Source organism: Nocardioides ganghwensis (assembly GCF_014779655.1).
Lineage (GTDB): Bacteria > Actinomycetota > Actinomycetes > Propionibacteriales > Nocardioidaceae > Nocardioides > Nocardioides ganghwensis.
Genome location: NZ_JACXYX010000017.1, coordinates 55635 through 109751, shown reverse-complemented (window position 1 = coordinate 109751; position 54117 = coordinate 55635). Strand labels below are relative to the sequence as shown.

Annotated in this window: 62 protein-coding genes and 3 tRNA genes (2 of these 65 running past the window's edge); 31 read left to right on the top strand and 34 right to left on the bottom strand. The window is 72.4% G+C overall.

The window, feature by feature from the left end:
* Positions 1-485, top strand: partial view of an oligoribonuclease gene (gene orn / locus IEZ24_RS18080; protein WP_129456021.1) — the 3' portion only. Its footprint begins 160 nt before the window's first position; 485 of the gene's 645 nt are visible here — the last part of the coding sequence; its start codon lies off the left edge, out of view; it ends in the stop codon at positions 483-485.
* Positions 486-532: 47 nt separating this feature from the next.
* Positions 533-608, top strand: a tRNA-His gene (locus IEZ24_RS18075).
* Between the two features lie 86 nt (positions 609-694).
* On the opposite strand, the gene IEZ24_RS18070 is transcribed toward IEZ24_RS18075, so the two are convergent.
* The 4 genes from IEZ24_RS18070 to IEZ24_RS18055 all read right to left on the bottom strand — a co-directional run bounded on the left by IEZ24_RS18070 (position 695) and on the right by IEZ24_RS18055 (position 3550).
* Entirely contained in the window at positions 695-1651 is a 957-nt protein-coding gene (locus IEZ24_RS18070; protein WP_129456022.1) for an alpha/beta hydrolase, read from the bottom strand.
* 48 nt (positions 1652-1699) lie between these two features.
* Entirely contained in the window at positions 1700-2809 is a 1110-nt protein-coding gene (locus tag IEZ24_RS18065) for an FUSC family protein (RefSeq protein WP_165356136.1), read from the bottom strand.
* A gap of 64 nt (positions 2810-2873) precedes the next feature.
* Positions 2874-3140, bottom strand: coding sequence for a metal-sensitive transcriptional regulator (locus IEZ24_RS18060; RefSeq protein ID WP_129456024.1), 267 nt, complete (start codon positions 3138-3140; stop codon positions 2874-2876).
* Entirely contained in the window at positions 3140-3550 is a 411-nt protein-coding gene (locus IEZ24_RS18055; RefSeq protein WP_129456025.1) for a DUF302 domain-containing protein, read from the bottom strand. Before IEZ24_RS18055 ends, IEZ24_RS18060 begins: the two co-directional genes overlap by 1 nt.
* Before the next feature lie 98 nt (positions 3551-3648).
* Between IEZ24_RS18055 and IEZ24_RS18050 the strand changes: the two genes are divergently transcribed.
* From IEZ24_RS18050 to IEZ24_RS18025, 6 genes are read left to right on the top strand one after another with little or no spacing between them, the layout of a single operon-like run.
* On the top strand, positions 3649-3966 hold the full coding sequence (locus IEZ24_RS18050; RefSeq protein ID WP_129456026.1) for a rhodanese-like domain-containing protein: 318 nt from the start codon (positions 3649-3651) through the stop codon (positions 3964-3966).
* The gene (locus tag IEZ24_RS18045; RefSeq protein WP_129456027.1) at positions 3966-5345 is read left to right on the top strand and encodes an MBL fold metallo-hydrolase; all 1380 of its coding nucleotides are present in this window, start codon (positions 3966-3968) and stop codon (positions 5343-5345) included. Before IEZ24_RS18050 ends, IEZ24_RS18045 begins: the two co-directional genes overlap by 1 nt.
* A complete protein-coding gene (locus tag IEZ24_RS18040; protein WP_242498550.1) occupies positions 5342-6169 on the top strand; it encodes a TSUP family transporter in 828 nt (275 codons plus the stop codon). Before IEZ24_RS18045 ends, IEZ24_RS18040 begins: the two co-directional genes overlap by 4 nt.
* Before the next feature lie 39 nt (positions 6170-6208).
* Positions 6209-8407 carry an MMPL family transporter gene (locus tag IEZ24_RS18035; protein WP_129456028.1) on the top strand — a complete coding sequence of 733 codons (2199 nt, stop codon included), beginning with the start codon at positions 6209-6211 and terminating at the stop codon, positions 8405-8407.
* 36 nt (positions 8408-8443) lie between these two features.
* A complete protein-coding gene (locus tag IEZ24_RS18030; protein WP_129456029.1) occupies positions 8444-8629 on the top strand; it encodes a hypothetical protein in 186 nt (61 codons plus the stop codon).
* A 10-nt stretch (positions 8630-8639) separates the two neighbouring features.
* Positions 8640-9104: a hypothetical protein gene (locus IEZ24_RS18025; protein ID WP_129456030.1), complete on the top strand. Its 465-nt coding sequence runs from the start codon at positions 8640-8642 to the stop codon at positions 9102-9104.
* A 4-nt stretch (positions 9105-9108) separates the two neighbouring features.
* Here the strand turns inward: IEZ24_RS18025 and IEZ24_RS18020 are convergent, their stop codons facing one another.
* Complete coding sequence (locus IEZ24_RS18020) at positions 9109-10014, bottom strand: universal stress protein (RefSeq protein ID WP_129456031.1); 906 nt, start codon at positions 10012-10014, stop codon at positions 9109-9111.
* 147 nt (positions 10015-10161) lie between these two features.
* Between IEZ24_RS18020 and IEZ24_RS18015 the strand changes: the two genes are divergently transcribed.
* From IEZ24_RS18015 to IEZ24_RS17975, 9 genes are all read left to right on the top strand, one after another.
* The gene (locus IEZ24_RS18015) at positions 10162-11226 is read left to right on the top strand and encodes an NAD(P)-dependent alcohol dehydrogenase (protein WP_129456032.1); all 1065 of its coding nucleotides are present in this window, start codon (positions 10162-10164) and stop codon (positions 11224-11226) included.
* A 49-nt stretch (positions 11227-11275) separates the two neighbouring features.
* Positions 11276-12844 (top strand): phytoene desaturase family protein, encoded by a 1569-nt coding sequence (locus tag IEZ24_RS18010; RefSeq protein WP_129456033.1) that lies wholly within the window; start codon positions 11276-11278, stop codon positions 12842-12844.
* A gap of 63 nt (positions 12845-12907) precedes the next feature.
* Positions 12908-12983 (top strand) — tRNA-Lys (locus tag IEZ24_RS18005).
* A 78-nt stretch (positions 12984-13061) separates the two neighbouring features.
* Positions 13062-13997 (top strand): sugar-binding transcriptional regulator, encoded by a 936-nt coding sequence (locus IEZ24_RS18000; protein WP_129456034.1) that lies wholly within the window; start codon positions 13062-13064, stop codon positions 13995-13997.
* Positions 13998-14143: 146 nt separating this feature from the next.
* Positions 14144-14902 (top strand): nucleoside/nucleotide kinase family protein, encoded by a 759-nt coding sequence (locus IEZ24_RS17995; protein ID WP_129456035.1) that lies wholly within the window; start codon positions 14144-14146, stop codon positions 14900-14902.
* Positions 14902-16386, top strand: coding sequence for a PTS mannitol transporter subunit IICB (locus IEZ24_RS17990; RefSeq protein WP_129456036.1), 1485 nt, complete (start codon positions 14902-14904; stop codon positions 16384-16386). Before IEZ24_RS17995 ends, IEZ24_RS17990 begins: the two co-directional genes overlap by 1 nt.
* Positions 16373-17671 carry an alcohol dehydrogenase catalytic domain-containing protein gene (locus tag IEZ24_RS17985; protein ID WP_129456037.1) on the top strand — a complete coding sequence of 433 codons (1299 nt, stop codon included), beginning with the start codon at positions 16373-16375 and terminating at the stop codon, positions 17669-17671. The genes IEZ24_RS17990 and IEZ24_RS17985 overlap by 14 nt, the downstream gene beginning before the upstream one ends.
* On the top strand, positions 17668-18486 hold the full coding sequence (locus IEZ24_RS17980) for a PTS sugar transporter subunit IIA (RefSeq protein WP_129456038.1): 819 nt from the start codon (positions 17668-17670) through the stop codon (positions 18484-18486). Before IEZ24_RS17985 ends, IEZ24_RS17980 begins: the two co-directional genes overlap by 4 nt.
* Before the next feature lie 21 nt (positions 18487-18507).
* Entirely contained in the window at positions 18508-20046 is a 1539-nt protein-coding gene (locus tag IEZ24_RS17975; RefSeq protein WP_129456039.1) for a PTS ascorbate transporter subunit IIC, read from the top strand.
* An 84-nt stretch (positions 20047-20130) separates the two neighbouring features.
* Here the strand turns inward: IEZ24_RS17975 and IEZ24_RS17970 are convergent, their stop codons facing one another.
* The 9 genes from IEZ24_RS17970 to IEZ24_RS17930 form a co-directional block, all read right to left on the bottom strand.
* The gene (locus tag IEZ24_RS17970; RefSeq protein WP_165356137.1) at positions 20131-20274 is read right to left on the bottom strand and encodes a GPGG-motif small membrane protein; all 144 of its coding nucleotides are present in this window, start codon (positions 20272-20274) and stop codon (positions 20131-20133) included.
* A gap of 95 nt (positions 20275-20369) precedes the next feature.
* Positions 20370-20930, bottom strand: a complete 561-nt coding sequence (locus IEZ24_RS17965; RefSeq protein WP_207206878.1) for a 1-acyl-sn-glycerol-3-phosphate acyltransferase — start codon at positions 20928-20930, stop codon at positions 20370-20372.
* Positions 20917-22290 (bottom strand): flavin-containing monooxygenase, encoded by a 1374-nt coding sequence (locus IEZ24_RS17960; protein ID WP_129456040.1) that lies wholly within the window; start codon positions 22288-22290, stop codon positions 20917-20919. Before IEZ24_RS17960 ends, IEZ24_RS17965 begins: the two co-directional genes overlap by 14 nt.
* Positions 22291-22315: 25 nt before the next feature.
* Positions 22316-22636 (bottom strand): GroES family chaperonin, encoded by a 321-nt coding sequence (locus tag IEZ24_RS17955; protein ID WP_129456041.1) that lies wholly within the window; start codon positions 22634-22636, stop codon positions 22316-22318.
* A gap of 23 nt (positions 22637-22659) precedes the next feature.
* The gene (locus IEZ24_RS17950; RefSeq protein ID WP_129456042.1) at positions 22660-22908 is read right to left on the bottom strand and encodes a DUF3618 domain-containing protein; all 249 of its coding nucleotides are present in this window, start codon (positions 22906-22908) and stop codon (positions 22660-22662) included.
* Complete coding sequence (locus IEZ24_RS17945; protein WP_129456043.1) at positions 22905-23660, bottom strand: energy-coupling factor ABC transporter ATP-binding protein; 756 nt, start codon at positions 23658-23660, stop codon at positions 22905-22907. The genes IEZ24_RS17950 and IEZ24_RS17945 overlap by 4 nt, the downstream gene beginning before the upstream one ends.
* Positions 23657-24340 (bottom strand): cobalt ECF transporter T component CbiQ, encoded by a 684-nt coding sequence (gene cbiQ, locus IEZ24_RS17940; RefSeq protein WP_129456044.1) that lies wholly within the window; start codon positions 24338-24340, stop codon positions 23657-23659. Before cbiQ ends, IEZ24_RS17945 begins: the two co-directional genes overlap by 4 nt.
* Positions 24340-24648: a PDGLE domain-containing protein gene (locus IEZ24_RS17935; RefSeq protein ID WP_129456045.1), complete on the bottom strand. Its 309-nt coding sequence runs from the start codon at positions 24646-24648 to the stop codon at positions 24340-24342. Before IEZ24_RS17935 ends, cbiQ begins: the two co-directional genes overlap by 1 nt.
* Positions 24649-24712: 64 nt before the next feature.
* Positions 24713-25402 carry an energy-coupling factor ABC transporter permease gene (locus IEZ24_RS17930; RefSeq protein WP_129456046.1) on the bottom strand — a complete coding sequence of 230 codons (690 nt, stop codon included), beginning with the start codon at positions 25400-25402 and terminating at the stop codon, positions 24713-24715.
* Between the two features lie 141 nt (positions 25403-25543).
* On the opposite strand from IEZ24_RS17930, the gene bcp reads away from it, so the two are divergent.
* Entirely contained in the window at positions 25544-26014 is a 471-nt protein-coding gene (bcp, locus tag IEZ24_RS17925) for a thioredoxin-dependent thiol peroxidase (protein WP_129456047.1), read from the top strand.
* 24 nt (positions 26015-26038) lie between these two features.
* Here bcp and IEZ24_RS17920 read toward each other — a convergent pair whose 3' ends face one another.
* Positions 26039-26407 carry a hypothetical protein gene (locus IEZ24_RS17920; RefSeq protein ID WP_129456048.1) on the bottom strand — a complete coding sequence of 123 codons (369 nt, stop codon included), beginning with the start codon at positions 26405-26407 and terminating at the stop codon, positions 26039-26041.
* Between the two features lie 241 nt (positions 26408-26648).
* Complete coding sequence (locus tag IEZ24_RS17915; protein WP_129456049.1) at positions 26649-28976, bottom strand: ATP-binding protein; 2328 nt, start codon at positions 28974-28976, stop codon at positions 26649-26651.
* A gap of 133 nt (positions 28977-29109) precedes the next feature.
* Here IEZ24_RS17915 and IEZ24_RS17910 point away from each other — a divergent pair.
* Positions 29110-29191 (top strand) — tRNA-Leu (locus IEZ24_RS17910).
* 55 nt (positions 29192-29246) lie between these two features.
* Complete coding sequence (locus IEZ24_RS17905) at positions 29247-30122, top strand: bile acid:sodium symporter family protein (RefSeq protein ID WP_129456050.1); 876 nt, start codon at positions 29247-29249, stop codon at positions 30120-30122.
* Here IEZ24_RS17905 and IEZ24_RS17900 read toward each other — a convergent pair.
* Genes IEZ24_RS17900 through IEZ24_RS17890 form a run of 3 tightly spaced genes read right to left on the bottom strand, consistent with a single transcriptional unit; the run spans position 30111 to position 32218 of the window.
* On the bottom strand, positions 30111-30752 hold the full coding sequence (locus IEZ24_RS17900) for a non-canonical purine NTP pyrophosphatase (RefSeq protein ID WP_129456051.1): 642 nt from the start codon (positions 30750-30752) through the stop codon (positions 30111-30113). The genes IEZ24_RS17905 and IEZ24_RS17900 overlap by 12 nt on opposite strands.
* Positions 30749-31489, bottom strand: a complete 741-nt coding sequence (gene rph, locus IEZ24_RS17895) for a ribonuclease PH (RefSeq protein WP_129456052.1) — start codon at positions 31487-31489, stop codon at positions 30749-30751. Before rph ends, IEZ24_RS17900 begins: the two co-directional genes overlap by 4 nt.
* A gap of 21 nt (positions 31490-31510) precedes the next feature.
* On the bottom strand, positions 31511-32218 hold the full coding sequence (locus tag IEZ24_RS17890) for a helix-turn-helix domain-containing protein (protein WP_129456053.1): 708 nt from the start codon (positions 32216-32218) through the stop codon (positions 31511-31513).
* Positions 32219-32307: 89 nt separating this feature from the next.
* Between IEZ24_RS17890 and IEZ24_RS17885 the strand changes: the two genes are divergently transcribed.
* From IEZ24_RS17885 to IEZ24_RS21810, 3 genes are all read left to right on the top strand, one after another.
* Positions 32308-34008: a hypothetical protein gene (locus IEZ24_RS17885; protein ID WP_129456054.1), complete on the top strand. Its 1701-nt coding sequence runs from the start codon at positions 32308-32310 to the stop codon at positions 34006-34008.
* Between the two features lie 237 nt (positions 34009-34245).
* Complete coding sequence (locus IEZ24_RS21815) at positions 34246-35409, top strand: sensor histidine kinase (RefSeq protein ID WP_242498551.1); 1164 nt, start codon at positions 34246-34248, stop codon at positions 35407-35409.
* Positions 35406-36056 carry a response regulator gene (locus IEZ24_RS21810; protein ID WP_242498552.1) on the top strand — a complete coding sequence of 217 codons (651 nt, stop codon included), beginning with the start codon at positions 35406-35408 and terminating at the stop codon, positions 36054-36056. The genes IEZ24_RS21815 and IEZ24_RS21810 overlap by 4 nt, the downstream gene beginning before the upstream one ends.
* On the opposite strand, the gene IEZ24_RS17875 is transcribed toward IEZ24_RS21810, so the two are convergent.
* Positions 36057-36860, bottom strand: a complete 804-nt coding sequence (locus tag IEZ24_RS17875) for an MBL fold metallo-hydrolase (RefSeq protein ID WP_129456055.1) — start codon at positions 36858-36860, stop codon at positions 36057-36059.
* Complete coding sequence (gene murI / locus IEZ24_RS17870; protein WP_129456128.1) at positions 36857-37660, bottom strand: glutamate racemase; 804 nt, start codon at positions 37658-37660, stop codon at positions 36857-36859. The genes IEZ24_RS17875 and murI overlap by 4 nt, the downstream gene beginning before the upstream one ends.
* Positions 37661-37772: 112 nt before the next feature.
* Here murI and IEZ24_RS17865 point away from each other — a divergent pair, with 112 nt between their 5' ends.
* On the top strand, positions 37773-38816 hold the full coding sequence (locus IEZ24_RS17865; protein WP_129456056.1) for an alkaline phosphatase family protein: 1044 nt from the start codon (positions 37773-37775) through the stop codon (positions 38814-38816).
* A 54-nt stretch (positions 38817-38870) separates the two neighbouring features.
* Positions 38871-40421, top strand: a complete 1551-nt coding sequence (locus IEZ24_RS17860) for a CotH kinase family protein (RefSeq protein ID WP_129456057.1) — start codon at positions 38871-38873, stop codon at positions 40419-40421.
* A 15-nt stretch (positions 40422-40436) separates the two neighbouring features.
* Here IEZ24_RS17860 and IEZ24_RS17855 read toward each other — a convergent pair whose 3' ends face one another.
* Positions 40437-41069, bottom strand: coding sequence for a DUF3152 domain-containing protein (locus IEZ24_RS17855; RefSeq protein WP_129456058.1), 633 nt, complete (start codon positions 41067-41069; stop codon positions 40437-40439).
* A 79-nt stretch (positions 41070-41148) separates the two neighbouring features.
* Here IEZ24_RS17855 and IEZ24_RS17850 point away from each other — a divergent pair, with 79 nt between their 5' ends.
* On the top strand, positions 41149-41865 hold the full coding sequence (locus IEZ24_RS17850) for a hypothetical protein (protein WP_129456059.1): 717 nt from the start codon (positions 41149-41151) through the stop codon (positions 41863-41865).
* A gap of 34 nt (positions 41866-41899) precedes the next feature.
* Here IEZ24_RS17850 and IEZ24_RS17845 read toward each other — a convergent pair whose 3' ends face one another.
* The 6 genes from IEZ24_RS17845 to IEZ24_RS17820 form a co-directional block, all read right to left on the bottom strand.
* A complete protein-coding gene (locus IEZ24_RS17845; protein WP_397191368.1) occupies positions 41900-42118 on the bottom strand; it encodes a DUF6966 domain-containing protein in 219 nt (72 codons plus the stop codon).
* A 79-nt stretch (positions 42119-42197) separates the two neighbouring features.
* Positions 42198-43433, bottom strand: coding sequence for an HNH endonuclease signature motif containing protein (locus IEZ24_RS17840; RefSeq protein ID WP_165356139.1), 1236 nt, complete (start codon positions 43431-43433; stop codon positions 42198-42200).
* A gap of 37 nt (positions 43434-43470) precedes the next feature.
* A complete protein-coding gene (locus IEZ24_RS17835; protein ID WP_129456061.1) occupies positions 43471-43668 on the bottom strand; it encodes a hypothetical protein in 198 nt (65 codons plus the stop codon).
* A 114-nt stretch (positions 43669-43782) separates the two neighbouring features.
* Complete coding sequence (locus tag IEZ24_RS17830; RefSeq protein ID WP_129456062.1) at positions 43783-44733, bottom strand: PLP-dependent cysteine synthase family protein; 951 nt, start codon at positions 44731-44733, stop codon at positions 43783-43785.
* A 9-nt stretch (positions 44734-44742) separates the two neighbouring features.
* Positions 44743-45027 carry a MoaD/ThiS family protein gene (locus IEZ24_RS17825; protein WP_129456063.1) on the bottom strand — a complete coding sequence of 95 codons (285 nt, stop codon included), beginning with the start codon at positions 45025-45027 and terminating at the stop codon, positions 44743-44745.
* The gene (locus IEZ24_RS17820) at positions 45027-45476 is read right to left on the bottom strand and encodes a Mov34/MPN/PAD-1 family protein (protein WP_129456064.1); all 450 of its coding nucleotides are present in this window, start codon (positions 45474-45476) and stop codon (positions 45027-45029) included. Before IEZ24_RS17820 ends, IEZ24_RS17825 begins: the two co-directional genes overlap by 1 nt.
* An 88-nt stretch (positions 45477-45564) precedes the next feature.
* On the opposite strand from IEZ24_RS17820, the gene IEZ24_RS17815 reads away from it, so the two are divergent.
* Positions 45565-46818: an MFS transporter gene (locus IEZ24_RS17815; RefSeq protein ID WP_129456065.1), complete on the top strand. Its 1254-nt coding sequence runs from the start codon at positions 45565-45567 to the stop codon at positions 46816-46818.
* 7 nt (positions 46819-46825) lie between these two features.
* Here the strand turns inward: IEZ24_RS17815 and IEZ24_RS17810 are convergent, their stop codons facing one another.
* Genes IEZ24_RS17810 through clpS form a run of 3 tightly spaced genes read right to left on the bottom strand, consistent with a single transcriptional unit; the run spans position 46826 to position 48939 of the window.
* On the bottom strand, positions 46826-48034 hold the full coding sequence (locus IEZ24_RS17810) for a DUF429 domain-containing protein (RefSeq protein WP_129456066.1): 1209 nt from the start codon (positions 48032-48034) through the stop codon (positions 46826-46828).
* A 7-nt stretch (positions 48035-48041) separates the two neighbouring features.
* On the bottom strand, positions 48042-48632 hold the full coding sequence (locus tag IEZ24_RS17805) for a DUF2017 domain-containing protein (protein ID WP_129456067.1): 591 nt from the start codon (positions 48630-48632) through the stop codon (positions 48042-48044).
* A gap of 1 nt (position 48633) precedes the next feature.
* Positions 48634-48939, bottom strand: coding sequence for an ATP-dependent Clp protease adapter ClpS (gene clpS / locus IEZ24_RS17800; RefSeq protein WP_129456068.1), 306 nt, complete (start codon positions 48937-48939; stop codon positions 48634-48636).
* An 18-nt stretch (positions 48940-48957) separates the two neighbouring features.
* Here clpS and IEZ24_RS17795 point away from each other — a divergent pair, with 18 nt between their 5' ends.
* The 3 genes from IEZ24_RS17795 (at position 48958) to IEZ24_RS17785 (ending at position 51311) form a co-directional block, all read left to right on the top strand.
* Positions 48958-50256, top strand: coding sequence for a nicotinate phosphoribosyltransferase (locus IEZ24_RS17795; protein WP_129456069.1), 1299 nt, complete (start codon positions 48958-48960; stop codon positions 50254-50256).
* Positions 50257-50489: 233 nt separating this feature from the next.
* Entirely contained in the window at positions 50490-50693 is a 204-nt protein-coding gene (locus IEZ24_RS17790; protein WP_129456070.1) for a hypothetical protein, read from the top strand.
* A 42-nt stretch (positions 50694-50735) separates the two neighbouring features.
* Positions 50736-51311, top strand: coding sequence for an isochorismatase family protein (locus IEZ24_RS17785; protein WP_129456071.1), 576 nt, complete (start codon positions 50736-50738; stop codon positions 51309-51311).
* 12 nt (positions 51312-51323) lie between these two features.
* Here the strand turns inward: IEZ24_RS17785 and IEZ24_RS17780 are convergent, their stop codons facing one another.
* The 3 genes from IEZ24_RS17780 to IEZ24_RS17770 form a co-directional block, all read right to left on the bottom strand.
* On the bottom strand, positions 51324-51860 hold the full coding sequence (locus IEZ24_RS17780) for a DUF1697 domain-containing protein (protein WP_129456072.1): 537 nt from the start codon (positions 51858-51860) through the stop codon (positions 51324-51326).
* A 36-nt stretch (positions 51861-51896) separates the two neighbouring features.
* Complete coding sequence (locus IEZ24_RS17775) at positions 51897-52712, bottom strand: hypothetical protein (RefSeq protein ID WP_129456073.1); 816 nt, start codon at positions 52710-52712, stop codon at positions 51897-51899.
* 110 nt (positions 52713-52822) lie between these two features.
* On the bottom strand, positions 52823-53734 hold the full coding sequence (locus IEZ24_RS17770; RefSeq protein WP_129456074.1) for a LysR family transcriptional regulator ArgP: 912 nt from the start codon (positions 53732-53734) through the stop codon (positions 52823-52825).
* A 72-nt stretch (positions 53735-53806) separates the two neighbouring features.
* On the opposite strand from IEZ24_RS17770, the gene IEZ24_RS17765 reads away from it, so the two are divergent.
* Positions 53807-54117, top strand: the 5' portion of a protein-coding gene (locus IEZ24_RS17765) for a LysE/ArgO family amino acid transporter (protein ID WP_129456075.1). 289 nt of this gene lie beyond the right edge of the window; 311 of the gene's 600 nt are visible here — the first part of the coding sequence; it begins with the start codon at positions 53807-53809; its stop codon lies beyond the right edge, outside the window.

The following is a 54117-nucleotide window of genomic DNA, read 5'->3' as shown; positions in this document are numbered from 1 at the left end:
AGATGGTCGAGTTCGTCCGGTCGATGCACGAGAAGTCGGGGCTGCTCGACGAGCTCGCCACCGGTACGACGATGGCCGAGGCCGAGGAGCAGGTGCTCGCCTACATCAAGGAGCACTGCCCCGACGGCAGCCGTCCGCCGCTGGCCGGCAACACCGTCGCCACCGACCGGTCCTTCCTGGCCCGCGACATGCCCGGCCTGGAGTCGTTCCTGCACTACCGCATCGTCGACGTCTCCTCGATCAAGGAGCTCTCGCGCCGGTGGTACCCCCGGGCCTACTTCGCCGCGCCGACCAAGCGCGGCAACCACCGCGCGCTCGCGGACATCCAGGAGAGCATCGAGGAGCTGCGCTACTACCGCGAGGCCGTCTTCGTGCCCCCGCCCGGCCCCGACAGCGCCCGCGCGAAGGAGATCGCGGCCCGCCACGGCGGCCAGCTGACCGGACTCGGCGAGGACGCCGGGCCCGATTCCGACTCCGCGGGCTGAGTGCCCTACACTTCTCGTCGTCCGCAGCGCGAGCGCCGCGGGACATGGTGGGTATAGCTCAGCTGGTAGAGCGCCGCCTTGTGGTGGCGGATGTCGCGGGTTCAAGTCCCGTTACTCACCCCAAGCAGATCGAGCCCCCGACCCGACCAGGTCGGGGGCTCGACTCGTTCGCTCGACCCTGCGCTCCGCCCGCAGCACGAGCGAGAGCGTCACCATCGTCTTCCGTCCAGGGAGTCGTCGAGGAAGTCGAGCACCCGTTCCTCCCACTCGTCGGGCGCCGTCTCCAGGGCTTCGGTGTGGCCGGCCTCTGGCACGGTCCAGATCTGCACGAGGCCGTTGCCGCGTTGCTGCACGTAGTCGGCCGCCAGGGACTCGTCGCGCCGGTCGCCGGCGGCGATGAGGAGGAAGGCAGTCGGGTCGGAACGGCTGGTGGCGATCGACACGGAGTCGCGCAGCGGAAGGGGCCGAGGCGCGTCGCTCAGCAGGTCGGTGAACCAGTAGGTGACGGCGTCGATGCGCTGCTGGACCGCTCCGCGTGCGCCGTACGCCGCCTCGAGGTAGCCCTTGTCGGCCGCCACCCGGTTCGTGGCCCCTTCGGCCACCACCGCGGCGACCCGGCGGTCCGCTCCGGCGGCGCCGATGGCCTGCTCACCTCCCATGGACGTGCCGACCAGCGCGATGCGCCCGGCAGCGACGCCGGGCTCGCCGGCAAGGAAGTCGACGGCCCCCGAGGCGTCGGCTTCGCCGTACCACCCGAAGTCCATGCTCCGCCCCTGGCTCTCGCCATGGCCCCGGGCGTCGAAGAGGAGCACCCCGTATCCGTGCTCGGCGAGCACCGCTGCGTGCTCGAGCTCCCCGGACCGGGTGGACCCGGCTCCGTGCATGAGGGCGACGGCGGCGCCGTTCCGGGTGGGGACGTACCAGCCGGCCAGCTCCACCCCGTCGCCGCTGGGGAAGGTGACGTCGCGGAAGGCCACCCCCAGGTCCGCCGGCGTGCGCTCACCCAGCTCCGGGCGGGGCGCGTACGCCGCGGCCACCGCCTGGCCGAGTGTCCACACGGACAGGAAGGTGGCGACGAGCACCAGGAGGACGGCCGGGGTCCACCACCTGCGCCGGATGGAGGCCAGGACCCGCCGTCCGCATGACGACGTCGCCTCCCTCCTCACGACGATCCTCACGCTGGTGGTCGCGCAGGGCCAGAGGCGAAGGTCCCGCTACCCCCCGGTCGCCTGTTTGCGGACCGGCACCCGCAGCGGTAGCCGTGCCGAGCCCCTCGGGTTCGCCTCGGCGACGCGGTCCATCACATCGATGATGTTGCGCAGGTTGATGATCAGCGCGCCGTAGACGGGCCACTCGGGCGAACGCTCCGTGGAGCGCAGCTTCTCGGTCAGGTCCTCCAGCCTCGCGCGTACGTCGAGCAGCGCTGCCGGATCGTCGCCACTGGTGGCGCGACCGGCGTCGCCCAGCATCGAGATCCACGGGGCGGCGAAGGTCTCGCCCCATCGCTCGCGGTGCGCACCCTGCCCGCCCAGCGTGCGCGCCAGGCTGCGGATCTCGGCGACAGCCTGCTCCATGCGCCGCAGCAGCCCGTGCCACTGCTCGGGGTTGCGCATCGCCCGCGCCTGCCGCCGCGGGTTCAGCCGGGCGCTCTCCTGCGACTGCCGGACGAGCGCCCAGGCCTGGTCCAGGTCGGCGTCGAGGTCGCGCGTGCGCTCGATCCACCCCGTGACGTCCTCCTCCTCCCAACCGTCACCCAGACGACCGGCCATGTCGACGAGCAGCTCGCCGATGCCGTCGTCGACCCGGTCCAGCGCCTTGGCGGCCGTGTGCCTGCGCAGGGGTGGCCACACGATCACGTTGACGAGCAGGCCGACGGCGACGCCGATGGCTGTGTCGTAGAGGCGCGAGATGAGCATGACGTCGCTCTCGAACCCGGTGGTGAGGACCACCAGACCCGTCGTGGCGATGGTCGTCGCTTCGGCGCCCAGCCACGGGACCGCTCCGAGGACGAGCGCCACCACGAGCAGCAGTGCGATGGCCCAGGTGCTCAGCCCCAGCGCCTGGCCAACGAAGCTGGCGAGCAGCACCGCGACGACGGTGGCGGCGACCTGCTGCATGCCTTTGGAGAACGTCCTGTAGACGGTGGCGTGCACCACCAGCAGCGCCGCCCACGGCGCCAGGAACGGTTGCGGCAGCTCGAGCAGGCTTGCCGCGATCACCCACGCGGCGACCGCCGCGAGCACCGTCTTGACCAGCTGCAGGACGTCGTTCCACCAGATCGGGTCACCGAGCCGGTCGTCGACGCGCTCCCTCCACGTGCTCATGCGTTCTCCTCTCCCTCGCCGATCGACACTACGGTCGGGGCGAGGGGGGCGCATCACCCCGAGGTCACGCGAGGGAGAGGAAGAGCTTCTCCATCTTCTTCACGTCGAGGCTGTCCACCTCGCCGTCGCCGGCCACCAGGCACTGCTGCAGCCCGCTGGCGACGATCGCGAAGCCCGCCCGGTCGAGCGCCTTGGAGACCGCAGCGAGCTGCATGACGACGTCCTCGCACTCGCGCCCCTCCTCGAGCAGCCGGAGCACGCCGGCGAGCTGCCCCTGGGCGCGCTTGATGCGGTTGATGACGGGCGTCATCTCGTCGGGGTCGAGCTGCATCAGTCCTCCTCGGTGGGTGCGGCCAGTGCGGCGAGGGCCGCGGTCAGTCGCTGCTTGGCGTCCGCGGCGACGGAGTCGAGCGCGCCGGAGTCGGACAGGCCCATCATCGCGTCCGGGTCGAAGGCCTCCACCAGGGTGGTCGAGTCGTCGAGGGAGCGTACGACGACGTTGCACGGCAGCACCGCGGCGATGGACGGGTCGACCTGGATCGCCTCGTAGGCGAGTGGCGGTCGGCACGCGCCGAGGATGACCTGCGGGGGCAGGTCGACGTCGAGCTTGGCCTTCATGGTGGCGGCGAGGTCGATCTCGGTGAGGATCCCGAACCCCTGCTCGGCCAGCGCTGCGCGCGTGGCGTCCACGGCCTCCGCGTAGGGACGGGCGATCTCGACCGACAGCGTGTAGGTGGTCATGTGCCAAGCATACCCCCCGGGGTGTTTTTGCTTTATGTCCGGATACCCCCTAGGGTATTTCTCGACCGGTTGGAACACCCGATCAAAAGAGGATTCGCATGTCACACCCGACGCCCGAGATCACCCTCGAGGAGTTCGCCGCGGAGCGGGAGGACGGCATCACCGTCGACGTCCGCGAGCGGGGCGAGTACGCCCAGGGCCACGTCCCCGGCGCCGTCCTGGTGCCGATGGGCCAGCTGGCCTCGCGCCTCGGCGAGCTCGACCGCTCGACCCGGGTCCACGTCATCTGCGCCTCGGGCAACCGCTCGAAGGCGATGACCGACCTCCTCGTCGCCCAGGGCTTCGACGCCGTGTCCGTCTCCGGCGGCACCCGGGCCTGGATCGCCTCCGGCCGTGCGATCGGGGTGGGTCTGTGATGACCGACCTGACCGTCCTCGTGATCGACACCCCCACGCTCGGCGACCGCAGCTACCTCGTGCACGACGGTGAGGTGGCCCTCGTGGTCGACCCGCAGCGCGACATCGACCGGGTCCTGGCCCTGCTCGACGAGCACGGCGTACGCCTGACCCACGTCTTCGAGACCCACATCCACAACGACTACGTCACCGGCGGCCTCGCGCTCGCGCAGCGGACCGGTGCCCAGTACCTCGTCAATGGCGAGGACGACGTGTCCTTCTCCCGTACCCCCGTAACGGACGGACAGGTCGTCGAGGTGGGTGGACGTATGCGCATCACTGCGCTGGCAACCCCCGGCCACACGTTCACCCACCTCTCCTACCTCCTCACCGACGTCGGGCCCGACGGGGACGAGCACGTCGGCGTGTTCTCCGGCGGGTCGCTGCTCTACGGCGCGACCGGGCGTCCCGACCTGCTCGGACCCGAGCACACCCACGAGCTCGTGCACCACCAGCACGCCTCCGCCCACCGGCTCGCCGACCTGCTGCCCGACGAGGCGGAGGTCTACCCGACCCACGGGTTCGGCTCGTTCTGCTCGGCCACCCAGTCGGACGCGACGTCGTCGACCATCGGCCGGGAGAAGCAGGCGAACCCCGTGCTCACCCAGGACGAGGAGACCTACGTCGAGGAGCTGCTGGCGGGCCTCGGCCCCTGGCCGGCCTACTACGCCCACATGGCACCGGCCAACGCCGCCGGTCCCTCCGAGCCCGACCTGTCTCCCCCGGCCGTCGCCGACGCCACCGAGCTGCGCCGACGCATCGACGCGGGCGAGTGGGTCGTCGACCTGCGCAACCGCACCGCGTTCGCCGCCGGGCACGCCCCGGGCACGCTCAACTTCGGCCTCGACGGCGGCTTCGCGACCTACCTCGGGTGGCTGGTCACCTGGGGCACGCCGATCACGCTGCTCGGGGAGACCGCCGAGGACGTCGCCGAGGCGCAGCGCGAGCTGGTGCGCATCGGCATCGACCGGCCGGCGGCCCACGCCACCGGCGGCCCGGAGGACTGGAGCGACCGCGAGCTCAGCTCGTTCGCGACCGCGACCTTCGCCGACCTCGCCCAGGTGCGCCACCACCGCGAGGTGGTCGTCCTCGACGTGCGCCGGGCCGACGAGCACGACGCCGCCCGCATCGACGGCGCCGTCAACATCCCGCTGCACGAGCTGACGGCCCGGCTCGGCGACGTGCCTCCCGGTGAGGTCTGGGTGCACTGCGCAGGTGGCTACCGCGCGTCCGTCGCCGCCTCGATGCTCGACGCCGCCGGCCGCACGCTCGTGGCGATCGACGACACCTTCGACAACGCCGAACAGGTGGGCCTCCACCTCGTGGGGCCCGAGGCGTGATCGAGCTCCTCCTCGCCGTCGTCGCCGGCGCGCTCATCGGGCTCAGCCTGGGAGCGCTCGGCGGCGGCGGCTCCATCCTCGCCGTCCCCGTGCTCGTGGCCCTCGGCCAGGGGCCGGCGCAGGCCACGACCGGGTCGCTGGTCGTGGTGGCGGTGACCTCGCTCGCCGGTGCGGTGACGGCGCACCGGGCCGGCAACGTGCTGCTGGCGCGCGGCCTGGCCTTCGGCCTCGTCGCCACCGGCGGCGCCGTCGCGGGCGCCCGCGCCTCCAGCGCGGTCCCCGAGCCGGTCCTGCTGGCGGCCTTCGCCGCGCTGATGCTGGTCGTGGGCGGCCTGCTCGCCGTACGCCAGTGGCGCGGGCGGCACGCCGCCCCGGCGGACCGGAGCACCCGCCACCCCGTCATCGACGACCCGATCATCACCTTCAGCCCCACCTTCGCCTGCCAGTGCCCGCGGGCCCTGAAGGTGCTGGTCACCGCGACCGTCGTCGGCCTGCTCACCGGCTTCCTCGGCGTCGGGGGCGGCTTCCTCGTGGTGCCGGCACTGCTGCTCGCGCTCAGCCTGCCCGTCGAGTTCGCGGCCGGCACGTCGCTCGTGGTCATCACGATCACCAGCACCGTCGCCCTCGCCGCGCGGGCCGGCAGCGGCACCGCGCCCGACTGGTCGCTGGTGGCCGCACTCACCGTCGCGGCCGCGCTGGCCGCGGTCGCCGGCGCCCGCCTCGCCGACCGCGTCGACACCCGACGCCTCTCGGCCGCCTTCACCGGCCTCGTGCTGGTCGTCGCGGCGTACACCGCCGCCGTCGCACTCCCCGCGCTCGTCTGACCCGATCCACCCTCCCCCCACACGACAGGACCTCCTGACATGACGTCGACGGCGACCCGCCGCCACGCTGCCCCGTCCCCCCGACCCTCCCTCCGCCCCGGTCGGGACCTCGACCGGGACCTCGACCACCGCCCCGGCCCGCTGGGCCGCCTCGGGGTCTGGGTGACCCACCACCGTCGCCTCACCGCCGCGATCTGGGTGCTGCTGGTCGTCGGCCTCGGCGTGTTCGCCCCCAAGGTCGAGGCCAACCTCTCCGGCGCCGGCTGGCAGGCCGACGGCTCGGAGTCCGTCGCGGTGCGCGAGCTCGCGACCGAGAGCTTCGGCGGCAACGCCAGCTCGGCGATCCAGGTGGTGGTGCACAGCACCGACGGTGCCGTGACGCAGGGTCGTGGCGCCGACGTCATCGCCGAGGTGACGGCCGTGCTCGAGGACGAGTCGCGCATCGCCGACGTCCTGGCCCCCCAGCCCGGAGCCACCCTCAGCGAGGACGGCACCACCGCCGTCGTCCTCGCCGGCGCCGGTGCCGACCCCAACGAGATGGTCCGCGTGGCCGACGACCTCAAGGGCGAGCTCGAGGCCCTGTCCGGTGACGGCATCGAGGTCAACCCGACCGGCGCCTCCCTGCTCTGGTCGGACTTCAACGAGGCCAACCTCGAGGCGATGCTGAAGTCCGAGATGCTCTCGTGGCCGGTGACCCTGGCGATCCTCGTGATCGCCTTCGGCGCCCTCGTCGCCGCCGGGCTCCCCCTGATCCTCACCCTGGCCGGGCTCGTGGCCTCGGCCGGCTCGCTGGTGCTCATCAACGAGCTCGTACCGGTCTCCATCTGGGCGATGAACTTCGCCATGATGTTCGCCCTCGCGCTCGGCATCGACTACGCGCTGTTCCTCGTCGTCCGCTTCCGGGCGGCCCGGATGGGGCACCACGAGACCGCCCGCCAGGCCGTCGCCGAGACGATGGACACCGCGGGCAAGGCCGTCCTGCTCTCCGGCATCACCGTGCTCGTCTCGCTCTCGGCGGTCATGCTCGTGCCCTCGCCGTCCTTCCGGTCGATGGCCGGCGGGATCATGCTTGCGGTCACCTTCGTGCTGGCCGCGACGCTCACGCTGCTGCCACTGGTGCTCTTCTCCCTCGACCACCGCATCAACAAGCTCGCGCTGAAGTGGGTGCACACCGGCGAGCACCGCTCCCCGAAGTTCGCCGCCTGGGGCGAGCGGCTGTGGAAGCGCCCGGTCGCGTTCGGCCTGGCCTCGCTCGTCGTGCTGCTGGCGCTCGCCGCGCCCGTCATGGGGCTGCGCACCGCGATGCCCTCGATCCAGGTGCTGCCCGAGGAGGCCAGCGCCCGCGTCGGCTACGACCGGGTCCAGGAGGCCTTCGGCGAGGGTGCGCCCGGCACGCTCCAGGTCGTCGCCGACGAGGCGGACGCCGACGAGACGTACGACGCGCTCGTGGCCGACCGCGGCATCGCCGGCGCCATGCCCGCGCAGCCCGCGACCGACGACAGCGGGACCGTCCTCATCTCCGCGGTGCCGACCGTCGACCCGTCCGACCCTGCACTCGGCAACACCGTCGACCGGCTGCGGGCCGAGCTCCCCGGCTCGGCGCTCGTGGGCGGCGCCGCGGTCGAGAACCTCGACCTCAAGGCCCAGCTCGACGACTCCACCCCGCTCGTGATCGGAGTGGTGCTCGCGCTCGGGTTCCTCCTGCTGCTCGTCGCGCTGCAGGCGCCGCTGATCTCGCTGCTCGGCACGCTCGCCAGCCTGCTGTCCACGGCCGCGGCCTTCGGGGTCGCCCGGCTCGTGTTCCAGGACGGCATCGGGTCCGACCTGCTCGGCTTCGAGTCGCAGGGCTTCCTCGACGCGTGGGCACCGGTGTTCTTCTTCGCGATGATCTTCGCCATCGCGATGGACTACACCGTCTTCCTGCTCGCCTCCGCCAAGGAGCACTACGAGCGCTCGGGCGACCCCCGCGAGGCGATGGTGGGCTCGCTCGCCCACTCCGGCCGCGTGATCTTCGCCGCGGGCGCGGTCATGGTGGCGGTGTTCTTCACCTTCGCCCTGTCCGGACCGCTCCCGCCCAAGGAGATGGGCATCGTGCTCGGCGTCGCCGTCCTGCTCGACGCGTTCCTCGTGCGCCTCGTGCTGCTCCCGGTGATGCTGCGCCTCACCGGACGGGCGGCATGGTGGACCCCGCGCTGGCTCACCCGCGTGCTGCCCACCATCACGTTCTCCCACGGCTGATCCCGGCCACCCATCACCCACAGAAGGAGATCCACCATGTGCCGAGCTGTTCGATGCAAGACCTGCGGCAAGACCACCTGGGCCGGCTGCGGCCAGCACGTCGGGCAGGTCAAGGCCGGCGTCCCCGCGAAGGACTGGTGCAACGGCCAGCACACCGCGGCGGAGAAGGCCGCCAGCGGCACCGGCGGCGGCTTCCTGTCCCGGCTCCTCGGCCGCGGCTGACCCGGCCCGGATGCTCGCCGTCCTCGCTGCGTGGCCGGCCCGGCGGTGGCTGGTCGCGGTCGGCGCGACGCTCGCGTACACGCTGCTGGTCGCGATCCCGACCGACCTCGTCGACACGCCGGTCTTCGGGCGCGAGGTGCCACCGACCTGGTGGGCGTGGCCGGCGCTCGTGGCCTCGTCGCTGCTGGCCGGGCTGCTCACCGCGTCCTACGTCGCCGCGCCGCCCCCGAGCGACGCCGGCGACACCGGCGGCGCCGACCGGGCCGCGCGCGGCGGCTGGGCGGGCGGCGTGCTCACGTTCTTCGCCGTGGGCTGCCCGGTCTGCAACAAGCTGGTGCTCCTCGCGCTCGGCAGCGCCGGGGCGATGACGTGGTTCGAGCCCGTCCAGCCGCTGCTCCAGCTCGCCGCCGTGGGCGTGCTGGTCTGGGCGCTGGACGTACGGCTGCGCGGCGAGCGCGCGTGCCCGGTCCGCTGACCCGTCACGGGTGGTAGACCGCGCGGTGCGGTCGCGGGCTCGCGAGCAGCACCGGGCAGATGGCCTCCCTGAGCACGGCTCGCGCGACGGGGCCGACGTGCGACCCGATCGGCACGAGCGGGTCGTGGCGCCCGATCACCAGCAGCTCCGCGTCCGCGGACGCCTCGACCAGGGCCTCGGCGGCACGGCCGTGGACGACCTGCACGTCGGCGTCCATCGCCGCCGTGAGGTCCCCGAGGGCGTCGAGGGCGGCGCGCACCTCGGCACGCGAGCGGTCGGACCACCGGCGGATCTCCTCGGCCGCGAGCGCCTCCTCGTACGGGCCGGGCAGCGACCACGAGTGCACGAGCCGCAGCTGGGCCCCACGAGCGTGCGCCTCGGCCATCGCCGCGCGCAGCACCTCCGCGGACCGGTCCGGGACGTCGATGCCCGCGACCACCACGCCTCGGCGCCGGTCCTCGTGCCAGCCGCTCGGGACGGCCACGACCGGGACCCGCAGGTGCGCGGCCACGCCGCCGGCGACCGTACGGTTCACGATCCGCGACAGGCGGGACAGGTGCCGGTGCTCCAGCACGACCATCCGCGCGGTGCGACCGACGTCGACGAGCACACCGACGGGCGTGCCGCGGCGGAGCTCGTGGGTGACGGGGACGGCGCCCTGCACCAGGTCGTCGGCCAGCTTGACGACCTCGGCGAGGCGCTCGGCGCCCCACGCCTCCAGGTCGATCGCGGGGAGGAGCACCTGGTCGGGGCCGGGCGGGACGAGGCTGACGGCGTGCACGAGGTGCAGGCCGCAGCCGACGCGTACGGCCTCGTCGGCCGCGAAGGCCAGAGCGGACTCGACCTCCTCCGGTCCGACGCCGACGACGATCCGCGGAGCGGTGGTGGCGGGGGCGGGCTGCTGGGTCATGACGTCCTCCTCGGTGGTCCTGTACCCCCACTCTTCGCCGACCGCGGCCTGGGACGAAGGGTCCTTGGGCCCGCTGAGCTGCGGCAAAGGGCCCTGCTCCGCGCCGCCCGCCCGGGGGAGGCTGGAGACGAGCCTGAGGAGGTCGACATGCGCGCGTTGCGTCTGAAGGACTGGAAGAGCGAGCCGGTGCTCGAGGAGGTGCCGCGCCCGGAGCCCGGACCCGGCGAGGTGCTGGTGCAGGTGGGCGCCGCGGGCGCGTGCCACTCCGACCTGCACCTGATGCACGAGTTCGAGCCGGGAAGCCTCCCGTGGAGCCCGCCGTTCACCCTCGGGCACGAGAACGCCGGCTGGGTGCACACCCTCGGTGAGGGCGTGACCGGACTCGAGGTCGGACAGGCCGTCGCGGTCGTCGGCGCCTGGGGCTGCGGCACGTGCGCGCACTGCCTGGCAGGGCTGGAGACCTACTGCGAGCGGCCCGACCTGGCGCCCGTGCCCGGCGGCGGAGGCGGACTGGGCATGGACGGCGGCATGGCCGACTACCTGCTCGTCCCCGCGGCCCGCCACCTCGTCCCGCTGCCCGACGGGCTCGAGGTCGTCGACGCCGCGCCGCTGACCGATGCCGCGCTCACCCCCTACCACGCCGTACGCCGCTCGCTGGGCAAGCTCGGCCCGGGCACCACGGCGGTGGTGATCGGCGTGGGCGGCCTCGGCCACCTCGGCCTCCAGGTGCTCAAGGCCGTCACCGCGACGCGCGTCATCGCCGTCGACGGTCGTGACAGCGCCCGCGCCCAGGCGTCCGCCCTCGGCGCCGACCTGGTCCTCGAGCCCGGCCCGGACACCGCCGAGCGCATCCGCGAGGCGACCGGCGGACGGGGCGCGGACGTGGTGCTCGACTTCGTGGGCTCCGACGAGACGCTGGCCACGGCCGCGGCCGCCATGCGCCAGCTGGGCGACCTCACGATCGTCGGGATCGCCGGCGGCACGCTGCCGGTGTCGTTCTTCGGCCTCCCCTACGAGACCAGCGTCCAGACGACCTACTGGGGCAACCGCAGCGAGCTGGTGGAGGTGCTCGACCTCGCCGCGCGCGGGCTGCTGCACGCCGCCACGACGATCTACCCGCTCGAGGAGGCGGTGTCCGCCTACGACGCCCTGGCCCACGGTCGGATCGACGGCCGGGCGGTCATCGTGCCCAACGACACGTTCACGCCCTGACGTCGGTGGCGTCGTCGGGAGCGCCCGTCGGAGGGTCTACGTTGGATCGGTGAATCCCGGCAACAGCAGCTATGACGTCGTCGTGGTCGGCGGCGGACACAACGCCCTCGTCTCCGCCGCCTACCTGGCCCGCGCAGGACTCTCCGTCGTCGTGCTCGAGCGGCTCGGCCACACCGGCGGGGCCGCCGTGTCGATCGAGCCCTTCGCCGGCCAGCCCGCCCGGCTCTCGCGCTACTCCTACCTCGTGAGCCTGATGCCCGAGCAGCTGATGGCCGACCTCGACCTCGACGTCCGGCTCGCCTCCCGCACCACCGCCTCCTACACGCCGTGGACGCGGGGCGACCGGACCGGCGGCCTGCTGGTCGAGCGCCCCGAGGGCGAGGCGACCCGGGCGTCGTTCCGCGAGCTCACCGGCGGCGACGAGGAGTACGCCGCGTGGCAGGAGTTCTACGCCGAGGTCGGTCGCCTGGCCGAGGTCGTGGCCCCCACGCTGATGCAGCCGCTGCCGCTCGAGCGCGACGTACGCGCACTGGTCGAGCAGCGGATCTGGGCCGACGTCGTGGAGCAGCCCCTGGGCCGCGCGATCGTCGACCGGTTCGCCGACGACACGGTGCGCGGCGTCGTCGCCACCGACGCGCTGATCGGGACCTTCGCCTCGATGGACGACCCGTCGCTCGTCCAGAACCGCTGCTTCCTCTACCACCTGATCGGCAACGCGACCGGCGAGTGGCGGGTGCCGCTCGGCGGGATGGGCGCGGTGACCGACGCGCTGGCGAAGGCCGCGGTCGAGGCGGGCGCCGAGATCGTGACCGGTGCCGGCGTCAGCGCGATCACCCCCGGCCCCGACGGCGCCGAGGTCACCTGGCACGACGGCAGCCAGGAGCGCTCGGTCACCGGGCGGCGGGTGCTGTCCGGGGTCGCTCCGTGGGTGCTGCGGATCCTGCTGGGCGAGGGCGAGGACCCCGACACCAAGCCGGCGGGATCGCAGCTCAAGATCAACTTCCTGCTGGACCGGCTGCCGGCCCTGAGGTCCGGCGAGGACCCGGCCGTCGCCTTCGCCGGGACCCTCCACCTCGCGGAGGACTACGCGCGGCTCGAGCAGGCGTACGCAGCTGCCGCCGCCGGCCGCGTGCCCGACCCGCTGCCGGGCGAGGTCTACTGCCACAGCCTCACCGACCCCTCGATCCTCGGCGACCGCGCCGGGTCGGCGCACACCCTGACCTACTTCGGCCTGCACACCCCGGCCGGGATCTTCGACGCCGACCCCGGCGCCCGCGACCTCGCCGTGCAGCGGGCGCTCGCCTCGATCGACGCCGTCCTGGCCGAGCCGCTCGCCGACTGCCTCGCCACCGACGCCGACGGCCGGCCCTGCATCGAGGCGAAGATCCCGCAGGACGTCGAGCAGGACCTCGCGATGCCCGGCGGCCACATCTTCCACGGCGACCTCGAGTGGCCGTGGGCACCCAACCGCGCGCGCCTCGACACGCCCGCCCAGCAGTGGGGCGTCCAGACCTGGCACGACGCGGTGCTGCTCTGCGGGTCCGGCGCGCGTCGCGGCGGCGCCGTGTCGGGCCTCGGCGGGCACAACGCCGCGCAGGCCGTGCTCGCGGAGCTCTGACCGGCCACCCTCGATTTCGCCTCCCGATCACGAGGCGGTAGAGTTCTACTCGCTTCACCGCCTGCGCCATTAGCTCAATTGGCAGAGCAGCTGACTCTTAATCAGCGGGTTCGGGGTTCGAGTCCCTGATGGCGTACCACTCGACGAAGGCCAGGCCCCGACCGGGACCTGGCCTTCGTCGTCGGACGACGTACGAGCCGAGCGAGCGGGGGCCGGGATGGACGAGGAGCAGTGGCGGCTGTTGTCGTCGATCGCTCGTCGCTTCTACCTCGAGGACGCCTCCAAGACCGAGCTCGCCGACGAGTTCTCGATCAGCCGCTTCCGTGTCGCCCGGCTCCTCCAGCAGGCTCGCGAGCAGGGCGTCGTGACGATCGAGATCCACGACCGCGACGAGCCCCGCGACGCACTGTCGGCCGAGCTGGCGAACCACCTCGGCCTCGACGAGTGCGTGGTCGTCAAGGCCGGCGACACCGGTGACGACAACCGGCGTCGCCTGGCCAGGGCCGCGGCGCCCCGCATCGCGCGGAGCATCCGCGACGGCGACGTCCTCGGCCTCACCTGGGGCCGGACGCTCGTGGCGATCGGCGAGGAGCTCCCGGCCCTCCCCCCGAGCACGGTCATCCAGCTCACCGGGACCGTGGGCAACGACCTGCGCCAGTCCCCCGTCGAGGTCATCCGCCGCATCAGCGGGCGGTCCAGCGTCGAGGCCGTGGCGGTCTTCGCACCGCTGTTCGCGGCCTCCGAGAGCGCGGCCGACACGTTCCGGAGCGACCCGTCGATCCAGTCCGCCCTCAGCCGCTACAGCGAGCTGGCGCTCGCCGTCGTGGCCGTCGGGTCGTGGGACCCGCCCATCACCCAGCTCGGCCCCCTGCTGCGGGACGACGAGCGCGCCGAGCTCGAGCGCGAGGGCGTCGTGGCCGAGATCGCCGGGATCTTCTTCCGCGCGGACGGCTCGGTCATCGAGACCGACCTGAGCCGCCGCCGCATCTCGGTGACCGCCGACGAGCTGAGGCGTACGCCTCGCGTGATGGCGGTCGCGGGCTCCGTCGAGAAGACGGCCGCCATCGCCGCCGTCTGCCGGTCCGGGATCCTGAGCAGCCTCGTCACCGACGACCGCGCAGCCGCCGCTCTGCTGCGACTCCCGCCCCGCTGACGAAGCGCCGACCCGAGCGCTGATCGAGCGCTGACCCGACCTCCTGGCCGCCTCCCGGCCGGCGAGGCGGACGTCGCACGCCCCTTGACTCCGTCGGAGCGCGGTGCTGTAATCCATGTCACTCTCAAACGTGCAGTGATGCTCATATGAGCGCATGGAGGTTCGCCGAGATGCTCGTGAACGGCCTGGAGGTCGAGGTCGACGTCGACCAGGAGCTGGTCGAGGAGACGTTGGTCCCCGCACTCGCCGAGGTGGCCGCGCGTCCGCGGGCCCACCGGCGGGCGTTCGCGTTCCTCGTCGGTCCCCCCGGGGTGGGGAAGTCGACGCTGGCCGCGGTCCTGGCCGAGGCCGGGGCCCGCCGCCGTCCGGCGCCGATCGAGATGGACGTCGTCGGCATCGACGGCTTCCACCTCCCGCACAGCCACCTCACCTCGCACCACCTGCGCACGGCCCACGGAACGGTCCCGCTCAGCTCGATCAAGGGCGCGCCGGAGACCTTCGACGTCGAGGCGCTCGCCCGGCACCTCGCGGCCTCCGCCGACGACGACGTGGTGTGGCCGACGTACGACCGCCGCGTGCACGACGTCGTGCCGGGCACGCGTCCGCTCAGCGCCGACCTGGTGGTGGTCGAGGGCAACTGGCTGCTGCTCGACGAGCCGGGCTGGCGCGACCTCGCGGTCCACGCCCACTACGTCGTGCTCCTCACGGGCGACCCGGGCCTGCTGCGCGAGCGCCTCGTCGAGCGGAAGGTCCGTGGCGGCCTGACCCCGGCCGAGGCCGAGGCCTTCTACGAGCGCAGTGACCGGCTCAACGTCGAGCGCGTCATGGCCTCCTCCGACTTCAGCAAGGTCGACCTGACGCTGGTGGTCCAGGCCGACGGAACCATCCAGCAAGGAGAGATGTGATGAGTCAACCGATCGATGGCGCCCTACCGGCCGAGGCCGGGACGAGCCTGCGCGCGCGCATCCAGGCGTTCGGCGGGTTCCTGACCGCGATGGTGATCCCCAACGTGGGGGCGTTCATCGCCTGGGGACTGCTCACCGCCCTGTTCATCCCGACGGGCTGGCTGCCCAACGAGGACCTGGCCGCGCCCGTCGGGCCGATGATCACCTACCTGCTGCCGCTGCTCCTCGCCTTCACGGGCGGCAAGCTGGTGCACGGGCATCGCGGCGGTGTCGCCGGAGCGGTGGGCACGATCGGCCTGATCGTCGGCGCCGACATCCCGATGTTCCTGGGCGCCATGATCATGGGACCGCTGAGCGCCTGGCTCATCAAGCAGGTCGACCGGGTGCTCGAGCCCAGGATCCGCTCCGGCTTCGAGATGGTCGTCAACAACTTCACACTCGGCTTCCTGGGGCTGGGGCTCATCATCGCGTCCTACCGGGTCATCGGCCCCGTGATCAGCGCGCTCAACGACCAGCTCCTCCGCGCGATCAACGCGCTCGTCGACACCGGCGCCCTGCCCCTGCTCTCGCTCCTCAACGAGCCGGCCAAGGTGCTGTTCCTCAACAACGTCATCGACCAGGGCATCTACTACCCGCTCGGTCTGCAGGTCGCCGCCGACGAGGGCAAGTCGATCTTCTTCATGGTGGCCTCCAACCCCGGCCCGGGCCTGGGCCTGCTGCTGGCCTTCTGGCTCTTCGGCCACAACCGGGTCATCCGGGACAGTGCACCGGGAGCCGTGATCATCCACTTCCTCGGCGGCATCCACGAGATCTACTTCCCCTACGTCCTGATGAAGCCCGTGACGATCCTCGCGATGATCGCGGGCGGCGCCTCCGGCATCGCGACCTTCATGCTCTTCGGCGTGGGCCTCACCGCCGGCCCGAGCCCGGGCTCGATCTTCGCCTACCTGGCCCTGACGCCGCCCGGCAACCACGTCGGCGTCATCGCGGGTGTCGTCGTCGCGGCCGCCGTGAGCTTCGTCATCACCGCCGCCATCCTCAAGTTCGGCCGTGGCGCCGGCGAGGAGGACGAGGCGGACCTCGAGGAGCACACCGCGCGCTCGCGTGCCATGAAGGCCGAGGGCAGCGCCGTGCTGACCGGCGTGATGGGCGGCGTGGGCAGCACCCAGCGCGGCGGGGCCGACGTACGCCGGGTCGTCTTCGCCTGCGACGCCGGGATGGGCAGCAGCGCCATGGGCGCGAGCGCCTTCGGCAAGCAGCTGCGCAGTGCCGGTCGCGAGGACATCACCGTGACCCACGCGGCGATCGAGTCGGTCCCGTCCGACGCCGACCTGGTCGTCGTCCACCAGGACCTCGCTCGTCGACTGAGGTCCGCCCGGCCGGACGTCGAGGTCGTCACCATCCAGAGCTACCTGGGCGACCCAGCGCTCGACGCCCTCAGCCAGCGCCTGACCGAGAGGAGCACCAGCGATGCCGAGCAGTGACACCAGCCGTCCGACACCGGCGCGACTGACCCGCGCGGCCCGTATCCACGGGACCCACAAGGTGGCCGTGGGCGAGTTCGAGCTCCCCGACATCGGACCCGACGAGCTGCTGCTCCGGGTGGTGAGCAGCAGCATGTGCCTCTCGACCTACAAGGCCATGTCGTTGGGCAGCGAGCACAAGCGCGTCCCCGACACCATCTCCTCGGAGCCCGTGATCACCGGCCACGAGTTCGCCGGTGTCCTCGAGGAGGTCGGGGCGGACCTGGCCGATCGGTTCACCGCCGGCCAGAGCGTGGCGATCCTGCCGACGATGGGTCTGCCCAGCGGGTACTCCCCGGGCTACAGCTATCCCTACTTCGGCGGCGACGCGACCTACTGCATCGTCCCGGCGATCGCCGTCGAGAAGGGGTGCGTGCTGCCGTACGACGACGGCTACTACGCCAACGGTTCGCTGGCCGAGCCGATGTCCTGCATCATCGGGGCGTTCCGGTCCAACTACCACACCGAGCCGCTCGTGTGGGAGCACCACATGGGGCTGAAGCCCGGCGGCCGGCTCGCCCTCCTCGGCAGTGGCGGCGCCATGGGCATCGGGGCGCTCGACTACGCCCTCCACGGGCCGTTCACCCCGAGCCTCGTGGTGGCGGTCGACGTCGACGCGGAGCGGCTGGAGCGCCTGCGCACGCTGTTCCCCGCAGAGGAGGCGCGCCGCCGCGGGTGTCGCCTCGAGGTGGTGGACGCGAGCGGCCTGGACCCCGTGGAGGCGCTGCGCGCGATCTCCCCGGACGGCTATGACGACGTCGTGGTGTTCGCCGCGATCACGGAGCTCGTCGAGGCCGGCGACGCCGTCCTCGCCCACGACGGCTGCCTCAACTTCTTCGCCGGCCCCACCGACAAGACGTTCTCCGCGTCGCTGAACCTCTACAACATCCACTACGAGAGCACCCACCTCGTGGGCACCTCCGGCGGCTCGCGCAGCGACATGGAGGAAAGCCTGGCGCTGTCCGCGTCCGGCGCGATCAACCCCTCGCGCATGGTGACGCACGTCGGCGGGCTCGAAGCCGTACCCGACGCGCTGTCCGACCTGCCCTCCTTCACCGGGGGGAAGATCCTCATCTACCCGCACGTGGACATGGACCTCACGGCCATCGCCGACTTCGAGGCCCACGCGGAGCAGGACCCCCGGTTCGCCCGGCTCGCGGAGATCTGCGCCGAGCAGGACGACATCTGGAACCAGGCCGCCGAGGAGTACGTGCTGGAGGCCTTCGCGTCGGAGGTGCGCACATGACGGCGCTCAGCGAGCTCCTCACCCACGAGACCATCGCCCTCGACGAGGAGGCCGACGACTGGCAGGACGCCATCCGCCTCGCGGGCCGCCTCCTCGAGTCGGCCGGCGTCGCCGCCCCGGCGTACACCCAGGCGATGGTCGACAGCGTGCACCAGAACGGGCCCTACATCGTGCTGGCCCCGGGCTTCGCCTTCCCGCACGCGCGGCCCTCCGAGGCCGTCCACCGGACCGGGATGTCGTGGGTGCGGCTGAAGTCGCCGGTCGAGTTCGGGAGCCGCGCCAACGATCCCGTCACGCTGGTGGTGGCGCTGGCGGCGACCGACAGCTCGACTCACCAGCAGGCGATGGCCTCGCTCGCCACCGTCCTGACCGACACCTCGCTCCGGGAGTCGCTCGACGAGGCGACGTCGGCCGCGGAGGTGCACGCGATCCTCCGCGGGGACGCCTCCACCGTCACCGCCGCACCAGCAGAGGCCGTCGCACCAGCCGATGACGCGGGACGTACGCGACCCGAGGGTGGGGGCCGTACGCGCGACCACATCCTGACCGTGTGCGGCAACGGCCTCGGCACGAGCCTGTTCCTCAAGAACACCCTCGAGCAGGTCCTCGACAGGTGGGGCTGGGGCGGCCTGATCACCGTCGAGGCCACGGACACGGTCTCGGCCCGCGGCAAGGCCAAGGACGCCGACCTGATCCTCACCTCGGGCGAGATCGCCCGCGCGCTCGGGGACGTCGGCGTACCCCTCGTCGTGATCGAGAACTTCACCAGCCAGCGGGAGATCGACGCCGCACTCCGCGCGTCGTACGACATCTAGAGGCACCAAGGAGAGATCGACATGGACTGGCTCGTGACCGCGGCGCAATTCGTCGTCAACGAGGTCCTCAGCGTCCCGGCCTTCCTCATCGGCATCATCACGGCGGTGGGGCTCGCGGCACTGCGTCGCCCCGTCGGGCAGGTCGTCGGGAGCGCCCTGAAGGCGACGCTGGGATTCCTCCTGATCGGCGCCGGCGCCACCCTGGTCGTGGCCTCGCTCGCCCCGCTCGGGGTGATGATCGAGGGCGCGACCGGGGCGCAGGGCGTGGTGCCGACCAACGAGGCGATCGCGGGCATCGCGCAGGCGGAGTACGGCGCGCAGGTCTCGTGGCTGATGATCCTCGGCTTCGCGGTGAGCCTCGTGCTCGCCCGGTTCACCCCCCTGCGCTACGTCTTCCTCACCGGCCACCACATGCTGTTCATGGCGACCCTGCTCACCATCGTGCTCGCGTCCGCCGACTACGCACCTGCCGTCGTCGTCGGGGTCGGCGGGCTGGTGCTCGGGATCCTCATGGTCGCCCTGCCGGCCTTCGCCCACCCGTGGACCCGTCGGATCACCGGCGACGACAGCATCGCCATCGGCCACTTCGGCACCGCGGCCTATGTCGCCGCCGGCGCGGTGGGCAGCCGGATCGGTCGCAACAGCCGCTCGACGGAGGACCTCCGTCTGCCCGAGTCGCTCAGGTTCCTGCGTGACTCGATGGTCGCGACCGCGCTGTCGATGGTGATCATGTACGTGGTGCTGGCGGTGACCTTCCTGGCCCGTCGCGGCCGCGAGACCGCCTTCGAGGCGTTCGAGGGCGGCGCGACGGGAGTGGGCGACTACGTCATGCAGTCGGTCACCCAGGGCCTGCAGTTCGGTGTCGCGGTCGCGGTCATCCTCTTCGGGGTCCGGACCATCCTGGCCGAGCTCGTGCCGGCCTTCCAGGGCATCGCCGCCAAGGCCGTGCCCGGCGCCATCCCCGCACTGGACGCCCCGATCGTGTTCCCGTACGCGCAGAACGCGGTGCTCCTCGGCTTCCTGTCCAGCTTCACCGGGGGCCTCGTCGGGCTGGCCGTGCTGTCGGTGTGGCTCAACCCCTGGCTGGGCCTGGCCCTCATCCTGCCCGGCCTGGTGCCGCACTTCTTCACCGGCGGCGCGGCCGGCGTCTACGGCAACGCCTCGGGCGGACGGGTCGGGGCCCTCGTCGGTGGGTTCCTCAACGGGTTGCTCATCACGTTCCTGCCGGCCCTGCTGCTGGAGGTGCTCGGCGACTTCGGCGACGCCAACACCACCTTCGGCGACACGGACTTCGGATGGGTCGGCATCGCGACGGGCTACCCGGCGCTCCTCGGGGCGGCCGGCATCCCGCTCATCGTCCTCGTCGGCGCGGGCATCCTCGGTGCAGCCATCATGTGGCAGAAGCGGGTGGTCGACACCGGGTGGGACCCGGCTCCGCACCGCGAGCGGGTGGGCGGCGCCGCCGAGGCCGGGAGGACGGGCGCGCCCGAGCGCGAGCTGGCGACGAAGATCTCCCCGCCGCGCGGCGCACCGGCACCGCCTCCTCCGCCGACCGACTGAGGTCCGCGGCTGGAGCCACCGGAAGACATGCGAGGAGCCGGTCCGTGCGGACCGGCTCCTCGATGGTTCTCCCGCAGGGTGCTCCTACGTGAAGAGGCTGACGCCACCCGGGCCGACGAGCAGCCCGACGATGATGAGCACGATGCCCCAGAGCATCTGACCCCTGATCAGCGACACGATGCCGGCCACCACGAGGATGACGGCGAGGATCCACAGCAGAAATGCCATTTCATGCTCCCTTCGGTTGTGCCCTCAACCTAGCCCTCGCGGAGGGCCGGCGACACCGGGCCACACCCGGAGGGATGGTGGGGGGGTGGGAGGGCTCAGCCCTCCTCGCGCAACCGCGGCGGCGTGAACCCTTCGGGCTTGAAGCCGGTCTTGTCGGCGTAGAACTCCCGCAGCACGTCCATGTCGGCACTGACGTCGCCGGTCGGGTGGAACGTCGGCCCCCAGCCGACGGTGCGCGAGGGCGCGTCGAGGAAGGCGAGCGTGATCGGGAGGCCGGTCTGGCGGGCGATGCGGTAGAAGCCGGACTTCCAGTACTCGCCGCGCGAGCGGGTGCCCTCGGCCGCGATCCCGATCAGCCACGGGTCGCCGCCCTCGGCCTCGGCGAGCAGCTCCTTGATGGTCCTCGCCGGGTTCTTGCGGTCGAGCTCCACCGCGCCGGTGCGACGCAGCAGCCAGCCGAGCGGGCCGACGAAGAGCTCCTGCTTGACCAGCAGCCGGATGGTGATGCCATACCTCCAGGCCAGGAGCATGGTCAGCACCCAGTCCCAGTTGGAGGTGTGCGGCGCCCCCACGAGCACGCCGCGCTGCGGCACCTCGCCGACGGTCTTCCACCTGATGGCGCGCAGGACGAGCCCGGCGATCCTACGACGCAGCACGGGAACGTCCTTTCTTGCGCTCGCGCGCGAGGTCCCACAGGTAGTGGTCGAAGTCGACCTCCATCGTGTGGCGTGGTGAGGGGTAGAACCGTCGCTGGGCGCGCGCGTGCTCGGCAGCCATCTGCCGGCGTACGTCCGCCTCCGACGGCGGGACGTAGCGACCCGCGAGCGTCTCGGCGATCCAGGCCGCCTGTGCCTCGGCGAGCGGCATCACCGCGCCGAGCGGCTGGAGCAGCCCGAGGAAGTAGAGGCCCGGCAGGTCCGGGTGGACGGTGCGCTTCCACAGCGGCAGGTCGTTGTCCCGGGCGGAGACGAGCTCGGGCGCGAGGAACGGGAAGCTCACGCGGTAGCCGGTGGCCCACACCACGAGGTCGGCCGGCGCGCTCGAGCCGTCGACGAACACGACCCGGTCGCCGTCGAGCCGCTCGATGCCCGGCCGTGCGGTGATCGCGCCTGCCGCGAGCCGCTCGCGGATCCGCTCCGACTGCACCGGGTGGGACTGACCGGGCTTGTGGGAGGGGGCGGGGAGGCCGTGCTTCGTCATGCTGCCCGCCGCCATCGCGCCGATGCGCAGGCGCGTGGCGGTCACCCACCACGGCACCCACCCGGGCGGCAGCAGTCCCTGGTCGCTCGGCTTGCCGAGGAAGAACTTGCGCAGCACCCACTCCGTACGCCGCACCGACCACGTCGTCGTGCGCGCCGTGAGGGACGCCTCGACGGCGATGTCCATCGCCGAGTTGCCGGCACCGACCACGACGACGTCACGTCCGGCGAGCTGCTCGGCGGAGCGGTAGTCGTGGGCGTGGATCTGCTCGCCGTCGAACGAGCCCGGATAGGCCGGTTCGGGCCAGCGCGGGTCCCAGTGGTGGCCGTTGGCGACCAGCACGGCGTCGTACGTCCGGGTCTCGGTGCCGCCGGGGCCGGTGATCCGGACGTCCCATCGGCCGTCGGCGGCGCGTGAGACGTCCTCGACGGTGGTGTCGAAGGTGATCGTGTGCCGGAAGCCGAAGTGGTCGACGTACTGCTCGAAGTAGGCGGCGACCTGGTCGTGGCGTGCGTAGGGCGGGTAGTTCGCCGGCATCGGGAAGTCGGAGTACGCCATGCGCGCGCAGGAGGTGTTGATCTCGAGGGTGTCGTAGCAGGCCGACTGGCCGTTGGAGTTGTCGAGGACCCACGTGCCCCCGATGTCGCTGCCCATCTCGAAGCAGTCGAAGCCGATGCCGGCGAGGTGGAGGTGCTTGGCCGCGGCGATGCCCGACGAGCCGGCACCGATCACGCACGCGCGGGGCAGCGACTCGTCGACCGGCACCGGCGCGGTGACCGCGGGCGCGCGGTGCGACTGCTTGACGAGGTATCCCATCAGCGGTGGCTCCCGGGGAGGGTGCTCACAGGTAGAGGCCCGTCGAGCCGCCCTCGAGGCGCTCGGCGGCGACGGCGTGGACGTCGCGCTCACGCATGACGACGTAGACCTCGCCGTGCACCTCGACCTCCGCCTTGTCCTCGGGGTCGAACAGGACCCGGTCGCCGACCTCGACGGCGCGGGCGTGCGGGCCGACCGCGATCACGCGCGACCAGGCCAGGCGACGGGCACCCATCGCCGCGGTGGCGGGGATGACGATGCCGCCGGTGGAGCGGCGCTCCCCCGCCTCCTGGTCGACCTCGACGAGGAGGCGGTCGTGCAGCATCTTGATCGGGGCGGCCCTCATGCCCCCGGTGCCCGGCACGGCGCTCAGCGCGCGACCTTGCGGACGACGGCGAGCAGCACCACGACCCCGACGACCGCTCCGGCGGCCTTGAGGATGTTGTCGGTGCGCGGGGCGCCGGTGTCGAGCTCGACGAAGTGGGACTTCACCGTGGCCACCTGCCGCCCGACGATGGTCTTCGGGTGGGCGCGGTGGGCGAGCTGGTCGATGGTCGAGGCGAGCCGCTGGCGCGTCTCCTCGATCTCGCGCTCGAGCGCGCTCATGTCCTGGGTCACCCGGGAAGGCTATCAATGCGCCGGGGATCGAAACCCCAGGGCAGCTCCAGCCTGTGGGCGGCCATCAACGCCTCGTCGGTCAGCACGTCGAAGGTCGACCGGTCCGCCACCACGACTCCCTCGCTGAGCACCACGCTGCGGGAGCAGAGCTCGAGGGCGTAGGGCAGGTCGTGGGTCACCATCAGCACGGTGACGTCGAGGCTGCGCAGGATCTCGGCGAGCTCGCGCCGCGAGGCGGGGTCGAGGTTGGAGGACGGCTCGTCGAGGACGAGGACCTCGGGCTCCATCGCGAGGACCGTGGCGACCGCGACGCGGCGGCGCTGGCCGTACGAGAGGTGGTGCGGCGGCCGGTCGGCGAAGTCGGCCATCCCGACGCGGTCGAGGGCGTCCATCACGCGACGGTCGAGCGCGGAGCCCTTGAGCCCGAGGTTGGCGGGGCCGAAGGCGACGTCCTGGCGGACCGTGCCGAGGAAGAGCTGGTCGTCGGGGTCCTGGAAGACGACGCCGACGCGGCGGCGGACCTCCCTGAGGTTCTCCTTGGCGACGGGGAGGCCGCTCACCGTGACCGAGCCCTTGCCGGCGGTCAGGATGCCGTTGAGGTGCAGCACCAGGGTGGTCTTGCCCGCGCCGTTGGGGCCGAGCAGCGCGACGCGCTCGCCGCGGTGGACGTGGAGGTCGACGCCGAAGAGCGCCTGGTGGCCGTCGGGGTAGGCGAACGCGAGGTCGCGGACGTCCAGCACGGGCGCGCTCACGGGGTCTTCTCCAGCTGCGGCAGCTTCCCGTCGTAGCCGCGCGAGAGCATGGCCAGGTGCACGCGTTCGCCGCGCTCGTAGGACCGGATGAACAACGCGCCCAGCGAGCGCGCCAGCACCGGCCAGTGGCGCGGCGAGCGCGGGTCGCAGCCGCGCGAGCGGAGCGCGGTCATCATCCGGCCGAGCTCGGCGGTGACCACGTCGAGGTAGCGGATCATGAAGCCCATGATCTGCACGACCAGCTCGGGCATCCGCAGCCGCTGGAGGCCACGGAGCAGGTCCTGCGGCTCGGTCGTGGCGGCGAGCGTGAGCGAGGCGAGCACGCCGATGCTGCCCTTGACGAGCAGGGCGATGCCGGCGACGAGCCCCGGCTCGGACACGCTCACGCCGAGCACCTCGGTGCGCGGACCGTGGGAGATGAACGGCATCAGCACGGCGAACACGGCGAACGGCACCTCCACCACCATCCGCGGCAGCAGGTAGCCCAGCGGCACCCGCGAGACTCCGATGACACCGAGCAGCACGAGCGCCTCGACGACGAACACGGCGTACGCCTCGCGCGGGGTCGCGACGACGACCAGCATGAACCCCAGCAGCGCCAGCACCTTGAGGTGCGCCGGCGCGCGATGGACAGGACTGTGCGCGTGGAAGTGCAGCCGGTGCCCGTGCCCCGCGCCCATCAGCGCGTGCCGTCGGCCGGCTCGCGGCGGCGGACCAGCCAGAAGAGACCGGTGCTCAGCACGAGCATCACCACCACGCCGATGACTCCGGCGAGGCCGCCGCTGATGCGGGGGTCGTCGACGCCGGAGGTCTCGTAGTCGGCGAGCGGGCTGTCGGCTGTCGCGGACTCCTCCGCGGAGTCGATGAAGCCGGTCTGCTCGGCGACGTGCTCGAGACCGTCCGGGCGCGAGCTGGCGTAGTAGCTGGCGACGCCCGCGACGAGCAGGCTCACGACGAGGGCCACGGCGAAGAAGCGGCGGGCGCTCATTGCGGGGTCCCTGCGGCGTTGTTCGGAGGAGCGAAGCGGAGGAGAAGAACGTCGTGGGGTGCGCTCACTGCGGCACGACCTTCCTGGTCACGAGCTCGCGCTCGGCGACCAGGGGTCGGGCGCCGTGGACGAGGTCGGGCCGGGCGGCGACGACGCTGGCGACCACCAGGCCGGTGATCACCGCCTCCCCCATGCCGATCACGGTGTGCCAGCCGAGCATCGCGGTGACGACCGCGCCGAGGTCGACGGGGGCGTTGCCACCGATGGCGAACAGCCCGGTGAAGACCAGGGCCGCCACCGGCACGCTCGCGAGCGCGCCGACGGCCGCTGCGGGCGCGACGAGGTCGAGGCGCTTGGGGAGCACCCGGCGCAGCACGACGAACACCGCCCAGCCCACAGCGACGGTGACGATGCCGATCAGCGTGATGTTGGTGCCGAGCGCGGTGATCCCGCCGTCCGCCATGAGCAGCGCCTGCACGAGCAGCACGACCGACAGGCACAGCACCGCGGTCCACGGGCCGACGAGCACCGCGGCCAGAGCCCCACCCATGAGGTGGCCGCTCGTGCCTGCGCCGACCGGGAAGTTGATCATCTGCGCGGCGAACACGAACGTCGCCACCAGTCCCGCCATCGGAGCCGTACGGTCGTCGAGCTCGCGTCGCGCGCCCCGGAGCGACACCGCGACCGCAGCCGCCGCCACGGCGCCGGTCGCCACCGAGGTGGGGGCGTCGAGGAAGCCGTCGGGCACGTGCACGTCTCGCTCCTGGGTGGGCTGGTTGGATGTCTGGTGGCCGGCACGGACCCCCCGGTACCGGGCCGGCACACCTCGACCTTATTGCAAGGCTGTTGCAACAACCACACCCGGCTATCTACCGGACCACCACAGGAGGCCCCCATGTCCGCCCGCCTCGCCACCGGCGACACCGCACCCGACTTCACCCTCACCAGCGACACCGAGGAGCAGGTGAGCCTCGCGGACCTGCGCGGCAAGAAGGTGATCCTCTACTTCTACCCGGCCGCGATGACCCCGGGCTGCACCACGCAGGCCTGCGACTTCTCGGAGTCCCTCGACTCCCTGCGCGGTGCCGGCTACGAGGTCCTCGGGGTCTCCAAGGACAAGCCGGCCAAGCTCGCGAAGTTCCGCGAGCGCGACTCGCTCACGCTCACGCTGCTCTCCGACGAGGACCTCGCCGTGCACCAGGCCTACGGGGCGTACGGCACCAAGAAGCTCTACGGCAAGGAGGTCGAGGGCGTGATCCGCTCGACCTTCGTCATCGACGAGGACGGGAAGGTCGAGCTCGCGCAGTACAACGTGAAGGCCACCGGACACGTGGCGAAGCTGCGCCGGGACCTCGGCATCGACTGATCCGGGCGGCGCGGGACCGGCACATCAGGTGGAACGGCAGACCTGGCGCGCAGGCTGGGAGGCGCCAGGTCCGCCGGTACAGGGGGGAACGTCGGCCACGAGCACGGCCATCCGGGACCCGGCCTCGTGGCGGTCCAGGATGAGCTGCTCGACCGCGCCCACGTGGCGCAGGTCCGGGACGACGATTCCCCAGACGGCCTCCTCGCGGCCCACCTCGGCCATCAGGGCGTGGAACGCGCCGGGGTCGTGGCGCTGCTCCACGTAGACGGTGCCGAGGCAGAAGTCCTCGCGGTCCGCGCACTCCCGGAGGCCGGCCTCCACCCGGGAGAGGTCCTCGCGGTCACCGACGACGTCCGTACGGATGTAGCCGAGCAGCAGCGGACGGCGCCTCATGACATCTCCTCGCTCTGCCCCGGGCGGTTGACGCCGTTCCGCCACCACCCGCGGCTGCCACGAGACCGCTCGTCGCTGCCGGGGGAAACAGCGGGAGCAAGGGTCAGGGTGGACATCAGGGGAGTCCTCGGATGGTGGGGAACGGCGTATGTGAACGCTCACGCCTGGCACCGGCCCCGGGCATCCGAAGAGGTACGGAGATCACTACGGAGATGCGCGGGACTACGTAGTCCGGGGCGGCTCAGCGAGCCTGCTGCTCGGCCACCCAGCTGGCGACCTGGGCGCGCGAGGCGATGCCGAGCTTGCCCAGGACGTGGTCCACGTGGGTCTCGACGGTGCGCTGGGAGATGACGAGCCGCGTCGCGATCTCCCTGTTGCTCAGCCCCTCGGCGAGCAGCCCGGCGACCTCCCGCTCACGCCGGGTCAGCCCACCCGACTCGCGAGGCGCGCGGCGGGACGCGGTCGCCGCGTCCCCGCCGTCGGGCGCCTCGCCGAGGGCGAGCGACACCGCCTGCTCGAAGGAGTACGCCGCACCCTCCGCGAACGCCTGCTCGTACGCCTGGGAGCCGATCGCCTCGCGCACCTGGTCCTGCGAGCGCTGGTCGAACGCGCCGTAGGCGTTGGTCTCGTCGACCTTCGCCCCGCTCGTGCGCCAGATGGCCTGCGAGGCACCGAGCATCCGGGCCGCCGCCTCGTCGGGTGCGGTGGACGCGGCGCACCACGACAGCGCCTGGACGCCGAAGCTGATGCCGGTGAGGTCGCGCATCGGCCGGAAGAGGCGTACGCACTCGCGGAGCGAGCGGACCGCCCGGTCGTACCTCCCGGCCCGCCACTGGGCGACGCCGACGCTCCACAGCCCGTAGGCCTTCGACGACAGCGCGCCGTGCCGGTCCGCGAGGGTCAGGGCCTCGCGGCTGAACTCGGCGACCCGCGGGTCGTCGAGGAAGAACATGGCCGCGGTCAGCAGGATCAGCGTGTCGAACTCGCCGAGGGGATCGCCGACCGCGCGGAACTCGGCACGCGCCTCGAGCAGCAGGGTGATCGCGGTGGGCAGGTCGCCCTGGTAGAGGGTCGCGTGCCCGCGGCACTCCTTGATGCGCGCCGCCAACCGCGCGTCGTCCAGGCCCGCGGCGATCTCGGCGCACTCGGCCAGCATCGCGGCGTTGCGGTCGAACTCGGTGGCGAACATCGCCAGGTAGCTCGCGGCCCACAGCGCGTAGGCCCGGCTCCTGGTCGGTTCGGTGGCCAGGTCCAGCGCCTGCAGCAGGTAGCGGTACCCCTCCCGCAGGAACCCGGCGAACCAGAAGTTCCAGGTGGGGGCGGCGATCTCGAAGGCAGCGGCCGCCTCCGAGCGGCTGGAGAGGCAGAACTCGAGCGCCGCCCGTACGTTGCCCTGCTCGCGCCGGAGCCGGATGAACCAGTCCGCCTGATGGGGCCCGAAGCTCTCGGCGTCGTACTGCTGCGCCAACGACCGGTAGTGGTCGCGGTGTCGCACCTGCAGCGCCTGCCGCTCCTCCTCGTCGAGCCGCTCCGCGCCGTACTGCCGGACCGTCTCGAGCATCTGGTACCAGGCGGTCGTGTGCTCGGTCGCCTGGATCCGCGCCAGGATCGACTTGTTGACCAGGCTCGCGACCAGGTTCAGGACCTCCTCGTGCGAGATCTCCCCGCCGCTGCAGACGTTCTCGGCCGCCTCCAGGTCGAAGCCACCGGAGAAGATCGAGAGCCGCGCCCACAGCAGCTGCTCCGCGCGTGAGCAGAGCTCGTAGCTCCACCCGATCGTCGCGGCCAGTGCCTGCTGCCGGGCCGGCGCGCCACGGCGGCCGGTCGTGAGCAACCGGAACCGGTCCTCGAGGCGCTCGAGGATCTGCACCGGCGAGAGGATGCGCAGCCACACCGCGGCGAGCTCGATCGCCAGCGGGATGCCGTCGAGCCTCCGGCACAGCTCCACCACGGCGTCGCGGTTGCCGTCCGCGAGCTCGAAGTCGGGTGCCACGGCGGCCGCCCGGTCGAGGAACAGGGAGACGGAGTCGTAGTGGGCCGCATCGCCGGCCCGCACCTGGGCATCGGGCGTCGACAGGGGTGGCACGACGAGGATCTGCTCGCCCTCGACGCCGAGCACGTGCCGGCTCGTGGCGATGATGCGCAGGTCGGGCGCGGCGGCCAGCAGCTTGCCGGCCAGCACCGCGGAGGCGTCGGTCAGGTGCTCGCAGTTGTCGAGCACCACCAGGAGCCTCTTCTTCTCGAGGTAGGCAGCCAGGTCGCCGGCAGGGTCGGCCGAGACCTGGCGCAGCTCGAGGGTGTTCGCCACGGTGTGCGGGAGCAGCTGGGGGTCGCGGAGGGCGGCCAGCTCGACGAACCAGACGCCGTCGGGGAAGGTGCGCCGGACCTCGGCCGCGATCCGGAGGGCCAGCCGCGTCTTGCCGACCCCACCGACGCCGGTCAGGGTGAGCATCCGGCTGCAGGCCAGGAGCTTCCGGGTCTCGGCCAGCTCGCGTCGTCGGCCCACGAAGCTGGTCAGCTCAGCGGGCAGGACGCCCCGCCCCGATGCCGTCGACCTCGTGGTTGCCATACGGATTCCAGCCTCTGCTGCCTGTCCCGAGACAGCCATCGGATCACCGGCGCCCCCGCACACCCTGATCCTCCAGTGTACGACCGCCCTGCCGCCGTCGCAGGGAGCTGCCACCTCCTAGACTGACGCCCTTGCCGGAGTGGTGGAACAGGCAGACACGCACGGTTTAGGTCCGTGTGCCTTCGGGCGTGCGGGTTCGACTCCCGCCTTCGGCACCGGGTTTCGCGCGAGTCCCTCCCCTGTGACCCCCGTCACCACTAGGGTCCGCGCATGGATTCCGCGCTGACCACCGTCGGGCTGCCCCTCGCCCTGGCGATCATCATGTTCGGCCTCGGTCTCGACCTCACCGTCGGCGACTTCAAGCGGGTGGGCCGGGCACCCAAGGCGGTGGCGGTCGCGCTCGGGTGCCAGATCGTCCTCCTGCCGGCGATCTGCTTCGGCCTGGTCGTGCTGTTCGACCTGCCCGCCCTGCTCGGCATCGGCATGCTGCTGCTGGCCGCGTCGCCGGGCGGGACGACGGCCAACCTGTTCAGCCACCTGTTCCGCGGTGACGTCGCCCTCAACATCACCCTGACCGCGATCAACACGGTCATCGCGGTCGTGACGCTGCCGCTGATCACCGGCCTGGCCATCGCCTGGTACGACCGGCAGGACGACGTGTCGATGCCGCTGGTGGAGATCGTCAAGGTGTTCGCGCTGATCCTGCTGCCCGTCGGCATCGGCATGCTCGTCAACAGGCGGGCGCCCGGCTTCGCCCGCCGGATGGACAGGCCCGTACGCATCGGGTCGGCGCTGATCCTCGCGATCCTGGTCCTCGGGATCCTGCTCGACCAGCGGGAGAACGTCGGCGACTACATCGCCGACGTCGGGCTGATCGCCGCCCTGTTCTGCGCGATCAGCCTCGTGGTCGGCTACTACGTGCCGAAGGCCCTCGGCGTCACCGGCCCGCAGGCCATCGCCTCGTCGATGGAGGTGGGGGTGCACAACGCCACCCTTGCGATCTTCGTCGCCGTCGAGGTGCTCGACTCGGTCGAGATCTCCGTGCCGGCGGCGGTCTACTCGCTGGTCATGTTCCTCTTCGCCGCCCTGTGGGGCATGTGGGTCAGCAAGCAGGTCGGCGCCCGTGAGGACGCGTCAGTCGCGTGACCCGGCGTCGCTGAGGTCCGCGGCGACGTACGGCGCGAGCTCGCGCAGCGCCCGGCCCCGGTGCGAGATCAGGTCCTTCTCCCCCGGCCCGAGCTCGGCGGAGGTGAGGTCCTCGGCGTCGTGCTCGACCGCGACGAAGACCACGTCGTAGCCGAAGCCCCCGCTCCCCCGCTGCTCGCGGATGATGCGGCCGTCCATCCGGCCCTCGACGACGCGCTCGCGCCCGTCGGGCAGCACCCACGCGACCGCGCACGCGAAGTGGGCACCGCGGCGCCCGTCGGGCACGTCGTGGAGCTGGTCCAGCAGCAGCTCGTTGTTGCGGGCGTCGACCGACCGCTTGTCGCCGACGACCCGGCCCGACCACCGCGCGGACAGCACGCCCGGCATGCCGTTGAGGGCGTCGACGCACAGGCCGCTGTCATCGGCGACCGAGGGCAGGCCGGTCGCCGCGACGCCGGCGCGGGCCTTGAGCAGCGCGTTGCCCGCGAACGTCGGCTCGTCCTCGACCGGCTCGACGTAGCCCTCGACGTCGCCGATGCCGAGCACCTCGATGCCGGGCACGTGCTCGGCCAGGATGCGCTGCATCTCCAGGACCTTCTTGGCGTTGGCCGAGGCGAGGAAGACCTTCATCGGGCGAGGGCCTCCTGCTGGAGCCGGGTCAGGTCGGCGCAGCCCTTCTCGGCCAGCGCGAGGAGCGCGTCGAGCTCGGCTCGGTCGAACGCAGCGCCCTCGGCGGTGCCCTGCACCTCGACGAACTTGCCCTCACCGGTCATCACGACGTTCATGTCGGTCTCGGCGCGGACGTCCTCGACGTAGGGCAGGTCGAGACGCGGGACGCCGTCGACGATGCCCACGCTGACGGCGGCGACCGAGCCCGTGAGGGGCTCGCCGGTCAGGGCACCCGCGCCGCGCAGGTGCGCGACCGCGTCGGCGAGGGCGACGTACGCTCCCGTGATCGCGGCGGTGCGGGTGCCGCCGTCGGCCTGGAGGACGTCGCAGTCGAGGACGATCGTGTTCTCGCCGAGCGCCTGGTAGTCGATGACGGCGCGCAGCGAGCGGCCGATGAGCCGGGAGATCTCGTGCGTGCGACCGCCGATACGGCCCTTGACCGACTCGCGGTCGGAGCGGGTGTTGGTCGCGGCGGGGAGCATGGCGTACTCGGCCGTGACCCAGCCCAGGCCGGAGCCCTTGCGCCAGCGCGGCACGCCCTCGGACGCGGACGCCGCGCAGAGCACCCTGGTGCCGCCGAACTCCACGAGCACGGACCCGGCCGCGTGGTCGAGCCAGTTGCGGGTGATGGTGATCGGGCGGAGCTCGTCGTCGGCACGGCCGTCGGCACGCGAGGTGGATCCGGGGGTCGCAGTCATGGGCACGACCCTAACGAGGGCCTAGCGAGGCGGCTCGACGGCCTCGCGGAGCACCCGGACCAGCTCGTCGACCCGGGCCGACACGCTCGACGTCGACCCCACCACGGCCAGCGCTCCCGGCGCCGCCCCGAGGTCCGGCCACGGCACCGCGACGCACGCGAGCCTCTCGTCGGTCCATCCCTGCTCGACCGCGGCGGCGCCCGCGCGCACCCGGGCGACCAGCGCCTCGGCCTCGGCCGCACTGCGCGGACCGTCGCCGCCCAGCGCGGGCCACGGGTCGATCGACAGGTGCGAGCGCACCGCCTCGTCCGGCAGCTGAGCCAGGAGCGCGACCCCCGCGGCCGTGCACACCAGGTGCTCGAAGGCGGCGTCGGTCTCGCGCACCGGTCCCGCGTCCCGTCCCTCGTGGAGGGCGAGCGGCTGCGCCCCGGTCCCCGCGACGCGCAGCGCTACCGCGGTCAGGTCGACCTCCTGACCGACCCGGTGGACGACCTCGCCCGCCCGCGCAAGGACGGCGCCGTCCGCGCCGCCGCCGAGGGCCAGGGCGCGCGGGCCCAGCACGCACCGCTGGCCGGTGCGCTCGACCCAGCCCTCGCGCTGGAGCGCCGCCACGTTGCGGGAGACCCCCGCCTTGTCCACCCCCAGGCGGCGCGCGAGCTCGCTCACCCCCAGCGGCTCCTCACCGAGCATCTCGAGGATCCGCAGTCCTCGCAGCAGGCTGGCCGACATGCGAACAGCCTCCCACGTTTCGTCAATTCGTTGATCAGAGATCAACGACTGTCCTAGTGTCTGACCACCACTGCAAGGGGGGGGGGAACATGGGATCTCACCGCACCAGCCTGCTCGCCGTCGCAGGCACGGCCATGTCGGTCCTGGCGGCCGCGGCACTGGCTCACGTGACGACCGGCCCCGTCCGGGCCGAGCCGGCCAGCGGGCTCACCGGCTGGGTGGACGTCCCGGACGCGGCGACGGTGATCGGTGCCGACGCGAGTCCCGCCCGGACGACGCTCGCCGTGCTCTACACCGTGCCCAACGCCGTCAGCCCGGGCATTCGCGAGACGTGGTTGCTGATGCGTACCGGCGGTGCGTGGGGGTCGCCCGCCCTGATCAGCGACCCGACCCGCGACAGCTACCAGCAGCACCTCGACGTCGGCGCCGACGGCGCCGTCGAGGTCGTCTGGGGCGAGGACGTGCCCGGCACCACCAACGACCACATGGTCGTCCGACGCGCGACCGGCACCGGCCTGGGCCCGCGCCGTGAGATCCCGGTCGAGCCGTTCGACAACCCCCTGGTGGCCAACGGTCAGGACCGCACGGTCGTGGCCTGGGACCAGTACGACGGCGGGAGCTTCCTGCGGGTCAAGGCCGCGATCGACACCGGCTCCGGCTTCGGGGCCCCTGAGACGGTCACGGGCACCAGCGCCGCGTGGGACGGCAACACCCGCCTGGGCGACGTGTCGGCCGACGCGGGAATCCACGTGGTGATGCAGCGCGACACCAGCGGCAACCGCCACGCCGCCTGGGCGACACGCAACCTCGACGGGACCTGGACGCGCGTCGAGGAGCTCCCCGAGACCTACACCGCCACGTCGGACGTCCTGCCCCGCGTTGTCGTGGACCCCTCCTCCGGTGACGCCCTGCTCCTGCACAACCACCGGGTCGGCGACGTGCTCCACCACAAGGCCACCGTCTTCGAGGCCGACCCGATGGCCGTCGGTCCGGCCGACGAGCGGCTCACGGCGGCCGTCGACCTGGGGCCCACCGGCGGCCGCAGCAGTCGCGGCGCCGTCCTCGACGGCACGACCCTGGTCGGGGTCCTGGGCACGGCGCTCGCGTCCGTCGCGGCGGCACAGGGCGTCGCCGGGGCCACGCTGCGCTCCCCCGCGGCCGCGCAGTGCGCCGACCACACCTGGGTGCTCACCGAGGGACTGCAGTTCGTCTGCCTGGTGCGCTCGGACCCGGCCGGGTCATGGGCGCAGCTGTGGTCCGGCGACGGCGCCCTGCTGGGCGAGGTCACACCGGGAGCGGGCGCCACCAAGGTGAGTCTCGGCATCATCGACGCCACCGTGCCGGTGCTGCTGGTGACCGAGACGACCGGCGCCAGCCCGGCCCCGAAGGCACTGCTGCACGTCGGCACGAGTACCCCCGGGTCCAGCCCGGATCCCACACCGGAGCCCACCCCTGTGCCCCCGCTGCCCGTCCCGCCCTCCACCACCACGACGCTTTCGACCCCGACGCCGGCACCCACGAGGTTCAGCCCGGTCACTGCTGCCCGGGTGAAGGGCAAGGCGCGCGTGGGCACGACCCTGCGGGCACTCGCAGGCACGTGGTCGCCGGCCCCGACCCGGACGACGTACCGCTGGCTGGCCGACGGCAAGAAGATCCGCAAGGCGACCCGGGCCCGACTGAAGGTGACGTCGGGGCTCCGCGGCAAGCGGTTGCAGGTGCGCATCACGCTCGCGGCGAGCGGTGTCACGTCGCGCACCGTGACGGTCAAGGTCGCGGGCCGGATGCGCTGAGCAGCATGGGCACGACCCTAGACGTGGCTGAGCCGGGTCCGGTCACCCCCGTGTGTCACCGGACCCGGCTCGAAGCCCCGTCCCCAGTGGGACCGTCATGCTGCGCGGCCCCACGCCGCGCAGCTCCCTCCGCGCGGTGGTGCCGCCAGCCTGCACGTCCGGACCGCGGACGTCATCGACCCAGAGGCGAAGTCAACGCAGACCAAAGTAGGAAATCCGCTGGCTACGCTGACGCCCGTGGAGCAGCGACCCAGCGTCCCCGACACCCGGCCCGAGCTGACCTGGGTGTCCCACGCATGGCGTTATGCGCTCTGCCTGGTCTTCTCCGCGGCGGTCTGGCAGACGGTGGCCGGCATCGAGTGGCGCGAGAATCGCCCCTTCTTCGCCGCCGAGGTCGCGCTGGGCGCCGCCGCCTTCGTCCTGGTCCACTTCCGGCGCCGCGCGCCCGTACGCGTCGCGCTGGTGATCGCGGCGATGAGCGCGTTCTCGGGGATCGCGGCCGGGCCCGCCACCCTGGCGGCCGTCTCCGTCGCGACCCGGCGCCGCTTCCGCGAGGTCGTGCTGGTCGGCACGACCAACTTCGTGGCCGCCCAGACCTGGACGACGATCGCCCCGATCCCGGACAACGACTACCTCATCACCACCCTCGTCAACCTCACCGTCAACGCCGGGATGATGGGCTGGGGCCTCTACATCGGCTCGCGCCGCGAGCTGCTCTGGAGCCTGCGCAACCGCGCCGAGCGGGCAGAGCTGGAGCAGGAGCTGCGGCTCGCCCAGGCGCGCTCGACCGAGCGCGCCCGCATCGCGCGCGAGATGCACGACGTGCTGGCGCACCGGATCACCCAGGTGTCCATGCACGCCGGCGCGCTCGCCTTCCGCGACGACCTCGCCGGCGACCGGCTCCGCGAGGGACTCGGCCAGATCCAGCGGCAGGCCAACGACGCGCTGCACGAGCTGCGCGACGTGCTCGGCGTCCTCCGCGCCGACGACCCCGGCCCGCCGACGGCGCGCCCCCAGCCGACGTACGACGACATCGAGGCCCTCGTCGCGGAGGAGGTGTCCCTCGGGATGGACATCGCCTTCGCCGACGACCTCGACCCCACCGTCCCCGTGCCGCCGGCCACGGGGCGCACCGTCTACCGGATCGTGCAGGAGGCCATCACCAACGTCCGCAAGCACGCCCCCGGCGCCGAGGTCGTGATCCGCTCCAGCGGCGACCCTGGCAGCGGCATCACCGTGGTCGTGTCGAACCCGATCGGTGGGCGTACGAGCGCGACGCCGGGCGCCGGGCTCGGGCTGGTGGGCCTGCGCGAGCGCACCGAGCTGCGGGGCGGTCGCCTCCACCAGCGCACCGACGGGTCGAGGTTCGTGCTGGAGGCTTGGCTACCGTGGTCGGCGTGATCCGCGTGCTGCTCGTAGACGACGACCCGCTGGTCCGTTCGGCACTGTCGCTGATGCTCGGCGGGCAGTCCGACATCGAGGTGGTCGGCGAGGCCCCCAACGGGGAGGCCGGCCTGGCCCTCGTGTCGCAGACGAAGCCCGACGTCGTGCTGATGGACATCCGCATGCCCGTGATGGACGGTCTCGAAGCGACCCGGGTGCTCCACTCGCGACCATCGCCGCCCGCCGTCGTCGTGCTGACGACCTTCGACGCGGACGACCACGTGCTCCGGGCGGTCGCGTCGGGGGCCGACGGCTTCCTGCTCAAGGACACCCCGCCCGGGGACATCGTCGGCGCCATCCGCACCGTGGCGGCGGGCGACGCGATGCTCTCGCCCTCGGCGACCCGCAGCCTGGTGTCCCGCCTGCGCGGCACCAGGCCCGACGACCGCACGACCTCCGCGGCGGACCGGCTGACCGTGCTCACCGAGCGCGAGCTCGAGGTCGCGGTGTGCGTCGGACGTGGGCTCAGCAACTCCGAGATCGCCTCGGAGCTCTACCTCTCGATCCCCACGGTGAAGTCGCACGTCTCGCGGCTGCTGACCAAGCTCGGCGCCACCAACCGGGTGCAGGTCGCGATGGTCGTCCACGACGCGGGCCTCGTCTGATCAGACGCTGTAGGTCGTCCCGGCGCGGGCCACGTCGACCGGCCCGGACCACTCGGCCCTTGCCTCGGCCTCGGCGTCCGCGGGGTCGTGCCAGGGCGGCACGTGGGTGAGCACGAGGCGCTCGACGCCCGCCACCGACGCCGTACGCCCGCAGTCCGCCCCGGTCAGGTGCAGGTCGGGCGGGTTGTCGTCGACGCTGCGGAAGGACGCCTCGGCCAGGAGCAGGTGGGCGCCACCGGCGAGGTCGTCGAGCTCGGGGCACGGCCCGGTGTCGCCGGAGTAGACCAGGGTGCGGCCGCCGGCGGTGACCTTGAGCGCGTACGCCGCGACGGGGTGCACGACCTCGCGGGCCTCGACGCGGAAGGGGCCCACCTCCACCGAGGAGCCGCCGGCGCCGTGCTCGAGGAACTCGAACTCCTCGCGCATCCCGGGCTCGAGGGGCAGGTCGTAGGCGCGGGCCATCCGCCCGGCCGTGCCGGCCGGACCCCACACGGGGATCCGCGGCTGGGCGCCGGTGGGGTGGTACTTGCGCATCACGTAGTAGCCGCAGAGGTCGAGGCAGTGGTCGGCGTGCAGGTGGCTGAGGAACACCGCGTCGATCGTCAGCGGGTCGACGTAGCGGTGGAGCTGGCCGAGGGCGCCGTTGCCGAGGTCGAGCAGGATCCGCCAGGTGCGGGTCTCGCCCGACTCCTCACCCGACTCCTCACCCGGCTCCGAGGGGTGCTCGGCCTCGAGGAGGTAGCAGCTGGCGGCGGACTCGGGGCCGGGGTAGGAGCCCGAGCACCCGACGATGGTGAGCCTCATCGCACGCCCCCGGCGAACTGGCTGGCGCTGAGCAGCTCCGCGCCGAGGAAGCGGCGGCCGACGGTCGCGAAGTCCTCGGGGCTGCCGGTGGTGGCGAACGTGTAGTCGGGCTCGCCGTCCGCGCGCATCAACCCCGTGCTCGCGAGCATCTTGTAGACGTCCTTGGCGCACTCCTCCGCCGAGCTCACGAGGGTGACCTCGTCCCCCATGACGTACGAGATCACCCCCGTCAGCAGCGGGTAGTGGGTGCAGCCGAGGATCAGCGTGTCGACCCCGGCCTCCACCAGCGGGTCGAGGTAGTCGTGGGCGGCGGCGAGCAGCTCGTCGCCACCGGTCACGCCCTGCTCGACGAAGTCGACGAAGCGGGGACACGCCTGGATGTGCAGGTCGAGGTGGGGCGCCGCGGCGAACGCGTCGTCGTACGCCATCGAGCTCGCGGTCGCGCGGGTGCAGATGACGCCGACCCTGCGGTTGCGGGTCGCGGCGGCGGCGCGGCGGGCGGCGGGGAGGATCACCTCGACGACGGGGACGTCGTAGCGCTCGCGGGCGTCGCGGAGCATCGCGGCGCTGGCCGAGTTGCACGCGATGACGAGTGCCTTCACGCCCTGGTCGTAGAGGTGGTCGAGGCACTCGAGGGCGTACTCGCGGACCTCGCCGATCGGCTTCTGGCCGTAGGGCTGGCGTGCCGTGTCGCCGAGGTAGACCACCGACTCGTGGGGCAGCTGGTCGATCACCGAGCGCGCGACGGTCAGGCCACCGAAACCGGAGTCGAAGATGCCGATGGGGGCATCGGCGGTCATCCGCGGGGTCGGGGTCGGCACAGGCAGCAGGCTAGGCGCTCGGCCCGCCGCCGGTCACGCCATCGCGTGCGTCGTCCCGGTCACACGGCGTGAGCCGGGTTAGGGTCGTGCGGTGACTCCCCGCTCCGTGCTCGCCTCCGTGATCGCCTGCGCCGCCGTCGGGCTGTGCCTGATGTCGGCGCCCGCTCAGCTGGCGTCCAGCAGCACGCCGCCGGACACGCGCGTGTCCGCGGACAACGCCGTCGAGTCGGTCCTCGCGATCTCGATCGACGGCCTCAACCCCGAGGCGCTGCGGATCCTCGGCCCCCAGGGCACCCCGCACCTGCACGCCTTCATGGCGTCGGGGGCGTCCACCCTCAACGCGCGCACCGAGAACGAGCTGACGATCACGCTCCCCAACCACACCGGCATGGTCACCGGACGCCGGGTCGAGGCGGACACGGGCGGACACGGCGTCACGTGGAACGACGACCGCCGCCGCCCCGCCACGGTCCAGGCCGCCGCGGGCAAGCGGGTGGAGTCGGTGTTCACCTCGATCAGCGCCGCCGGCGGGTCCACCGCCCTCTTCGCGAGCAAGACCAAGTTCTCGCTGTGGAAGCGCAGCTGGCCGCTGGCGATCGACAAGACCCGGATCCAGCTCGACAACGGCCTCCTGGCCCGCGCCGTGCGGCGCGACCTCCGCGACCACGACCGCGCGTTCCGCTTCGTGCACTTCTCCCTCCCCGACTCCGTCGGGCACGACAAGGGCTTCATGTCGAAGCCATACCTCCGCTCCGTGAGGCAGGTCGACGCCCTGCTCGGCGGCATCGTCGCGGCAGTCGAGTCCGACCCGCAGCTCGACGCCGGCACGGCGACCATCGTGACCAGCGACCACGGCGGCCTCGGCGACAGCCACTCCGACGCGCGCCGCTTCGCCAACTACCGCATCGCCTTCATGGTGGCGGGCCCCGGCGTGGCCGTCGGGGCCGACCTCTACGACCTCAACCCCGACGACCGCCGCGACCCCGGCACCCGGCGCACCACCTACGGGCAGTCCGTGCAGCCCGTACGCAACGGCGACCTCGCCAACCTCACGCTCGACCTGCTCGACCTCGATCCCGTACCCGGAAGTGAGCACAACTCGGCGCTCGGTCTCGACGTCTCACTCGCGCAGTGATCTGATCTGACCGAATCCCACCGTCGCCCGGTCCCTCGGGCCGAGGAGGCACCCATGTCCGTCCTGAGGAACCTGTCAGTGGCGACCGCGCTCGCGGTGGCGGCGTCGACCGTCCTGCTGGCTCCGGCGTCCGGGCGTACGTCCGCAGTGCAGGCGCCCGACAAGAGCGCCGCCTCCGTGGGCTGGCCGCCGACTCCGACCACCCAGCTCGTCATCGACACCGGCGGTGTGGCCGTGGGCCGCGAGGACTACGTCCCCGGCACCGTGACCCTCGACGGCGTCACCCACGTCACCGAGGTCCGCGGGCGCGGCAACTCCACGTGGGGCTGGCCCAAGAAGCCCTACAAGCTCAAGCTGGAGGAGGACGCCGCGCTGATCGGGTCGCGTCCCTTCGACGAGTGGGTGCTCCTGGCCGGCTACGGAGACCGCAGCGGCCTGCGTACGGCGGCCGCCTTCGCCGTGGCGGCCCAGACGCGGCTGGCGTGGACCCCGCGTTTCCGCTTCGTCGAGGTCGTCCTCAACGGCCAGGTGCAGGGGCTCTACATGCTCACCGAGCAGGTCGAGGTGGGGAAGGGTCGCGTCGACCTGCCCGACGACGGCTACCTCCTCGAGATCAACCGTCGCTACCTCCGCGACGACGAGCCCGGGTTCCGCACCGGTCGCGGGACGGCGGTGGCGTTCAAGGACCCCGACGAGATCACCAAGCGGCAGCGCCGCGAGGTCAGGGGCGCCGTGCGGCGCTTCGAGAAGGTCCTCTACGGCCCCTCGTTCGCCCACCCCACCCGCGGTTACGCCAAGTACGTCAACGTCCGCCGGATCATCGACTGGTACCTCGTCGAGGAGCTGTTCTCCAACCAGGACTCCAACTTCCAGTCCAGCGTCCACTTCAGCTGGGTGCCCGGCAAGAAGTTCGTCTTCGGTCCCGTCTGGGACTTCGACCTGAGCGCCGGCACGCGGTGGCGCGACTACGGCCCGCCGGACGTGTGGCACACCCGGGAGGGACGCCACTGGGTGGCGCGCATGCTCGAGGACCCCGCCTTCTCCGCTCGCGTGAAGAGCCGGTGGGCGCGCCTGCGGCCCGCCGTGCGCGAGGTCGTGTCCCAGCTCCCCGCGGCCGCGGCGACGCTGGCTCCGGCCGCCCAGGCCGACTGGAAGCAGTGGCACGAGTCGGGCGACCTCGAGTGGACCCACCACGCGAAGACCTTCGACGGCGAGGTCGCCTACCTCGGCGACTGGCTCACCAAGCGGATCGAGTGGCTGAGCAAGAACGAGGTGCGCCTCGGCGGCACCCGGCAGGCGACCGAGGAGCGCGAGCGCACCGTGTGGGTGCCGGTGCAGCTGCAGTCCCCGGCCGAGACGACGGTCCAGGTCAGCTGGAGCCTGCGGGCCGGCAGTGCGACGCCCGGCGAGGACTACGTCGACGAGCAGGGGCAGGTCACCTTCGCGCCCGGGGAGAAGGAGCGCTGGGTCCCGGTGCGGATCCTCGACGACGCAGTCACCGAGGGACGCGAGAACCTGCGCGTGCTGCTGACGGGCTCGTCGCGCGAGCTGGTCATCGGCTCCCCGCACGTCGCGACCGTGGTGATCCGGGACAACCTCAGGTGAGCCCCGGCCCGGTGATCACCGCCGCCTGACCGCGGCGGCCTCGCCGGGCAGGGGCCACGGGTTGAACCGGCAGCCGCCGGTGCCCTTGGACTGCTGCATCATCACCGGCGCCCTGCCGGCCCCGCGGCACGACGCGTGCCCGAGGCCGAGCCAGTGGCCGGTCTCGTGGTTGACGACCATGTGGCGGTAGTCGCGCACGGACCGGCCGGCCGCGTTCCACGCCGGGGACGCCTTCGTCCACCGCAGCTGGTTGATGACGACGTGGCGCCCGACCCGGCACGACCACTGCACGGAGCAGCCGGCTGCGAAGGACGGCAGCGTCCCGGCGGCGGCGAGCACGAGGGTGAAGTCCCCGCCCCGGCGTACCCGGCGGAACTGCACTCCCCCGGCCCGCCAGCCGCGCGGGTGCTCGAAGGTCTCCTGCGCCTGGCGCCGGAACACCCTCAGCGAGGCGGTGATCCGGCCCCGGGTGGTGACCGAGTAGGTGACGCGTCGGCGTACGGGCACGGCGTACGCCTCGGCCGTCTGCTCGCCCGCGCCGGGCGTACGCCGGTGCTCGCGGGCCTCGGCCCCGGACGCCGTCGCGGGCGGGGCGAGCAGGGCGAGGGCGAGGGCGACCACGGCGGCGACGCGGGCGGGCCGGGGCATGCTCGGAGCCTACGCTTTCCCTCCCCTCGTGCCGGCCGCTTCCCCTGCGCGAGGCGTCGAGGTGGGGCACACTCGAGCCGTGCCGACCGAGCCCCACAACAGGATCCTGACGTCCCACGCCCAGGCGATGTTGCGGCCGATGGGCCTGACCCAGAGGGGCAGGTCCCGGACGTGGCAGGAGGACCACGGCTGGTGGGTGCTCTACGTGGACTTCCAGCCGTCGGGGTTCGCGAAGGCGACCTACCTCAACGTCTTCCTCCACTGGCTGTGGCGGCTCGGGGAAGACCGTGGCACCGGACTGTCCATGGACCTCGGGAACCGGGTCACGGGTGCGGGCGCGTTCTTCGAGGACGAGGAGCAGTGGACCGTCGCCGTGGAGGACGTGGTGGCACGGGCGATCGAGGAGGTGCACCGCTACCGGGCCCTCGTGCCGGACGTGGCCTCGGCGGCGCGCGCCTGCGTGCGTCAGGAGGAGGCGCGGATCGCCGACATCATGGACCGCGACGGCATCAGCCGTGACGAGGTGTCGGCCGGCTGGCCGACGTGGCACGCGGCTGTCTCCAGCGGGTTGGCGGGCGATGTCGACGCTGCCGAGCACTACTTCAGCAGGATCATCCGGCTGGCGGACGACCGAGACTTCTTCGTCCCGTACGTGGAGCGTTCCCGTGAGTGGCTCCGGCTGGTCCGGGACGACCACCCGCTGTTCGTCGGCGAGGTGCTGGAGGGCGTGAACCTCCAGCGGTCGAGGCTCAAGCTGCCTCTGCTTGCCGGTCCCGCCGAGAGCAGCGGCACGTGAGGGCGGTCGGCTGGGACGTCCGGCCTCAGTGGGGTCACGTCGACGAACGGACACTGGGTCGACTCGCAACCGATGTGGTGCCGATCCGCGGCTCAGCGCTCAGCAGCGTCCGCAGCTCGGCGGTGGTGGTCGCCTCGCCCTCGCGTTCGCTGGTGCCATTCCCGCTGTCGTTGTTGATCACCACGTCGTTGATGCTGCCCATGCCGCCGTACGCGCCGAGCAGTTGCTCGATCGCGTACCCGTCCCCGCGCAGTTGACGGACGACCGCCGCAGGACACGTGACGACGTGCCAGCAGCCCCGCCGGAGCCCTCTCGGCGGGGTGCGGGCGGGGTCATGGTCGGCGTGGTCGGAGGATGCCCGGTGCTGCGGACAGATGCGGTGGGTCGGGTGGGTCGAGGGCGGTGGTGCCGGTGTGGTCGCGGCGGTAGCGGTGACCGTGCGGGCTGGTCCACTCGAACACTCCGGGCGCGGTCATGTCGTAGTTCCAGGCGGAGTGGGTCTTGAGACGGTGGTGGAACCGGCACAGGCAGGCGAGGTTGTCAGTCCTTGTGGGTCCGGGTTGGGGCCTGCCCTCGGCTTCGGCGTGGTGGTCGTAGGCGGTGATGTGGTCGATGTCGCAGCCGCGGGCAGGTCTGGTGCACGACGGGAACACGCAGGTGCGATCGCGGAGCTGAACTTGCTCGCGGATGCGGTCGGGTATGTCGTAGTCCGGCGCGGTGAGCTGGGCGTTGAGGTCGATGACGGGCTTGATGGTGACCTTCGTGCGGCTGTCGGCGCACCAGGAGCGGATCTGCTCGAGCAGCACGAGTCGCTGGCCGTTCTCGCTCCGGCCCGTGGGACCGAACACCGTCTGCTCGCCGGACATGCTGGCGTCGAAGTGGGCGTGGATCACGACCTCACGAGCCGCGGGCAGGTCATCCGCGGTGTCGGTGGCTTCGGTGCCTTCGGTGGTTGAGGTGCGAGCGGAGCGAGCCTCGAGACCACCGCGGTCAGCGTGGAGGTCGAGCGCGGTCTGTTGCCGGGCAAGCTCCCCGAGCGCCTTGGCCCGACGCGCGTCGAGTGACAGCTGGGATCCGAGGGCCGTCTGGACTGCTGCGTGGTGCGCGACGGCGCGGTCGAGGTCGAGGGCGTCGGCGAGGTCGAGGTCGGCCTCGAGGTGCAGGGTGCCGGCGTAGTGCACGTCGTCCTTGTCGACGGTGACGTGCCGCGGGTCGACGGCCAGGTAGCCGTCCTCGGGGTCGGCGGTGGGGTCGGCGGTGGCGAGGTCGTAGCGCCTGATCGTCTCCGCGAGGAGCCGGTCGAGCTGCGCCTGCCCGATGCGCCCGGCCACGGCCGCGACCTGGGAGTCGACGAACCCCGCCGCCTCGCGAGTCAAAGCAGGCGAGGAGTGGATGGTGGTCTCCGCAACCGACCGTGCCCGCCACGCCGGCACCTGCCCGGCGAGGACCTGGCCCCACAACCGCGGAAGCCGGTGGCGCAGCTCCAACGCGTGCCCGATGAGCTTCTTCGCCGCCGTGGTCGAGATCCCGAGCACGGCGCCGAGCTCGGCGACACAGAACTCCGCCACCAACGGCGCACCCTCGCCGGCAATGGGCTCCTCGTGCTCACCCCGGAACCGTGAACGAGGCCGCGTCGTGGATCGACTCCGGCGGGTGGAGGTCGGCCCACCGGGCGGCGAGGACGAGCTGGCGGGCGGCCTCGGCGTGCTCGAGGTCGCAGGAGGCCTTGATCGAGGCGAGCAGCTCGGAGGCCGAGAGGTCGTCTGCGACCCCTCGTGCTCCGTCTGCCAGCGTGTCGATCATGCGTTCGATTCTACGGAAACCCACCGACAAGGACCCTGGCTGTAGTCGGTTGCTGGCCTGGCTTCTCAGACTGGTTTCGACGCTCGCTGCGCTCGCACCTCAACCACAGGCCTCTCAGGCCCAGAGCTGGCCGTCGAGCGCGTCCTCGGCATCGTCGATGGTGCCCTCGTAGGCGCCGGTGGAGAGGTACTTCCAGCCGCCGTCGCAGACGATGAACGCGATGTCGGCGGACTCCCCCGCCTTGACCGCCTTGGCCGCCTGGCCGAGCGCCGCGTGGAGGATCGCCCCGGTCGAGATGCCGGCGAAGATGCCCTCGAGCTCGAGCAGCTCGCGGACCCGGCGTACGGCGTCGCGGGGGCCGACGCTGAAGCGCGAGTCGATCAGCGAGGCGTCGTAGAGCTCGGGGACGAACCCCTCGTCGAGGTTGCGCAGGCCGTAGACGAGCTCGCCGTAGCGCGGCTCGGCGGCGACGATGCGTACGTCCGGCTTGGCCCCACGGAAGAAGCGGGAGACGCCCATGAGCGTGCCGGTCGTGCCGAGCCCGGCCACGAAGTGGGTGATCTCCGGGAGGTCGGCGAGGAGCTCGGGGCCGGTGCCCTCCTCGTGCGCGAGGGCGTTGGCCTCGTTGCCGTACTGGTAGAGCATCACCCAGTCGGGGTGCTCGGCCGCGATCTTCTTCGCGACCCGGACGGCCTCGTTGGACCCGCCGGCCGCCGGTGAGGACACGATCTCGGCGCCCCACATGCGGAGCAGCTGGCGGCGCTCCTCGGAGGTGTTCTCGGGCATCACGCAGACGATGCGGTAGCCCTTGAGCTTGGCCGCCATCGCCAGGGAGATGCCGGTGTTGCCGCTGGTCGGCTCCAGGATCGTGCAGCCGGGGCGCAGGGTGCCGTCGGCCTCGGCCTGCTCGATCATCCTCAGCGCCGGGCGGTCCTTGATCGAGCCGGTCGGGTTGCGGTCCTCGAGCTTGGCCCAGAGGCGTACGTCCGGGCTCGGGGACAGCCGCGGCAGCCCCACGAGAGGGGTGTTGCCGACCGAGGCGAGCAGGTCGTCGTAGCGGGTCACGGCCCGGGATCAGCCGCCGGCGACGGCAGGGAGGACGACGACCTGGTCGCCGTCTGCGAGCTCGGCGTCGAGGCCGCCGATGAAGCGGACGTCCTCGTCGTTGATGTAGACGTTGACGAAGCGGCGCAGGTCCACCGACCCGGACTTGTCCTCGACGAGGCGCTCCTTGATGCCGGGGTGGTTGCCCTCGAGGTCGTCGATGAGCGCGGACAGGGTGCCGCCCGAGCCCTCGACGGCCTTGGCGCCGTCGGTGTAGGTGCGCAGGATGGTGGGGATCCGGACCTCGATGGCCATCAGGGGGTGCTCGCTTCCTGGGTCTTCTGGGTAGGCGTGATCGTGACCTCTTCCTCGGTCACGACTCCGTCGATGATTCTGTATGACCTGAACTCCACCGGGCCCTCACTATTCCCGTGCTCCCGTGTGCTGACGAGCACGTAGTGGGCGTTCGGCTCGCTCGCGAGCCCGATGTCGGTCCGGCTGGGGTAGGCCTCGGTGGCCGTGTGGGAGTGGTAGACGACCACCGGCTCCTCGTCGCGGGCGTCCATGTCCTTGTAGAGCGCCAGCAGCTCGGTGGAGTCGAACTCGTAGAACGTCGGGCTGCCCGCGGCGTTGACCATCGGGATGAACCGCTCGGGCCGGTCGCTGCCCTCGGGGCCCGCCACCACGCCGCACGCCTCGTCCGGATGGTCGCGTCGGGCGTGCGCCACGATGGCGTCGTAGATCTCCTGCTCGATGGTCAGCACGCCGCCAAGGGTAGGTCGGAAACGGATGTGACCCGACCACGTCTCAACGCATAGTCTTGACGTCGAGAGAGTTCACGGGGGGAAGAGCATGTCGTTGCCGCAGGCGTACGCGCCGCTGACCCGCCGCGGCATCCCCCTCGAGCGCGACCTGCGCGTCCTCGCGCTCGGATCCTTCGCCAACCGGTTCGGCGCCGGGGCGGTCATGACCACCAGCGCGCTCTACTTCACCCGCCAGGTCGGCTTCTCCGCCGCCGAGGTCGCGCTCGCCCTCGCCCTCGCCGCGGTCGTGGGCATCCTCGTGCAGGTGCCGGCCGGCCAGCTCGGCGACAGCCACGGCCCGCGCCGGGTGCTCACGGTCTTCATGGTCGGCGCCGCGCTCACCAGCGCCCTGCCCGCCCTGGCCCGTACGCCGTGGCAGCTCGCGCTGCTGCTCGCCCTCCTCACCTTCTTCGAGCGCTCGGCCGGCTCCGTCCAGCAGGGCGTGATCGCGCAGCTCGCGACCGGCGGCCGCGGCGTGCAGTTCAAGGCGTACCTGCGGGCGGTCACCAACACCGCGATCGGCCTCGGCTCGGTCTTCGGCGGCGCCGCACTCGTCGTCGACGAGACCTGGGCCTACGTCTCGGTCTTCGTCCTCAACGCCGTCTTCACCGGCTTCGCCGCGTGGAACACCACCCGCCTCCCCGACCTGCCCGCCTACGTACGCCTCGAGGGCGAGCCGCGACTCGCGGTGCTGCGCGACTGGCCCTATGTCGCCGTCGTCGCGCTGACCGGCCTGTTCTCCCTGCACTTCTTCGTGATGGAGCTCGGCCTGGCGCTCTACATCTCCGAGCGCACGGCCGCCCCGCCGGTGATGGTGGCGGTCCTGCTCGTCGTCAACACCGCCTGCGTCGCGCTCTTCCAGGTGCGCCTCTCGCGCCGCGCCGACTCCGTCGAGGCCGGCGCCCGGGCCCTGGTCCGCGGTGCGGTGTGGATCGCTGCCGGCTTCGCGATCGTGGCGCTGGCGGATCGCGGCGACGCGACCTTCGCGATCGTGGTGCTCGTCGTCGGGTCGCTGGTCCACGTCGTCGGCGAGATGATCGGCTCCGGCGGCCAGTGGGGCCTGCAGATGGGGCTCGCCCCGCACGAGCGCCAGGGCCAGTACCAGGGCTTCGCCGGCCTCGGGTTCAGCGTCATCGCCGTCATCGGCCCGCCGATCGTGACCCTGCTGTGCGTGGAGATGGGCGAGACGGGCTGGCTCGTGCTCGCCGTCCTGATGCTGGCGGTCGCGCTGGTCACCGTGCCGGTCTCCCGGTGGGCGCTCGCCTCGCGCGAGCGCTACGGCGTGCTCACCCACTCGGGCTAGGGCGCACTCAGACCCAGATCGCGGCCGGGATCCCGTCGGAGAACACCTCGGGCTCGCCCGGCAGCGACTCGGACACCCCGAGCGCGTGGCGTACGGCGGTCCACGCCACCGCGCAGGCGTCGAGCAGGTCGTCCTCGCCGAACCCCGCGCCACGGAACCACGGCGGGGCCACGATGCCGTGCGCGGCGAGGGCCTCACGCCGGGCACGTACGCCCTCGGAGTCCTTCTTGCGGGCCCGCACGGGGCCGCCGGCCATCCGGGCGAAGCTCACCTCCGGGTGCACCTCGATCACGTCGGCGCCGGGGTCCGCGCGGACCCACGCGTCGACCTGGAGCACCTTGTCGCGCAGCGCGTACGCCTGCGCGCTGACGCTGGTGCGCCCGCCCGTCGCGGCGAGGTTGGCCTCGCGCGCCTCGGCGTAGGTCGCGGCCTCGAGCGCGGAGCGTACGGGGGTGGAGAAGACCGACGACGCCTTGCCGACCAGCGCCCGGCGGGCCTCTGCGTCGGCGAGTCGGCCACCGCTGTCGGGCAGGCCGATGGGGATGTCGACGGCGACCACGGGCACCTCGTGCCGCTCGCGCACGAGCTCGAGCAGGCTCGTGATGTCGGCGGCGACGAAGACGGACGCCCGAAGCGTGGGGTCGAGCACCACCCCGACCCAGCCGGCCGGGCAGGCGTCGACGCCGAGCACGGGAGCCGGGGGCCTGAGCACGGGCGGCGGCTCGAGGCCGTCGTGGCCGTCCGGCGCCACGAAGCGGGCCTCCCGCTCGCCGCTGACCGCCGCCTCGATGCGCCGCCGCGGGAGCTCGTCCATCGGCGGCAGGTCATTGACCGGCCACCAGCGCACCTCGCTGGACTCGTCGTCGGCGACGTGCGCCTCGCCGTCGAGCCAGGTGCAGGCGAAGGTGAGGTCGAGGTAGGCGGCCCGGTCGCCGTTGGCGTGGCGGACCTCGGGGTGCGCGTCGGTGGAGGCGAGCCGGTCCACCCGGACGCGTACGCCGGTCTCCTCCGTCACCTCGCGTGCCGCGGCCACCGCCGGCTCCTCGCCGGGGTCGACGATGCCGGTGACCGGGGTCCAGTGCCCGTTGTCGGCGCGCTTGACGAGCAGCACCTGGTCGCCGCGGCGTACGACCGCGGTGACCGCGGGCAGCCACAGGGGGTGGTCGCTGCCGATCTTCTCGCGGATCGCGACCACGAAGTCGGGGACGGGGCTCACGCCGCGCTCATGACATCAGTGCCTCGACGATCGTCTCCTGGAGGTAGCCCACCCACTCGTAGATGTCGTGGGCCTGGGCGCGCGGGTCGTCGTCGGGCAGCGAGTGCCAGTAGTGCTCGTCGCCCGCCTCGACCCCGAGCCGGGTGGCCAGCGCGAGCCGGATGTCGGTGAAGGCGCGCATCCACGTCTCGGCCTCGTCGGGAGTGAGCTCGACGTCGATGACCAGGCCGTCCTCGGTCAGCTCGGGCGGCAGCCCGGCCTCCTCGAGCACGTCGATGATCGAGCCGGACGCCGCCGCCTTGCCGTCGCGCAGCCCACCCTCGGTGAACCGGCGGAAGTCCGAGGCGGCCTCCTCGTCCTCGGGGTAGGCCGTGGGGAACAGGCGTGCCAGGACCGGGTCCTCGGGGATCGTGGTGGCGCCGGAGAACTCCGCCATCATCGCCTCGAAGGCGTCGGCGGTCGGTGCCGCAGGCTCGGCGCGCTCGTTGCGCAGCAGCTCGACCATCTGCGAGGCCAGCGAGCGCAGGAGGTCGGCCTCGAACCCGGTGAAGGTGGCGATCACGTGCCCGGTCCGGCGGTGCCGTTCGAAGCCGCTCACCTCAGGATGCCTTCTCCATCGTCGCCCAGAGCCCGTACTCGTGCATCGCCTGCACGTCGCGCTCCATCTCCTCGCGGGTACCGGTCGACACGACCGACCTGCCCTCGGTGTGCACCTCGAGCATGAGCTTCTCGGCCTTGGCCTTGTCGTAGCCGAAGTACTTCTGGAAGACGTAGGAGACGTAGGACATGAGGTTGACCGGGTCGTCCCACACGAGGGTCACCCACGGCTTGGCCAGGAAGGTGATCTCGTCGGGGGTCAGGGTCGGCTCGACCTCTACGGGACTGGCGGCTGACACGTGTCCCATCGTGGCACAGTGTGGGTCGTGACGACCCCACCACGTGCGTCGACCGCGCTCCTGACCGACCACTACGAGCTCACCATGGTCCAGGCCGCACGACAGTCGGGCACCGCCGACCGGCGGGCGGTCTTCGAGCTGTTCCCGCGCCGGCTGCCCACGGGACGCCGGTACGGCGTCGTGGCGGGTGTCGGTCGGGCGCTGGACGCGATCGAGGCCTTCCGGTTCGACGCGGCCGCCCTGACCGCGCTGGAGGGGGTCGTCGACCCCGACATGCTGGACTGGCTCGCCTCGTACCGCTTCTCCGGCGACGTCTGGGGGTACGCCGAGGGCGAGGCCTACTTCCCCCACTCGCCGCTGCTCGTCGTCGAGGGCACCTTCGCGGAGGCCGTGCTGCTCGAGACGGTTCTGCTCTCGATCTACAACCACGACTCCGCGATCGCCTCGGCCGCCTCGCGGATGACCCTCGCAGCCGGCGACCGCCCGTGCATCGAGATGGGCTCGCGGCGCACCCACGAGGAGGCGGCGGTCGCGGCCGCGCGGGCGGCGTACGTCGCGGGCTTCGACGCCACGAGCAACCTCGCCGCACGGGCGCGCCACGGCGTACCGTCGGCCGGCACCGCCGCCCACTCCTTCACGCTGCTCCACGACTCGGAGGCGGACGCGTTCCGCGCGCAGGTCCAGACCCTCGGCGTCGGCACGACCCTGCTCGTCGACACGTACGACGTCGCCGAGGCCGTCGCGCTGGCGGTCGAGGTCGCCGGCACCGGCCTCGGTGCCGTACGCCTCGACTCCGGGGACCTCGGCGAGGTCGCCCGCGAGGTGCGGGCCCAGCTCGACGGCCTCGGCGCGACGGGCACCCGGATCGTGGTCACGAGCGACCTCGACGAGCACGCCATCGCGGCGCTGGCAGCGGCCCCTGTGGACGCGTACGGCGTCGGCACCCAGCTGGTCACCGGGTCGGGCCACCCGACGTGCGGCTTCGTCTACAAGATCGTGGCGCGCGAGGGCGACGACGGCGAGCTGGTCTCCGTGGCGAAGAAGTCGCACAACAAGCTGTCGATCGGCGGCCGCAAGTACGCCCTGCGGCGCCGCGGCCCGTCCGGGGTCGCGGAGGCCGAGGTGGTGGGGATCGGCGAGGCCCCCGTCGACGACGGCAACGACCGTCCCCTCCTGGTCCGGCTGGTCGAGGGCGGCGAGGTGGTCGGTCGCGCCACGCTCGAGGAGGCCCGCGCCCGGCACCGCGCCTCGGTGGCCGAGCTGCCGCGCGCGATCACGATGATGTCGGCGGGCGAGCCGGTGATCCCGACGGTCTTCGAGCAGTAGCCGCGGTCGGCGGGTCATCGGACGGGGTGGTCCGGCAGGTTCTCCGTCGGCAGGCTGCCGACCCATGGACGCCATCCGCACCAGCCGTACGACCCGCGTGCCCGCCGGCGTGACGCGGGTGACCCGCAACGCGTACCGGCTCTCCGACTCCGAGGACGTACGCCGACACGTCTCGCCGGGCACTCGATCGGGCACTCGATCGGGCGACCGGTGGCGCCGAGAGCATCTGGGAGGTGCTGCTGCGCGAGCTGCACCGCGCGTGCGAAGTGGCGCTCGTGGCGCAGCATCGCGAGGACCTCCGGCACGAACGCAGACTCGCGGGCGAGAGCTGGGAGCGCCGCGGCTACACCTCCCACGACGCTCTCCACCGGGCGATCACGATCCTCGAGGACGCCGACCAGGCGCTGCTGCGCGAGCGCATCCGGGCGTCGTTGTGACTCGCCACACACCGACCCCGCCCGCCCGGCTAGTCTCGGGACATGCCTCGAGCCCTGGTCGTCGTCGACGTGCAGAACGACTTCTGCGAGGGCGGGTCGCTGCCCGTCGCGGGCGGCGCCCGGGTGGCCGCCGAGATCAACGACCTGCTGCACCGGTGGCACGCCCGGTCGGGCGACGCGCCGACGTACGACGTCGTGGTCGCGACCAAGGACCACCACGTCGACCCGGGCCACCACTGGTCGGTCAAGCCCGACTACGCCGAGTCGTGGCCGGTGCACTGCAAGGTCGGCACCGAGGGGGCGGCGTTCCACCCCAACCTCGACCCGCAGCCCTTCGACGAGGTGTTCTACAAGGGTGAGCACGCGGCCGCCTTCTCCGGCTTCGAGGGGCGTACGGCCGCCGGCGAGCCGCTCGCCGACTGGCTCCGCGCCCGGGGCGTCGAGGACGTCGACGTGTGCGGCATCGCCACGGACCACTGCGTGCGGGCGACGGCGCTCGACAGCGCGTCCGAGGGCTTCTCGACCCGGGTGCTCACCGCGATGTGCGCGGGCGTCGCGGAGGACACGACGGCGGCGGCGATCACCGAGATGGCCGGCGCCGGCGTCGAGATCGCCTGATCCGAGAGCCGGTCAGCACCACTTCGCGGTGACGGTCCGCAGCACCTTGATGGTGCGCGCCGTGCCCTGCCCGAGTGCGGTGAACTCCTTCGAGGACAGCAGCCGCGAGGTGTGGATGTCGCCGTCGAGCAGCACGTACGCCGCCCGGCCGTCGACCACCACCGTCTCGCCCGCGTGCTCCAGCGCGTGCGCGGCCGCCACAGCAGCGGCGTCCGGCGCGGCCGGGAAGAGCGTCACGTAGTGCTGCCCGCCGGGGTCGTGCTCGGCGTGCAGCTCCTCGCCGCGTGCCGTCAGGGCGGCGAGGTCGCCCGCGGTGAAGACCACGGTCGGGACGTCGAAGCCAGCCTCGGCGGCGTACGCCTCCTCGAGCGCCGCCTGGACCTTCGCCACGGAGCGGGCGGCATGGGTCAGGCGGACGTTGCCGGTGTTGATGTAGGTCTCGACGTCGATGCCGCCGGCGGCCTCCGTGGCCGCCTTGATCGCGTCCTTGGGGAACTTCCGCCTGGCACCGAGGTTGATCGCGCGCAGGAAGGCGACATAGGTGGGCACGGGTCGATCATGCCCGCCGGAGCGCGGTCGGGCGCGTCAGACCTGCTTGCACTGGCTGGGCGGGGTGACGGCGGGGTCGAAGACGTACTTGGGCGGCACGATGTTGGCGCCGTTCTGCGACTCCTTCATCGTCATCGCCCACCAGCCCGCCTTGCGGGTCTCGATCTTCGCCAGGTCGGCCTCGGGGACCTCGTTCCACATGTTCACGACGTCGACGCCCACCTCGATCAGGTGACCGTGCGGCGTGACGACCGCCTTGGCCTCGACGCCGTCGAGGGCCGCGGGCACCGCCGGGAAGAGCCCGCGCGGCATGCCGGTGATCACGTCCTTGGCGGGTACGCCGACCGCGACGCCGTCGCCGGCGAGGCGGATCGCCCGCGCGGCCGTCACCGGCCACGTCGGGTCGAGGTCGGTCGGCAGGGCCCAGCTGCGGGCCTGGTCGTCGGTGATGTCGGCCCAGCAGTCAGCGGCGCTGGGACCCCACACCTCGCTGTTGAAGTAGGTGCGGCCGGCCACGACGAGGTAGTCGACCTGCTGCTTGTTGCCGTCGATCGCGGAGTCCATCGAGAGCTCGCTGTAGCCCGTGGAGGGGCTGTAGCGGCCGTCGAGGTCGAAGATCCGCTTGCCGCCGTTGTCGGGGTTCTTGGTGAGGAGCTGGCCGTGCCACTCCACGATGCCCATCTTGTCGACCTGGCTGACCATGGCCTCGAGCTGCTCGCCCTCCATGAGCACGTCCGAGCCCTTGGTCGACGCGGCCTCTCCGGAGCCGCCGCACGCACCGAGGGTGAGCAGCAGGGCGGCACCGAGGGTCGCGCCGAGGGGGCGTGCCCACGATGGATTGCGACGTGCCACTGGGTCTCCCCCGTCCGGTCCTGCTCGAGCCGTGTGCCCGATCACGCTCGCGAGCCTAGGACCGGCGCCGGGGCCTGTCAGGAGAACCGGACATCTGGCCGGTCGCGCCCTCAGCCCGCCATCCAGGCCCGCGCCGCGCCGACGACGGCCTCGGTGAGGTCGTCGACCAGTGCGGAGCCGAGGCGCCAGTGCTGCCAGAACAGCGCCACCTCGGGGCGGCGGCCGGGGACCAGCTCGACGAGGTCACCGCGGTCGAGCTCGTCGAGGACGTCGGACTCCGGCAGCAGCCCCCAGCCCATGCCCACCCGCACGGCGCGGTCGAACTCGCGCACCGACGGCACGTACGTCACCGGTGGGGCGAGGTGGCGGCGGGTGACGCGCAGGACGAAGTCGTGCTGGAGGGAGTCGCTGCGGTCGAAGGCCACGATCGGCGCCTCGGCGAACGTGGCCGACCCGACGCCGTCGGCGAAGTGCGCCGCCTGGAACGCCCGGGTGGCGACGGCCGCGTACCTGAGCCGCCCGAGCCGTACGACGCGGCAGCCGGGCACCGGCTTGGGCTCCCCGGTGATCGCGGCCACCACCTCGCCGCGACGCAGCCGCTCGGCGGTCCGCGTGTGGTCCTCGCGCACCACCTCGAACACCACGCGGTGCCGGGACTGCACCTCGGCGAGGGCGTCGACGAACCAGCCGTAGAGGACGTCGGCGTTGACCGCGATGGGCAGGGAGGCGTACGACGTCCCGTCGGCGTCGTCCTCCTCCACCAGCTCGGCGACCGCCTCCCGCTCGAGGAGCTCGGTCTGGGTGGCCAGCCGGACCAGGACCAGCCCCGCCTCCGTCGGCTCGAGCGGCTTGACGCGGTGCAGCAGCACGCGACCGATCCGGGTCTCGAGGGCCTTGATCCGCTGGCTGACGGCCGAGGGGGTCACGTGCAGCTCGCGTGCTGCTGCTTCGAAGGTCCCGAGCCGTGTGGCGACGGCCAGCGTGCGCAGGGCCACAGGGTCCAGCTGGGTGACGTCTTTCATACTTAGAGATCCTAATGATTCCTCAGAATAGTTCGCTGGATTGAGGTCACTTACGCGTCTAGCGTTGACGTCATGTTCCAGGTCGCACTCACCGGTCTCCTCACCGGACTCGCCCTCATCGTCGCCGTCGGCGCGCAGAACGCCTTCCTCCTGCGGCAGGCGATCCGCGGCGAGCACGTCCTGCCCATCGTGCTGACGTGCCTGCTGTCGGACGTGGTCGCGATCACCGCCGGCGTGGCCGGCCTGGGTGTCGTGCTGGAGCGGTGGCCCGCGGTGCTGCCGGTGGCGCAGGTGCTCGGTGGCGTCTACCTGATCGCCTTCGGCGTGCACGCCGCGATGCGGGCGTGGCGCCCGGCCGGGCTCGAGGCGGGCGAGGGCACCTC

What these genes read in the sequence shown, in the direction of transcription:
- IEZ24_RS17935 (WP_129456045.1), bottom strand. Translation starts at nt 24,648, where the DNA reads ATGAGCGCCCGCCGCTTCTTCGCCGTGGCCCTCGTCGTGAGCCTGCTC.
- IEZ24_RS17815 (WP_129456065.1), top strand. Translation starts at nt 45,565, where the DNA reads ATGTCGTTGCCGCAGGCGTACGCGCCGCTGACCCGCCGCGGCATCCCC.
- IEZ24_RS17970 (WP_165356137.1), bottom strand. Translation starts at nt 20,274, where the DNA reads ATGGCATTTCTGCTGTGGATCCTCGCCGTCATCCTCGTGGTGGCCGGC.
- IEZ24_RS17860 (WP_129456057.1), top strand. Translation starts at nt 38,871, where the DNA reads ATGTCCGTCCTGAGGAACCTGTCAGTGGCGACCGCGCTCGCGGTGGCG.
- IEZ24_RS17990 (WP_129456036.1), top strand. Translation starts at nt 14,902, where the DNA reads ATGAGTCAACCGATCGATGGCGCCCTACCGGCCGAGGCCGGGACGAGC.
- rph (WP_129456052.1), bottom strand. Translation starts at nt 31,489, where the DNA reads ATGACTGCGACCCCCGGATCCACCTCGCGTGCCGACGGCCGTGCCGAC.
- IEZ24_RS17855 (WP_129456058.1), bottom strand. Translation starts at nt 41,069, where the DNA reads ATGCCCCGGCCCGCCCGCGTCGCCGCCGTGGTCGCCCTCGCCCTCGCC.
- cbiQ (WP_129456044.1), bottom strand. Translation starts at nt 24,340, where the DNA reads ATGGGCGCGGGGCACGGGCACCGGCTGCACTTCCACGCGCACAGTCCT.
- IEZ24_RS17890 (WP_129456053.1), bottom strand. Translation starts at nt 32,218, where the DNA reads ATGTCGGCCAGCCTGCTGCGAGGACTGCGGATCCTCGAGATGCTCGGT.
- IEZ24_RS17915 (WP_129456049.1), bottom strand. Translation starts at nt 28,976, where the DNA reads ATGGCAACCACGAGGTCGACGGCATCGGGGCGGGGCGTCCTGCCCGCT.
- IEZ24_RS17825 (WP_129456063.1), bottom strand. Translation starts at nt 45,027, where the DNA reads ATGGCCATCGAGGTCCGGATCCCCACCATCCTGCGCACCTACACCGAC.
- IEZ24_RS17900 (WP_129456051.1), bottom strand. Translation starts at nt 30,752, where the DNA reads ATGAAGGTCTTCCTCGCCTCGGCCAACGCCAAGAAGGTCCTGGAGATG.
- IEZ24_RS18035 (WP_129456028.1), top strand. Translation starts at nt 6,209, where the DNA reads ATGACGTCGACGGCGACCCGCCGCCACGCTGCCCCGTCCCCCCGACCC.
- IEZ24_RS17985 (WP_129456037.1), top strand. Translation starts at nt 16,373, where the DNA reads ATGCCGAGCAGTGACACCAGCCGTCCGACACCGGCGCGACTGACCCGC.
- IEZ24_RS17920 (WP_129456048.1), bottom strand. Translation starts at nt 26,407, where the DNA reads ATGAGGCGCCGTCCGCTGCTGCTCGGCTACATCCGTACGGACGTCGTC.
- IEZ24_RS17785 (WP_129456071.1), top strand. Translation starts at nt 50,736, where the DNA reads ATGCCTCGAGCCCTGGTCGTCGTCGACGTGCAGAACGACTTCTGCGAG.
- bcp (WP_129456047.1), top strand. Translation starts at nt 25,544, where the DNA reads ATGTCCGCCCGCCTCGCCACCGGCGACACCGCACCCGACTTCACCCTC.
- IEZ24_RS17905 (WP_129456050.1), top strand. Translation starts at nt 29,247, where the DNA reads ATGGATTCCGCGCTGACCACCGTCGGGCTGCCCCTCGCCCTGGCGATC.
- IEZ24_RS17980 (WP_129456038.1), top strand. Translation starts at nt 17,668, where the DNA reads ATGACGGCGCTCAGCGAGCTCCTCACCCACGAGACCATCGCCCTCGAC.
- IEZ24_RS17960 (WP_129456040.1), bottom strand. Translation starts at nt 22,290, where the DNA reads ATGGGATACCTCGTCAAGCAGTCGCACCGCGCGCCCGCGGTCACCGCG.
- IEZ24_RS18055 (WP_129456025.1), bottom strand. Translation starts at nt 3,550, where the DNA reads ATGACCACCTACACGCTGTCGGTCGAGATCGCCCGTCCCTACGCGGAG.
- IEZ24_RS18020 (WP_129456031.1), bottom strand. Translation starts at nt 10,014, where the DNA reads ATGACCCAGCAGCCCGCCCCCGCCACCACCGCTCCGCGGATCGTCGTC.
- murI (WP_129456128.1), bottom strand. Translation starts at nt 37,660, where the DNA reads ATGACCGCCGATGCCCCCATCGGCATCTTCGACTCCGGTTTCGGTGGC.
- IEZ24_RS17770 (WP_129456074.1), bottom strand. Translation starts at nt 53,734, where the DNA reads ATGAAAGACGTCACCCAGCTGGACCCTGTGGCCCTGCGCACGCTGGCC.
- IEZ24_RS17835 (WP_129456061.1), bottom strand. Translation starts at nt 43,668, where the DNA reads ATGATCGACACGCTGGCAGACGGAGCACGAGGGGTCGCAGACGACCTC.
- IEZ24_RS17955 (WP_129456041.1), bottom strand. Translation starts at nt 22,636, where the DNA reads ATGAGGGCCGCCCCGATCAAGATGCTGCACGACCGCCTCCTCGTCGAG.
- IEZ24_RS18025 (WP_129456030.1), top strand. Translation starts at nt 8,640, where the DNA reads ATGCTCGCCGTCCTCGCTGCGTGGCCGGCCCGGCGGTGGCTGGTCGCG.
- IEZ24_RS18030 (WP_129456029.1), top strand. Translation starts at nt 8,444, where the DNA reads ATGTGCCGAGCTGTTCGATGCAAGACCTGCGGCAAGACCACCTGGGCC.
- IEZ24_RS18045 (WP_129456027.1), top strand. Translation starts at nt 3,966, where the DNA reads ATGACCGACCTGACCGTCCTCGTGATCGACACCCCCACGCTCGGCGAC.
- IEZ24_RS17975 (WP_129456039.1), top strand. Translation starts at nt 18,508, where the DNA reads ATGGACTGGCTCGTGACCGCGGCGCAATTCGTCGTCAACGAGGTCCTC.
- IEZ24_RS18015 (WP_129456032.1), top strand. Translation starts at nt 10,162, where the DNA reads ATGCGCGCGTTGCGTCTGAAGGACTGGAAGAGCGAGCCGGTGCTCGAG.
- IEZ24_RS17995 (WP_129456035.1), top strand. Translation starts at nt 14,144, where the DNA reads ATGAGCGCATGGAGGTTCGCCGAGATGCTCGTGAACGGCCTGGAGGTC.
- IEZ24_RS18000 (WP_129456034.1), top strand. Translation starts at nt 13,062, where the DNA reads ATGGACGAGGAGCAGTGGCGGCTGTTGTCGTCGATCGCTCGTCGCTTC.
- IEZ24_RS18060 (WP_129456024.1), bottom strand. Translation starts at nt 3,140, where the DNA reads ATGCAGCTCGACCCCGACGAGATGACGCCCGTCATCAACCGCATCAAG.
- IEZ24_RS18065 (WP_165356136.1), bottom strand. Translation starts at nt 2,809, where the DNA reads ATGAGCACGTGGAGGGAGCGCGTCGACGACCGGCTCGGTGACCCGATC.
- clpS (WP_129456068.1), bottom strand. Translation starts at nt 48,939, where the DNA reads ATGGGACACGTGTCAGCCGCCAGTCCCGTAGAGGTCGAGCCGACCCTG.
- IEZ24_RS18050 (WP_129456026.1), top strand. Translation starts at nt 3,649, where the DNA reads ATGTCACACCCGACGCCCGAGATCACCCTCGAGGAGTTCGCCGCGGAG.
- IEZ24_RS17875 (WP_129456055.1), bottom strand. Translation starts at nt 36,860, where the DNA reads ATGAGGCTCACCATCGTCGGGTGCTCGGGCTCCTACCCCGGCCCCGAG.
- IEZ24_RS17885 (WP_129456054.1), top strand. Translation starts at nt 32,308, where the DNA reads ATGGGATCTCACCGCACCAGCCTGCTCGCCGTCGCAGGCACGGCCATG.